This window comes from Streptomyces sp. NPDC006879, assembly GCF_042869595.1.
In the GTDB taxonomy this organism is placed as follows: Bacteria; Actinomycetota; Actinomycetes; order Streptomycetales; family Streptomycetaceae; genus Streptomyces.
Genome location: NZ_JBIAGC010000041.1, coordinates 1 through 56,275, shown reverse-complemented (window position 1 = coordinate 56,275; position 56,275 = coordinate 1). Strand labels below are relative to the sequence as shown.

Genomic DNA, 56,275 nt, shown 5'->3' with positions numbered 1-56,275 from the left:
CCGCAGCCATTTCGTCCGGAGTCACACACCCACAACGCGACACACAACCCGAAGGACACGCACCACCAAACACGACCTGACCAAGCACTACTAGGGCGTGCTGCGAGAGTAGCGCCGTCCGTCCGGAGGGCAGGCCCCGCGGCCTCTGGTGCGGGCGCTCGCAAGGCGGAGGGCACCCTCGTGCCGGATGTACTTGGGTGATTCCGACAACGCGGCGAGCGTGCGTGCCAGGCGCCGCGGGGCAGGCGGGACTCGCGCAACACGCCCTAACTGCCTTTCCTGAGCCCACAGGATCGGTGGCAGGGAACAAGAGTCCTTCGGAGTTGCCAAGGGCTCCCCCGGGCAGAGGAACACCGGAAGTCCCAGCTGCCCGGCGGGCAGTGCCCGGGGGAAGACTCAGGCTTGGGTCCACTACTCCATAGACCTCCGCGGCCCGCCACCCGTCTGTGATGACCAGGACCCGCAACTGTTCTGGAGCACCTCGCGCTGAGAAGAGTTACGGCGCGAGCAACGCGGCGGTCAACGCCCCCATCGAGCCGAGAGTCGTAAGCCATACGCGAAGACCAATGTGGCGATAAGCTCCGTACCTGTATGCAACGGGGTGACGCACGCATCATTTCGCTGGCTCCGGAGCGAGCTCGGCATCACGCCGCACCAGTGCCGCGTAGTGCCCCTCGCGCTCCAGCAAGTCCCGGTGGGTGCCGCGCTCGACGATCCGCCCACCGTCCAGAACTACGATCTGATCGGCATCTCGGACCGTTGAGAGCCGATGAGCGATGGTTATCGTGGTGCGCCCCGCTGAAAGCGTGTCCAGGGCACGCTGCACGGCATGCTCCGTGCGTGTGTCCAGAGCACTGGTGGCCTCATCGAAGATGAGCACCGGGGGATTGCGCAGAATCGTACGAGCGATGGCGAGCCGCTGCTTCTCGCCCCCTGAGAAGCGGTAGCCGCGCTCGCCGACGAGAGTCTCATACCCCTCGGGCAGGGACAGGATGTGGTCATGGATCTGCGCGATCCTCGCAGCTTCGGCTATCTCCTCAGCTGTGGCGTCGGGCCGAGCGAAGCGCAAGTTGTCAGCGATGGAAGCATGAAAGAGGTAGGTCTCCTGCGAGACGACCCCGACAGCTCTGGCCAAGGAGTCGAAGTCCAAGTCCCTTACGTCGACGCCGTCAAGGGTCACCCGGCCCCGCGTAACGTCGTAGAGACGCGGAACGAGGTAACTCAGGGTGCTCTTACCGGAACCCGTGGCACCGACTATGGCCAGCGAACTTCCCGCGGAAACCGTCAGGTCGATATCACGAAGAGTGGCATCACCGGGACCGGCCTCATAGGCGAACTCGACCTTATCGAAGCGGACTTCACCCTTCACCTCATCGAGGCGGACAGGGTCCGCGGGTTCGGTGATGTCCACCGGAAGGTCCAGATACTCGAAGATCCGCGCAAAGAGGGCCAGCGAGGTCTGGATCTGCACGCCCGTCGACATAAGGCTGACCGCAGGACGAAAGAGCCCCTGCTGGAGGGTGACGAAGGCGACGAGCGTGCCCAGCGACAAGGCCGGGGCTCCTGTTTGCAGGGCGATACCGGCAGCCCAGTAGATCAGGGCTGGCATCGCCGCCATGACGATGCCGATGGTGGACATCCGCCACCGCCCCGCCATACTGGAGCGTACTTCCAGGTCGATCAGACGCTCCGACTCGATCTCGAAGGAGCGAGTCAGGGACTCGGCTCGCCCCATCGTGCGCCCCAGCAGGATCCCACTCACCGAAAGTGACTCGGTGACGGTTGCCGCCATGGCAGCCATCTGACGCTGCCGCTCGGTGGCTATCTTCTTGCGCTCGGCGCCCACCCGGCGGCTGATGGCGATGAAGACGGGCAGGAGCAGCAGCGACACCGCGGTCAGCCGCCAGTCGAGGGCGAGCATCGCCACCACCGTGGCCACCACGGCCGTGACGTTGGAGACGAGCGAAGTGGCCGTGGAGGTGACGGTGGCCTGCATGCCACCGATGTCGTTGGCGATGCGGGACTGGACCTCGCCTGTGCGGGTGCGGGTGAAGAAGGCCAGCGGCATCCGCTGCAACCTGGCGTAGACGGCGGTTCGCAGATCGTGCATGACTCTCTGCCCCACCGTGGTCGAAACGAAGGTCTGCAGGACCCCGAAGACACTGGTCACCACCGCGATGGCGATCATGCCCAGCACCAGCAGGCTGAGCAGGCCCGTACGACCCTGCGGAATGGCCGTGTCGAGGACCTCACGCAGCAGGAAGGGTGAAGCCACCGTCACCAGCGAGGAGGCGCAGACCAGCAGACCCACCAGAGCGAGGCGGCCACGATAGGGGCGGAAGAGGCGGACGATACGACGCAGCTCACGCGGCTGCGCCGCGGAAGACGCACGACGGGCATCGAGCGGACGCATCGGTGGTGTCCACTCGGGCTCTTGGGGGCGCATGGGCTCCTTTACACCGCATGAGACGACAGTCCTAAATGGAGCATAGCCCATTGTTACCTATGTACACAATGAATAGGGTCCTGATACCGTTCCCCCATGAGCACCGCCCCTGCGTCGATCGCCACGTCCGATCCCGACGGGATACTGGCCGAGCAGTTGCTCCGCCTCACCCGCCGGCTCCATCGCATCCACAAGCGGCATTTGGAGCCGTTGGGAATCACGCCGGCGCAGTCCCGGCTGCTCCGCACGCTCGCCCACTACGAGCAGCCGCCCAGGATGGCGGACCTCGCCGCGCAGCTGGAGGTGGTCCCGCGCGCCGTGACCACCGTCGTAGACGGCCTGGAGGCCGCCGACCGGGTACGACGCGTGTCCGATCCCAAGAACCGGCGGGTCGTCCTGATCGAGATCACCGAGGCCGGCCGCGCCACACTGCGGCAACTGCGCGAAGTCCGGCGGGCAGCGGCGGAGGACATACTCGCCCCTCTGGACACCGACCAGCGCAAGGCACTCGGCGGTCTCCTCACCGCCCTGGCCACCGAGTCGGAATGCCGCTGAGGCTTTCGCCTCCCCCGGTGAGTCAGCGCATTCGGCCAGCCCCGATGCCCCGTCAGGGATGACAGAGCGCCCGCTGGCCGGCGGGCCTGCGCACGGTCTCGAAAATCGATTGTGCGGAGGTGGTCCGGAAAGCGAACCTTGCATGGTTTGAACTCTCCACCGAGCCAACCAAGCCTTGGGACGTCATGCAGATCAGCGATCTTCCCTATCCGGATCCTGGGCTACCGGATACTCGGTCCGGTCCCCGCCTTCTGCTGTGGCTCGGCCGCAACCAGCTCGGCATGCAACTGCGCAGCTTGGCCTGGGGCCTCCTCCACCACTGCGGCATCGCCGGCCTCCCCTTCGCCGTGGGCGCCGGCGTCAGCGCCGCCGTCGAGCGCGACGGAGGGCGACTGGCCTGGGTCAGCGCCTTGATCGTGGCGCTCGGTGCCGCTATCGCGATCGGTGAGACCATGCTGCACCGCACCGCCGTGACCAACTGGATCACCGCTGCGGCCCGCGTACAGCAGTTGCTCGCCCGCAAGGCCGCCGAACTCGGCTCGGTGCTGACCCGGCGGGTCGCCGCCGGCGAGGTCGTCGCGGTTTCCACCGGGGACGTGGAGAAGATCGGCTGGTTCGTTGAAGCAGTCTCTCGTTTCCTGGCCGCCTTCGTGTCCGTGGTGATCATCTGTACGGCACTCCTGCTGTACGTACCCGCATTGGGGATGATCGTCGCCATCGGCGTTCCCGTACTGGCGCTGGCCGTACTTCCCCTCCTCCCCAAGGCCACCCACCGCGCCGACCTGCAGCGTGAGAAGGCGGGCAGGGCCACCGAACTCGCCTCCGACACCGTGGCGGGCCTGCGGGTACTCCGTGGGATCGGAGGCGAGGAGCTGTTCCTCGGACGTTACCGCGCGGCCTCACAGGAAGTCCGGGAGGCAGCCGTGCGCAGCGCCCGCATGTGGGCGCTGATCTCCGCGGTCCAGGTGCTCCTGCCGGGCCTGCTGATGATCACGGTGGTTTGGTACGGGGCGACTGTCGCCCTCCAGGGTCGGATCACGGTGGGTGAACTCGTCGCCGTCTACAGCGCGGTGGCGCTGATGATGTACCCGATGCGCCACTTCGAGGAGATCGCCATGGCGTACTCCTTCTCTCGCCCCTCCGCGCAACGCGCCGCCCGGGTCCTGGCGTTGTCCCGCAGCGCGGCGGCCAGCCCGGGGCGCCCCGCGCACGGCTGTGAGGTACCTGACGGCGACCTGTACGACCCCGTCACCGGGCTGTCGGCGCCCTCCGGGCTGTTCACCGCCGTGGTGTGCGGCGATCCGGACCTCGCTGGGGAGACTGCGAGCAGGCTCGGCGGGCATGCCGAGCCCGCCGCCACGGGCACGCAAGCAGAGTCGGTACGGCTGGGCGGCGTCGCGCTGGACTCGCTGACGCTACGAAGTGCACGCTCGTTGGTCCTCGTCCAGGACAAGGACCCGGTTCTCCTCTCCGGGACCCTGCGCGAACTCTTCGAGGTGCCCTCCTCCGGGGCGGTGGACGCCACGACCGCACTGGATGCCGCGCAGTGCGGCGACGTACTCGACGCGATCTTGCAGTCGGCTGCGGAAGGCGTCACCGACCCGCTGGACGCACGCATCACCGAGCGTGGACGCTCGTTGTCCGGCGGACAGCGACAGCGACTCGCGCTGGCCCGGTCACTGGTGACAGACCCACAGGTACTGGTTCTGGACGAGCCGACTTCCGCGGTGGACTCGCACACCGAGGCCCGGGTAGCGCAGAGCGTCTCCGCTCTGCGCAAGCAGCGCACCACCGTGGTCTTCACCTCCTCCCCCCTGCTGCTCGATCGCGCGGACAGAGTGGTGTTCGTCCACGAGGCTCGCGCTGTGGCGGCCGGAAGTCATCGCGAGCTCCTACACGATCCCCGATACCGAGCCGTCGTCACACGGGAAACCGAGACCGAGGAGCACCTGGTGAGCCGCCCTTCCTCCCGAACAGGCCCGAAGACGAGCCTGTCCTCGGCCAGCGGAGATCTGCGTGATCGACCCGAGATCGGGGAGTCGGCATGATCGGCGTCGCCCCACCCGCGTACGACCCTGCCGCCCCCGAGGCAGCCACGACTCTGCCCGTGGGCGGTCCGGCCACGGTGCGCAGCTATGTCCGCAGCTTGCTTCGAAGGCATCGGCGGGCCTTCATCCTGCTGGTCTGCGCCAACGCGATCGCGGTGATCGCTTCCATGGTCGGCCCGTACCTGCTGGGCATGGTCGTCGACGATCTGACGCGGGGCGCGCGCGAGCTCCACCTGGGCCGGACGGCGCTGTTCTTCGCAGTCGCGCTGGTCACACAGACGCTGTTCACCCGCCTCATGCGACTGCGGGGGGCGATGCTGGGCGAGGAGATGCTCGCCGATCTGCGCGAAGACTTCCTGGTGCGTTCGGTCGGACTGCCGCCTGGAGTACTGGAACGAGCCGGTACCGGAGATCTCCTGTCGCGGATCACCACCGATGTCGACCGGCTGGCCAACGCGATGCGGGAAGCCGTACCTCAGTTGGCCATCGGCCTGGTGTGGGCGACCCTGCTGTTCGGCGCACTCACCGTGACCGCTCCCCCGCTGGCGTTGGCCGCGCTGGTGGCACTTCCGGTGCTGGTCATCGTTTGCCGCTGGTACTTCAGACGGGCGCCCTCGGCGTACCGTTCGGAGGCCGCCGGGTACGCGGCGGTGGCGGCGATGCTAGCGGAGACGGTGGACGCGGGTGGAACCATCGAGGCGTACCGCCTCGGGGAGCGCCGCGTGGCCCTCTCCGACCGCCGGATCAAGCAGTGGGTCGACTGGGAGCGCTACACCCTTTGGCTCCGCTCGGTGTTGTTCCCCGTCGTCAACGTCACCTACGTGATGATCCTGGGAACCGTTCTCGTCGTCGGTGGGTACGGCGTGCTGGAGGGCTGGCTGAGCGTGGGCCAGCTGACCACCGGCGCCCTTCTGGCGCAGATGATGGTTGACCCCATCGGTTTGATCTTGCGGTGGTACGACGAACTCCAGGTGGCACAGGTTTCCCTGGCCCGGCTCGTGGGCGTCCGTGACATCGAGCCCGACAGCGGTGACGAGCGCCTGGTGCCGCAGGGGCGGACGGTCCGCGCCGAGGGGGTGCGCTTCGGCTATCGCGACGGCGTGGACGTGCTCCACGAGGTGAGCCTCAAGGTGCCGCCGGGCACCCGGGTCGCGCTGGTGGGTCCCTCAGGTGCCGGCAAGTCCACGCTCGGCAGGCTGCTGGCGGGCATCTACGCACCGCGTAGGGGCGCGGTGACTCTGGGGGGCACATCGCTGTCTTCGATGCCCGCCGAAGTGGTGCGCACGCATGTGGCGCTGGTGAACCAGGAGCACCATGTGTTCGTCGGGAGTCTACGCGACAACCTTCGGCTCGCTCGCGCGGACGCCGGGGATCCTGCGTTGTGGGCGGCTCTCGAAGCCGTGGACGCGGACGGCTGGGCCAGGGCCCTGACCAGTGGTCTCGATACGGAGCTGGGCTCGGGTGCCCAGAGCCTCACCCCTGCTCAGGCCCAGCAGATCGCATTGGCTCGGCTGGTGCTGGCGAACCCGCACACCCTGGTGCTGGACGAGGCGACCTCGTTGCTGGATCCGCGGGCGGCACGACATCTGGAGCGATCACTGGCGAGAGTGCTGGCGGGGCGCACCGTAGTGGCGATCGCGCACAGGCTGCACACTGCCCACGACGCGGACGTGATCGCGGTCGTGGAGGGGGGAAGGATCAGCGAGCTGGGCAGCCACAAGGAACTCGTCATGGCGGACGGTGCCTACGCCGCGCTGTGGCGCTCCTGGCACGGCTGACCGGCGAGGTGGCCCGCTCCCAGGCGCCGCGGTTTCGCGGTTTCGCGAGCACTTTCCGCGTGATCATGGCGGACAGAAGCGGCGCGGGCACGGTCAGCTGGGCGGCGGCAGGTCCGCAAGGGCGGCGACCTTCTTGCTGTTGTCCACCGCCAGCCGCACCAGGCGCGTGTACTCCGCTTCGGTGAGCGCGACATCGGAGGTGACGATCCGACCGTGGTACTTGCCACGGCTCGGCCCGCCGGCCGGAACTGAGGGGCCGGTGCCGGTGCACGACAGGTCGGTCGACTGGCCCGGCTTGACCAGGACGGCGCCCGAGCAGTCGGCGCCGACCTTCACCGGCGCCCCGTCCCGCTCTATGGTCCACGCGTAGTTCACCTGGACAGGTTCGGAAGCTTCGGAAGCTGCGGTGGAACCGAGGAAGGTGACGGTGGTCCGGGCCTTGAAGATGCAGAGGGTCGGGGCGCAATCGCCCTCGTAGTCCGTGAGGATCTGGGTGGTCACGCGGATCCGCGGGTTGACCGCTACGTGGGTCATGGTGAGCTTCGACTGGAAGTCGGCGGAGAACCGCTTCACCTCCAGCCGGGACATCGCCTTGATGGTGAGGACGGTCGATCCGCCTGGGAAGCTGATGCGATCGACGAAGCGAGCGCCTCCCACCCGTTCTTGCCCCAGACAGAAGGTCATGGAGTCGCCACGGACGGGGGTGCAGGTGTGATCGCCTGTGCTTACCGCCTCGCCGACGGTGATCTCCTCGTCGGGGACCTTCTCCAGCAGCAGGGCTTTCGCCAGCGCCGGAGGTGTCAGGGCCGTGGCCAGGTCTTGAGAGAAGAGCAGGCCCGGCCCGACCAGGCGGGGTTGTTCCGCCAACAGCTCGGACTTGTCGGCCATACCGATCGACCGCCATGCTTCAGCGTTTCCCCTCAGGAAGGACTTGCCCGCTATGGCGACGAAGTCGAGCGCGGGGCTCTCGGGCATCGTCAACGTACCGAGTGCGTCACCGGGGTTACTGACGACCAGGTCCAAGCGGGCTTCGCCTTGACCCTTGACGTCGATGGTGCCCGCGTAGTGCAGAGCCGGGGCGTCGCGCAACAACGCCGCGGAGCGGGCCAGGTCGGAGCGCACGGAGGACGGGGGGCCGCCCGGCCCCCCGGCTCTGATGGCCCACAGGAGCAGCCCGACGGTGGCGAGGGCCAGTGCGCCCAGCGCGATGAGTACGGCACGCTGCCATGACCGACCACGCCGGGGTGACTGTTCGCCGGCGTTCTCCTCATGTCCGTCGTCGCCTTCGCCCACGGCGGGCGGCAGCGGCTGTCCCGGAGGGACGGGTCGCGCAGGGTCGTCCGTCATCCTCCCCCACCGACCTTCCCGCTGCGCGGAGTGAGGCAGGTGACGGGAATGATCGTGGGATAGGTGTAGGACTCCTTCGCCACGACCTTGCCGTCGATGACGATACGGCAGGTGGTGGTGCCGGTGCCCGCGATGTCCTCGCGCTTGGGTATGGACCCCGTGGTGCAGGAGTCGCCCCCGGTCGCACGGCCGATACAGCCAGTCCCGTTGGCCGACAGGGATATCCACGGGTTCTTGCCGGCCACGGTGAGTGTGACCTTCCAGGGGGATTCCGCCGACAGCTCCCCCTCGCCCTCCGCCCCGATCGCGATGATCCCCTGTGGTCCGGTAGCCGAACCGAAGTAGTTGATCGCTATCGGCCTGCCGTAGTCGGAGGTAGCCTCCAGTACGACGGTGTGGTGCTCACCGGCTTCCTCGGTCTTGGGTCTGTCGCTGCTGTCGCTGCCGCAGGCGGTCAGCGCGAGTGCTGAGCTCAGCCCGAACATCGCGACCCGTCCGGCCGCGCCGCGTAATCGCCGCCTGCGTTTCCTGGCGGTTCCCCCCTCGTTCAGCATGGTGCGACTGTAGAGGCGATTGCTGAAAGAGACCACGGTTCCATCCGATTGTCACGCACCTGCCATAGCGGCCGGTAGCTCCTCACGACTTGTTCACGACGCTTTGGATCGGATCGCACCCGTCTCGGCAAGCCAGTAGAACATCGCACCCGCCGAATCGACGGCGAACTGGTGAGCCCTTGTGGCGACTCGGGCAGTCGCAACGCTCGGCTGAGCGGCAAGACCTCGGCACGCGGTGGCCAACTGCTGATAGTGGACGAGCGTTTGTGACCACACCCGTTGTCCGGCCGGGTCGGGGACGGTGAAGTAGGCACCGGCTCGCTCCGTCGCCCGGGCCAGGCCGTCGCACGCGGCGCCCATCTTGCTCATCTCCCTGAGGAACTGCGCGTCGGAAGTGGTCTTCGCCACGGCCTTGAACACGGCGGTGTAGTCCCGCTCCGCCTTGGAGAGCGCCTGAATGTGGGTCAGGCCCCCGACAGCTGCCCACGCTTGGCCCTGGATCCGCGCCATCGGCGCCGAAGGGGCCTGCGTCGACTGATCCAGCATTTGCTCCGGCGGCCGGGAAAGCCGAGTGGTCGGGCCGGACGCCTGGACGGTGAGCACTGTCGTGCCGGCCCCGGCCACGACCAACGCGATGGCCACCACTCGGGCACCACGCTGCCGCCCCCGGCTCAGTGGCCGTTCCGCAGTGGACGGCGTTGCCGGGTGCCTCCCGATTCGGCCGATCCCTCGCCAGAGCAGCCTGGCGCCACGGCCAGCGAAGGCGGACAGGCCGGCCACCAGCGTCCCCAGGGCCAGAACATAGGCCAGCTCGATCCTCACCAGGGGCCAGGCCGCGTCCGGCCACCATCTGCACGTGGTGGTCATGGTGTTGAGCGGACCGAGGCAGCCGTCCGTACTCATCAGGAGGTAGGTGCCCCCCGCGCCGAGCAGCGCGGTGATACCCGCCACGATCAGCCCAGCCAACAGCCACGCCGAGTCCGTCACCGCGGCGACGACCGCGGCCGTCAGTGCCATCGCCCCACAGATCACCAGGACGGGCCACATCAGGTGCACGAGTTGGAACGGGCCCGACATGCGCACGGCCGCCGGGTCCGGTGTATGCATGTGGGCCAGCGCAAACGCCAGCCCTGCCCAGCAGACGAGTCCGCCGGCCAGCCCGGCAGCCAGCAGTCGGCTAGGCCCGGACGGGTGCGGGGCCAGGGGTGAACCGTTGTCCGGCAGCACTGCAAGCCATTTCGGGCGGCGCACCGAAGGGCGAGTGGCCAGCGTGAGCAGCGGAAGCATCCAGAGGAGGACCCCGGCCCACCACAGACTCTCGGTGGAGGCGACGGTGCCCGGAAGGACGCCCACCACCGCGATGACTTCAAGCAACGGGCCGATGTGCGGGGGAGGCAGACCGGGCAGACCGTACGAGCCGAGGAGCCCAGCCGTGGTGTAGGGCCACCCGTCGGTCAGGAACTCGCCCTGTCCGTACCACCAGGACAGCACGGAGGCGAGTGCGAGCGAGGGCGCTGCCAGGCCCACGAACACAGCCGGGCCAAGGGAGCGCCCCCGCCAGGACCTGAGCGACCACCCGGCATACTGCCCGGTCCACGTCATCACCAGGACCAGCGCGGCCACGAGGATCACAAGTGCTTCGGGATGCGCTGGCAGCCAGTGGTTATACGCGGCCTGCGGGCCGGTCAACTCGCCCACCAGGATGCCGGATCCGAGCCACAGCCCGACGGGCCATCCCGGTGGGGCCGGTCGTCGCGTGAGGAGGGCGTACAGCACGGCACGCCAGAGCGCGACGCCGCCGATGCCCACCACGACCCCCGCGACGAGCACCGCCTTTGCCGGTAGGGCACCGTATGGCAGGAGAGTACCCAGATGCCAGGCGAGGATGTCGGCGGCGAGGCCGGTGAGGAACAGGGGTAACCCGTCGAGCGCGAACAGCGCCTTCGGGTCGGTCAGTGATGTGCGGCGCAGCGCCCATGACGGGTGCGCGCGCCAGAGCTCGACGAACCCGGTGGACAGCCTCGGCCACACACCGGAGCGCTGCCGAGCGGGGACCTCCCACGGCTCCCGGCTCGTGCCCCAGCGTGCTGCCATCCGGTCGGCGTAGATCTCACGGTTGCGCAAGATCCCCGCGCGGGTGAGGTAGACCGCCAGCACGATCAGGCCACCGAGGACCACGTTGTGCGTGTTGAAGGGGGCGAACGTGCCCCGGGCGTCCGGGGTACCGGTGAAGAAGAGGATGTTCAGGCCCGCAGCTGCCCAGGGAAGCAGGACCAGCACGAAGAACACCCGCCACAAGGCAATGGTGGCATAGGTGATTCCGATGTCCCCGTTGCGCAGGTGCGCGAGCTCGTGCAGCACCACGGCGCGGAACCGGTCGCGTTGCGTGCCGCTCGTGGCGACCAGAGCGCCGTCGAGGCAGACCGTGGGCGCGCGCCAGCGGCCGAACGTGACAGCGCTGGCCGTAGACGCCGCCGGGTCGACGACGAAACGGGGTGGGCGGCTGAGCCCGGCGACGGCCACCAACTCGTCGAGCAGCGGTCGCAGCTCGCCGTGCACGTCCATCGCGTCCACGGGTACGACCTTGGAGCGCCTCGTCCGCCACACCGGCAGGAGCCAGTACACCGCGAGGGCCGCGACGATCGCCCCGGCGCCCACGCCGAGCGACACTCCGCCGAACTCCTGACGGTACTGCGCCACGCATGTCTTGAACGCGGACGCGTTCTGGGTGTACTGCACGAAACTGGCGTTCATGGACGCACTGGGGTCAAGGCCTGCCGCCAGCCAGCAGCCCACCTCCTTGTCGGCCTTCTCGCTCGATGCGAGGAAATGCCAGACGGTCCGGGGGACCATGCTCGCGCCCGCCGCGGCCAACAACAGCAGGAGCAGCACGAAGCGCAATGTCGTGCCGGCGGCGAGCACCCGCTCGTCGAGCGGTGGGGAGGCAGGCCGTTCCCCCGCCTCCGGATCGGCATCGGCGGGCGCGGCGACCATCACGCCTCGCTACCGGCCGGACCGGTTGGGTCGGTTGAGCCACTTGGGCTGTCCGGACCGCCCGGCCCAGGCTCGCGGTCCTCCGGGCCGGCCAGCGCCAACCTGGCCACCACCGCGTCGGCGATCGTCAACGCGCGCTCCTGCCCCAGGCCTCGCTGCACAGCCATTTCCAGCACTGACTTCCTTACGTCGGCCAGCTGTTCGCGAGTCAGCGCAGGAACCATCACTGGTCCGTCAGACTTGCGCAGGAGCTTGCGCAGCACGGACCCCGCCCGGCTGACCGTGCCGTCCACCGCGGCGCCCACGATCCGCTGCGCCGCCTGGTCCACCGCCAGCCACACCACGGGAGTCACCAGCGCGGCGATCTCACCGAGGCCGAAGCCCAGGGTCTCGCGACGCCGGCTACGGCCGCTCAGGCGCCGTACGACCCTCGCGTCGTCGAACCCGGACAACCCTGCCACCAACGGCAGTTCCTCCGGGGCCACCTCGGCAACCACGTCACGAACCACGTCGCGTACCCGCCCTTGCGACGTGTCCCTCTGGCCGCCGGACCGAGCTGCTTGGGAACCCATGCCACCCCCGTGATCAGTTCCGGTGCGCCCAGGCCAACCAGCGCACCGGCTCTCACCCTGACCGAACGGGCCACCACGGAGCAAGACCCGACAGTGATGCCGCGCCAGCGCCGGAGGGGAACACAGGTCCCCCACCCTCAGGTGGTGGTTCCGCTCCCTTCCAGGGGCCCGAGGGTCGAGCACGACCTCGCGTCACGACACTCCCAGCTCACCACCGCCCCGGCGAGCAGTCGGAATATGGCCGGTGATCGCCGGTCGGCCATCCAGCACTCCGCCCGACCTCGCAAGCTCACCCGAGGAGGCCCGAACCACCTGTGGAGGCAGTCGCTGTCGTTCCACCCGCCCGATCCAGAGTCCGCTACCGACAGCCCGGCAGGCGCCCTGCCCAACGACCCTCCGGCAAGCACCCCCGGACCTTGAGAGGGCGGGCCTCAGATGAAGTTCAAGGCGGCGGCCCCGCCGACACCTCCAAGGACCATGAACGCCGGCATCAGAACCTTCAGCTCCACCCAGCTGCCAGCGCGAAAACGCATGGACTTCGGAGGGCCGAGCGGGTACCAACGCTTGCCTGCGATGGGGATCGGCCAAAGGATCGGGCAGCCCGAGACCGTCAAGGAATCGCCGATGTCGTGGACGAGGGCGCCGAGCACGATCGGCAGCCCCAACCAGAGGTACTCCTGTCCGGGCGAGGTGAACAGCCAGCTCGCCCCCTTGCCCGGCTCGTCGAGCACGCCGGCCAGGATCCAGGCGCTGGTAGCGCCCAGCAGCCAGACGAGGATGTCACTGGAGACCCGCGCTGCCCGCCACAGGAGACCTTCCACGGCAAGGACGAGGTGCACGAAGAGAATCGCCAGTACACCCCAGCGTTCGGCCGTCACCGCGAGAGCAGAAGCGCCGCCGCCGATGAGTGCGGCCCACAGCCAGGTGTGAGTCAGGGTTCGGTGCCCGCCGGAGCGCCGGGGATCGCGTGAGGAACGAGTCGCCTTGTACACAGCATAGGAAATCTTGTCGACGATCTCGCAGAGCCCGCGCGACAAGGGACCGAAGGCCCGCGAGATGGTGGCGGACTTGTGGTCCAGATCAGGGGCGAGCGCGGCGCCGGCGCATATCAGGGCGCCGATGACCAGGACCGGCCAGGGCATCGCATGGCCCGCGGCAGCGGTGGCAGCTCCCACCCCCAGCCATGCTGCCGCCCCAGAGAGTGAGTGCGCCGGTCCCATCATCGTCGTTCCCGCCCCATTGCTGTTGTGGTGGGACCCGTTCGACTGCATCTCCAGGGCCCGGTGGACGGCACAGCGTATCGTTTGTGATCTTCTTAGCGTCCGCCGGTTCCCTCTTGCGGGCGGAAGCCAGGCAAGATGGTGTGGTGACCCTCATTGACCAGCTGCCGCCCAACGCCGACCCCGACGCTCTCTTCGACGCTTTTTCCTCGTGGGCGCAGGACCAGGGCATCTCCCTGTATCCAGCTCAGGAGGAGGCACTGATCGAGGTCGTCTCTGGTGCGAATGTGATCCTGTCCACTCCCACGGGTTCCGGAAAGAGCCTGGTGGCGGCGGGGGCGCATTTCACCGCGCTGGCACAGGACAAGGTCACTTTCTACACCGCGCCCATCAAGGCGCTGGTCTCGGAGAAGTTCTTCGATCTGTGCAAGCTGTTCGGCACGGAGAACGTCGGCATGCTCACCGGGGATGCCTCCGTGAACGCAGACGCACCGGTGATCTGCTGTACGGCCGAGGTGCTGGCGTCCATCGCGCTCAGGGACGGCAAGGACGCCGACATCGGCCAGGTCGTGATGGACGAGTTCCATTTCTATGCCGAACCGGATCGAGGCTGGGCCTGGCAGATCCCGCTGCTGGAGCTCCCCCAGGCCCAGTTCGTCTTGATGTCTGCGACGTTGGGGGACGTTTCCCGCTTCGAGGAGGACCTGACGCGGCGCACCGGTCGCCCCACTTCGGTGGTGCGCTCGGCCACCCGGCCGGTACCGCTGTCGTACGAGTACGTCACGACCCCCATCACCGAAACGATCACTGAACTGCTGGAGATCAGGCAGGCGCCGGTCTATATCGTGCACTTCACCCAGGCCCAGGCGGTCGAACGGGCACAGTCGTTGATGAGCATCAATATGTGCACGCGGGAGGAGAAGGACCGGATCGCCGAGTTGATCGGCAACTTCCGCTTCACCACCAAGTTCGGTCGGAACCTCTCCCGCTACGTTCGGCACGGCATCGGGGTACACCATGCCGGCATGCTCCCGAAGTACCGGAGGCTGGTGGAGAAGCTCGCCCAGGCCGGACTGCTGAAGGTGATCTGCGGTACCGACACCCTGGGAGTGGGCGTCAACGTCCCCATCCGCACGGTGCTGTTCACGGCCCTCACCAAGTACGACGGCGCCCGGGTGCGGACCCTGCGCGCTCGCGAGTTCCACCAGATCGCAGGCCGGGCGGGGCGTGCCGGATTCGACACGGCCGGCTTCGTGGTGGCGCAGGCACCCGAACACGTCATCGAGAACGAGAAGGCGTTGGCCAAGGCCGGTGACGACCCCAAGAAGCGTCGCAAGGTGGTTCGAAAGAAGGCTCCCGAGGGCTTCGTCGCATGGTCCGACACGACCTTCGAGAAGCTCATCGCCGCCGAGCCTGAGCAACTGACCTCCCGTTTCAAGGTCACCAACATCATGCTGCTCTCGGTGATCGCGCGTCCGGGGGACGCCTTCACCGCGATGCGCAGGCTGCTTGAGGACAACCACGAGCCGCGTAAGAACCAGTTGCGGCACATCCGGCGCGCCATCGCGATCTACCGCTCCCTCTTGGACGGTGGAGTGGTGGAGCAGTTGGATTCCCCTGACGCCGAGGGCCGCCGAATCCGCCTGACCGTGGACCTACAGCAGGACTTCGCCCTCAACCAGCCGCTGTCGACCTTCGCGCTCGCCAGCTTCGACCTGCTGGACCCACAGTCGCCCTCCTACGCACTGGACATGGTCTCCGTCGTGGAGTCCACCCTGGACGACCCTCGACAGATCCTGGCGGCCCAGCAGAACAAGGCCCGTGGCGAAGCGGTGTCCGCGATGAAGGCGGATGGCATCGAGTACGAGGAGCGCATGGAACGCCTCCAGGAGGTCTCGTACCCCAAGCCTCTTGAGGAACTGCTCCTCCACGCTTACGAGGTCTACCGAAGGAGCCACCCGTGGGTAGGTGATCATCCGGTGTCCCCGAAGTCCATTATTCGGGACATGTACGAGCGTGCGCTGACCTTCACCGAGTTCACCTCGGTCTATGAGCTGGCCCGCACCGAGGGGATCGTCCTGCGCTATCTCGCCAGCGCCTACAAGGCGCTGGACCACACGATCCCCGACGACCTGAAGTCGGAGGATCTGGAGGACCTGATCGCTTGGCTGGGCGAGATGGTGCGCCAGGTCGACTCCAGCCTGTTGGACGAGTGGGAGCAGCTCGCCAATCCCGAGGTGGAGACGGCGGAGGAGGCACAGGAGAAGGCCGACCAGGTCCGGCCGGTCACTTCGAACGCCCGCGCCTTCCGGGTACTGGTGCGCAACGCCATGTTCCGCCGCGTGGAGCTCGCGGCACTGGACCATGTGGCGGAGCTCGGCGCGTTGGACGGCGAGTCCGGTTGGGACGAAGACGCCTGGGGTGGAGCCATGGACGCCTACTGGGAGGAGTACGAGGACCTGGGCACCGGTCCCGATGCCCGCGGTCCGAAGCTGCTGATGATCGAAGAGGACGCGCAGCACGGTCTGTGGCGCGTGCGCCAGACCTTCGCCGACCCGAAGGGTGACCACGACTGGGGCATCAGCGCCGAGGTCGATCTTGCAGCCTCCGACGAGGAGGGCCGTGCGGTGGTACGGGTCACCTCGGTCGGACAGATGTGAGGATCCCCTGGAATCCGACCGGAGCGCAGACGCCTTCATGACGAACCCCGCCGAACGGCTGGTGGACCTGCTCGACCTGGAGCAGATCGAAGTCAACATCTTCCGTGGGCTGAGCCCGCAGGAGTCCCTCCAGAGGGTCTTCGGCGGGCAGGTCGCCGGGCAAGCGCTCGTGGCCGCCGGACGTACCGCCGAGGGCGACCGACCGGTGCACTCGCTGCACGCGTACTTCCTGCGCCCGGGAATCCCGGGGACGCCGATCGTGTACCAGGTGGAGCGGGTCCGCGACGGTAGGTCCTTCACCACCCGGCGGGTGACGGCCGTGCAGAAGGGTCGCACGATCTTCAATCTCACCGCGTCCTTCCACCAGTCCGAGCACGGCAGCATCGAGCACCAGTTGCCGCCCCGTGCGGACTTTCCGCACCCCGACTCACTGCCCAAGCTCGTCGACGAGGTACGCGAGCATCTAGGCACGCTGCCGGAGTCGCTGGAGCGGATGGCTCGTCGCCAACCCTTCGACATCCGCTACACCGACCGCCTGCGCTGGGGCGCCGAGGAACTCAAGGGAGCTGACCCGCGCAGCGCCGTGTGGATGCGAGCTGTGGGACCGCTGGGCGATGACCCGCTGGTGCATACCTGCGCTCTTACCTACGCGAGCGATATGACCCTGCTCGACGCGGTGCGCATTCCCGTAGAACCGCTGTGGGGCATGCGCGGTTTCGATATGGCGTCCCTGGACCACGCCATGTGGTTCCACCGGCCCTTCCGTGCCGATCAGTGGTTTCTCTACGACCAGGAGTCTCCGATCGCTACAGGTGGCCGCGGCTTGGCCCAGGGCCGCATCTATGACATCGAAGGTAGGCTCCTGGTCTCCGTGGTCCAGGAGGGCCTGTTCCGCCCGTACCGATCTCAGAAGGACTGACCCTCGCGTGTCCTCCGTCTCTCCTTGCCCTTGCGGGCTCCCCGCCAGCTACCAGAGTTGCTGCGCGCGCTTTCACTCCGGGGCGGTCCTGGCGCCAACCGCCGAACTGTTGATGCGAGCTCGCTTCACCGCTTTCGCGGTGGGCGATGCCGGCTATCTCTTGAAGTCCTGGCATCCGGACACCCGTCCCCGGAATCTCACACTCGACGCGGACCAGCACTGGGTACGACTGGAAATCCTGGGATCGCTCAACGGCGGCCTGTTTGAGGTGGAAGGTTCGGTGGAGTTCCGCGCCCACTACCGCGAAGGTGGGCACAGCGGATCCTTGCAGGAGAACAGCCGCTTCGTCCGTGAGAACGGAGCATGGCTGTACGTGGGCCCACTCTCCCCCGTCGTCATTGACTGAAACCGCAGACCGGGCGGAGGTCCTGCGATCGGCGCCTTCCATAGCTCGCGCCCGAGGACAGGGGCCGAATGGACGTCTCTGGGGCGCCCCGCCCCTCAGGCCCGCTCCGGTACGTCCCCGAGAGCTCTCGGTACCCCATGCGCAACACTTGCCGAGGATCAACCCCCGCCTGCCGACGTGCCACCGCCTCATTACGTTCCCCCGTCTCTGCGAGCCGCACCCACAGAACGTAACGCAAAGTGACGGATCGTGTCAGCCGGTATCGCGCGCCTGTGGATAACTCACGGCCGACCACCCTTACCTGACTGCCGGGCCGCTACGCCCAGGTGCTCTCCCACACGGTTGACCAGCAGTGTCATCTCGTATGCGACCTGTCCGATGTCCGCCTCGGCGTCACTGAGAACACAGAGGCAGCTGCCGTTGCCGGCGGCGGTGACGAAGAGCACCCCTTCGTCGAACTCCACCATCGTCTGGCGTACCTCCCCCATCTGGAAGTAGCGACCAGAGCCCTTGGCCAGGCTATGCAAACCGGCTGATACCGCCGCCAGGTGCTCCGCATCCTCGCGTTCGAGGCCGCCACTGGCCCCCGTCACGAGCCCGTCGTTCGAAAGAACCAGCACGTGTCGAATCTCGTTCACCCTGCGGGTCAGGTCGTCGAGTAGCCAGTCGAGCTGCTTGTCGAGCGTCATCGTCCCCCCTCATACCGTTCCGCAAGCCTTCACCACCGCTCGCTTTCGGGCAAGAAGGATGTGCTCATGGCCAAGAGAATGACTGAAGAAGAGTGGCGGACCTTCGTCTCCCACTCCACCCGCACCGGCAAGCTGTCAACCGTCAGCGCGGACGGCAGCCCGCACATCGCTCCCATCTGGTTCGTCCTGGACGGGAACTCCTTCGTTTTCAACACGTCCAGGACGACCGCCAAGGGGCGAAACCTCCTGCGGGACGGCAGAGTGGCGCTCTGCGTGGATGACGACCGCCCGCCGTTCTCGTTCGTCATCCTGCAGGGCCGAGCAGAGGTCAGCGAAGACCCCGCCGAGCTGCGGCACTGGGCCACCCGGATCGGTGGACGCTACATGGGTGAGGAACGGGCCCGGGAGTTCGGGGAACGCAACGGCGTTCCGGGAGAGCTCCTGGTGCGGGTCCCCGTCGAGAAGGTGATCGCCCTGGCAGGGGTCGCGGACTGATCCTGTCGGGCGGACGCGGCGCCCCCGTCCACCTCGCCCCGCCTGCGGGACGCGGGCGCCGCGGCCTGCCTATCCCCCTGCGGAACCGCCCACCGAGTCCAGCAAGCGCGCGGTGTGCATCCGTCCGGCGTACTCGACGAGCCGGACGAGTACTTCCTTCCCGGAGTCCTTCTCCCTCGCGTCGCACAGCACCACAGGGGTGCCCTGGTCGAGGTCAAGGGCTCGCGCGACCTCCTGTGCACCGTACCTTCTCGCGCCCGAGAAGCAGTTCACGGCGACGACGAAGGGAATGCGCCGGTGCTCGAAGTAGTCAACCGCGGGGAAGGAGCCCTCCAAGCGGCGCGTGTCCGCCAACACCACTGCCCCTAGGGCTCCCTGCGACAGTTCGTCCCAGAGAAACCAGAAGCGGTCCTGCCCTGGTGTGCCGAACAGGTAGAGCGAGAGGCCCGACCTGATGGTTATCCGTCCGAAGTCCATGGCCACCGTGGTCGTGGTCTTCTGCCTGACGCCGCCTGTATCGTCCACCGACTCCCCTGCTTCACTGAGGAGTTCTTCCGTGCGTAGGGGGCGAATCTCACTGACCGCACCAACGAGGGTGGTCTTCCCCGCCCCGAAGCCACCCGCCACCAAGATCTTCAACGCGAGGGCCGTCGAATCTCCGTCCGTAACCGTGCTCTGCCTCATCACAACGCTCTCAATCCTTTGATGACTTCACGCAGGACGCCTTCATCGGGCAACTGCGCGACCGGTACCGGGCGACCGACCCGGATGTGCCCCACTTCCAGCAGATCGCCCAGCAACACTCTGACGACACCGACCGGAAGACCGACATCGGCGGCGAGTTCGGCGACGGACTGGGGCTCAGAACGGCAGAGCTCGATCAGAGCTCGGTGTTCGGGGCCGAGGCATGCCTGCGAATCCGCATCCGTGGCGCCCCCCACAAGGCCGACAAGTGCGATGAGGTCGAAGTGCACACCCCGCGGTCCGGGAGCGGTCCGCCCGCCCGTCACGGCATAAGGACGCACCAGCGGTCCCGCTTCCGTGTCGTACCACTTCTGCGTCCACTGCACCCGGACTCCGCTTCCGGCTGCCCTCACGCCTTCACCCTGGGTGAGGTGCGGAGGTGCTCACCGACCCGCCTGACCAGCCTGGCCATCTCGTAGGCGATGATTCCGATGTCGACACTGGCATCGCTGAGCACCGCCAGAGCGGATCCGTCCCCCGCAGCCGCGACGAAGAGGAACGCCTCGTCCATCTCCACCAGCGTCTGGCGCACGGCGCCGGCACCGAAATGCCGGCCGGCACCCTTGGCCAGGCTGTGGAATCCGGAGGCGACGGCCGCGAGACGCTCTGCGTCCTCACGGCCAAGTGCGGTTGAGGCACCCACCGCCAGTCCGTCGTTGGACAGGATGACCGCATGACGCACTTCAGCTACCCGAACCACCAAGTCATCAAGCAGCCAACCCAGTTCGCCGGAACACCGCACCGTGCCGGTGCTGTGGCGCTCGCTCATCGGTGGTCCTTAAGAATGTGAGGCGGTCCGGGAGGACCGGGTGTGGCTGATGCGGTGGTTGCCTGAAATGGCTCTAGGAGAATGGCCGCCCGGTCCTTCGGGGCGCTCCGGCTGCTGATGGGGAACCGTGGGCATCGCTGGTTAAGGAACTGTTGGCGGAGTGCTCCTCGGACCAAGACAGCGCTGGTCACGGAGGAACAGGAGCGCCGCGGTTGACCTCGCGGCATGCACGCATATGGGTCGGCGTCGATGCCGGCAAGGGCCACCACTGGGCGGTGGCCGTCGATACCGACGGCGAGACCGTGTTCTCGACGAAGGTGCTCAACGACGAGGCCCAGATCCTGACGCTCGTCGACACGGCTCGGGAGAGGGCTGTCGAAGTCCGGTGGGCGCTGGACATCGCCGGCCGGGCGTTCGCCCCTCTGCTGGCGTTGCTGATCGCCCACGGTCAGCGGGTCGTCTACGTGCCCGGCCGCACCGTCAACCGGATGAGCGGCGCCGACGGCGGCGAGGGCAGGGCCGTCGAGGCCTCCCAGTCCCAGATGACCGCTCTGCCCCGCGAGACCCCGGCCGCAAAGCTGGTACGCGACCTGGCCCACCAGCTCCTGGCCCTGAACGAGCGAATCAAGGACGACGACCGGGAGATCCGCGAGTCCTTCCGCACCGACGAGCGAGCCGAGATCGTCAAGTCCCTGCCCGGCATGGGCCCGATACTCGGCGCCGAGTTCGTCGCCATCGCCGGCGACCTGTCCAGCTACCGCGACGCAGGCCGCCTCGTCTCCCACGCCACACTCGCCCCTGTGCCCCGTGACTCCGACCGCCGCACCGGCAATCACCACCTGCCCAAACGCTACGAACGGCGCCTGCGCTGACTGTTCTACACGCTCGCCCAGTGGGCGATGATGCGGCCGGGCCCATCGCGGGACACCTACCTCAACAAGCGCGGCGAGGGGCTGCTGCACACCCGGGCCCTGCTCTCCCTCGCCCGCCGCCGGATCGACGTGCTCTGGGCGATGCTGCATGACAAGAGACTCTTCAACCCCGCCCCACCGATCACGCAGAGGGCTTGACTTCGTCATTGGGATCCTCCTTCAGTCCTCGCGTCGGCCGCGCCACGGATCCAGCCCGTGCGGTACGCAGCCATCCGGTCTCTTGCCTGCTCCGGGGTCCGGCTGGCTAGACCCTGCTCCAAGTCCTGCTCCTTCCCTGGTGACTTCGCCTCACCGGGCTCGGCACCGGTATCAGGTGCTTGACGTAGCTGCGGAACCAGACTCCTCTGCCGTACACGTCGGGGGAGCTCCGTGGTGGTCGTGGCAACACCGGTCGGGTGCGGTGCGGCCGTCGCGGACGAAACCGTCGTCGTCCGGGAACCGCCCAGCTGCGGCGGGGGCGGGGAGGCGCCGTCGTCAGTCCGTGGGACGGCCGGGCCCTCGGCAGCGGGGTACAGCCGCGAAGGGGTGGAGTCTTGATCCGGTCCCTCTTGCGGGAAAAGGGCAACATCCGGCGGGCAACCCTGCCGTCGAACGGCGCCCTCAGGCACCGGTGCACTGGGCGGGACCGACGTCTGGTCTTGCCCCATCTGCAATAGGGCGGTCGGCAGCAGTACGACGGCAGTGGTACCACCGTAGGGTGACGCGCGAAGGTGCACTTTGATGTCGTGGCGTGCGGAAAGCCGGCTCACCACGAACAGACCAAGTCGGTCACTGTCAAAGAGGTCGAGCCCCTCCGTCTGGCCGATGCGTTGGTTGGCACGTTCCATGCTTTCCCGCCCCATACCCAGGCCACGGTCCTCGACTTCGAGGGCGTATCCGTTGGCGACTGGCTCTCCACACACCCGGACCTTGGTGTGCGGCGGTGAGAACTGCGTCGCGTTCTCGATCAATTCGGCCAGCAGATGAGTGAGGTCGGCCACCGCAGCACCGGCCACAGCTGCCTCGGGCAACCGTCTGACCTCGACCCTCGCGTAGTCCTCGATCTCCGAGACGGCAGCCCGCACGATGGTGGTGAGTCCGACCGGCGTCCGCCAGGCCCTTCCGGGAGCCGCCCCGGAGAGAATGATCAGGCTCTCGGCATGGCGGCGCATCCTGGTGGTGAGGTGGTCGAGCCTGAAGAGGTCTCCCAGCTCATCGGGGTCATCCGCGCGCCTCTCCATGGCATCGAGCAGGTTCAACTGGCGGTGCACGAGTACCTGGCTGCGACGCGCCAGGTTGACGAATACACCGGACACCCCGTTGGCCAGCTCCGCACGCTCCACGGCGGCATCGAGTGCGGCCCGGTGCACCGTGGCCAGGGCTTCGCCGACCTGAGCGATCTCCCCCCCGCCCGGTGGTGGCGACGCGACCTCCGCGGCGACTTCGACGTCCTTGCCCTCGCGCAGGCGCCGCATGGCATCGGGTAGCTTTCGGCGCGCCACGTCCAGGGCGCAATCACGCAAGGAGACCAGCTCTGCGACGAGCGCCCTGCCGATCCGAACCGAGATGAACAGTGAGGCCGCGACGGCCGCGAGCCCCAGCACCACCGCGGCGCCAGCCGTGGTGAGCAGACCTCGGGCCAAAGGATGCGCACGCCGGGCCCCCTCCGTACGCGCCGCCCCGGCAATGTCACCCATGGCATTGCTGATGGCACCGTGCGCGCTGTCCCAGGCATCTGCCGGAACGTTGCTCAGCGCCCGTCGACCGGACGAAGCGGCCACCACGGCGTCCTCGGCTTCGACCAGCGCGGCGTAGCTCCCCCGGCTGGTGACGGCCTGCCAGTCACCTTGCTGTCTGTCGGGTAGATCAGCTGACGCTGTGTCGCTCAGCGTGCGGCGCAGCTCCACGGTGCCGATGAAACGGCGCAGTTGTGAGGGACGGAGGCCTTGGCCGAGATAGCCTGCCGAAAGCAGGGCATCCTCACGGGAGAGCATCTCCGCCGCTCGCTCGAATTCCAATAGTGCTCTTGCGTCGACACCGAGCTCCGGGTCCCAGCCCCCCGACAGTGCAGCGCCGACTGCGAACCCCACCCCGATGGCTTGTGTGTACCGCTCGTAGACGATCTCCGAGTCCGTACGTCGAGCGGTGATGTCCTCACGCAGGGGGGCCAGGGAGTCGGCGGTGGCGACGAAGTCCCGAAGTCGGCTCGCCACCTCCGGTGCAGAGCTGCCGTACTGGCCCATCGCCCGACCAGCGCTGGTCCGGAGTTCCGCAACAGCCGTGCCGCTCCGCAGGCCCTGTTGTTCGAGTTCCGCACCGCGCCCGACATCGGGTGCGGTCGCATAACGGACGGCGGCCCGGCGCTCGGCCTGGAGCTCGACGATGACACGCCCGACGGGGCCCCGCACCTGCGCGTCGAGATCATGCAGGCGGTTCAGTTGGCCGACGTCCTGCGCGGTTCCAGCGGCAGCCAGCGTCCACAGACAAAGGAGCGAGAGTATCGGAACCACCAGCAGTGAGATGATCTTCGCTCGTACCGTGCGGGGCTTCAGCCTGCTGCGCAGGACAGGCACCACGGCCACCATGGGCCCTGAGCCCTCGGGACCGAGGTCAGCGGACCTGGGCAGGCCCGTGCATTCGTCTCGCGCGGGTGGGCCGGCGTGCGCACGGCGACCGCGTGGCGGGGGCGCGGACGTCCGCCCACCCGGGGCCGGGTCCAGCGTTCGACGGGTTGTACGCATGGACTCCTCGTTCTGGTCTTGGACGTCGATAGGCGAGGTCAGGCGCTCGACACGGTCAGGAACCGACAATGTCCATGTCACATGGCATTCGAGCCGACAAGCCCACATCTCTCTTCGATCCGAGCGACTTGGGCCGTCGCCACTTCGCGACCGGACCGAAACGCAAGCGCGACCGCCCTCGTTCCGCCTCCTCGACCTGCCCCGCGCCCCCGAGCGGGGAGCGCCCTGCCCCGCCAACGGCCGCGCCGAAGGAGGTCACGGGATCCGGGTGCTCCATGGCCCCGGAACGTTAGTCCGGCGGAGGGCGCACCTAGGGGGCGCATTTCGAAAGCTGCCGAATATGACAGGAAGGCGGCTTCCATCGATCACCTTGCGTATCGATTCCTCCACTCACTGCATGACTTCGCGTGCGAGAAGATGAAGCCATGGGTGACGACAGAGCAAGGGTCCAGGAGTTCTTCGGCACACGGGCCGCGGATTGGGACGCGCGTTTCCCCGAGGACGAAGGGCGCTACGAAGAAGCCGTGGCCGATCTCGATCTTCGTGCCGGCGACCGTGTCCTCGACGCGGGTTGCGGCACCGGGCGGGCCCTTCCCGCCCTCCGCTCAGCCGTAGGGCCGAAAGGGCTCGTCATCGGCCTCGACCTCACCCCGGACATGCTGCACGCGGCAGCCCGAGCGGCCCGCGGCCAGGTCGGATTCCTGCTGCTGGGCGATGTCGCGGAGCTGCCGCTGCGAACCGGGTCAATCGATCTCGTCTTCGCGGCCGGCCTGCTCTCGCATCTTCACGCACCCGAGGCAGACCTACGGGAACTCTCCCGCGTAGTGCGGCCTGGTGGTCGCCTGGCCCTTTTCCATCCCATCGGCCGGGCAGCACTGGCGGCCCGGCACGGCCGCCGGCTCACGCCAGAGGACCTGCGCGCCGAGCAGAACCTACGGGAGGTGCTGCGCGCCGCCGGCTGGCTCTTGACCGCCTACACCGACCAGGACACCCGCTTCCTCGCTCTGGCGACGCGCCAGGACTGATCTGCTGTCAACACCTCTTATTCGTCTGTAGAGTTTCCCGGATGCTGCCGAGCCTGAGCACTCGCCGGACGGCCCCGTGATCGCCTCAAGCCATCAGTCGTCGTTCGGAGCAAGCGGTTCCACCCGGAGTCGTCCGTGCGGCACAGGACATCCACGGGCCCCTGGCACGGGATGCGTACCCAAGGCCGACACCGCGTACCCGTTCGGATAGCCCTTGATCTCGGGGTTCTGACGGGCGTAGTGCGGTCGGGAACGTGGCGGGAGCAGCCGTACTGCCCGCCCGCGCAGCCTCAACGCGCCACGCACCGCAAAACGCACGGCCGGGTGGGGGCGCGGATACCGGAAGGCCGCAAGCAGAGGATCGTCGAGCAGAGCCCGGCTCGACGCACGCAACATCGAGGCTAGGGCTGTCGGATACCAGGAGGCCATGAGGTCCATGGTGGCGTCAGCAACCTGCCGCCCCCCTGGGTCCCAGGCGAAGTGCCGCTCCTCGTACGCCTTCAGATACCGTTCGAACTCCTCGAAGGAGGAGGGAACGTCAGCGATCCCCAGGTGACGCCCCAGTGTGGCGTAGTACACGGCCGAAGCCGTCACTTCGGCTTCGCTGAGACGCCGCCAGCCGTAGGAGTCGATCCAACGTCGTGGGATCACCACGAAGGTGCACAGGACATAGCGCATGTCATCGTCGCTGATGTCATAGCTGCGGTGCATCTGGTTGATCCGGCGAATCGCCCTCCGCCCCTGGGAACTGTCGAAACCATGCTCGACCACGGCATCGAGCAGCAGCGCGGTGTCGTCGTAGCGCTTCTGTGAGCGCTCGACGAATTCGTTCGTCTCGGCGAGCAGTCTGCCGATACTCGGTACGGCGTAGGTGCGAAAGAGGGCGAGTTCGAGTGCCCGGGTGTAGTCCCAGGGGAACTCGTAGGTGGCAGTGAGCCGATAGACGGTCAGGAAATCCCCTACCGGGTCCAGCTGTTGGATCTCCTTGAGACGGTCGAAGCGCTGCACCGACAAGCCCCCTTCGCGTAAGGACCTCCACTCTAATGGCAGTTCGAGCCGATCCCACGGTCCTTCATCTCGGTGGGCATGCCGTCGCGGCGGCACTTCCCGGTGTCCCCTGTCGGGGTTTCCCGCGCACCCGCACCCCCCGGCGCGCGGTTGCGGCGCAGTGCCGAGGACGGGATCACCCCGCTTGGGATGCTTGGGGCGATACACCGGGCGCCGAGGTGCCCGCACACGGCGGGTCGTGCGCAGCCGTCTCGCACCCGAAGGTGTTCGTACGCATTCGTTGGCCGGAGCACCGCCTGGAGCAAAACCCTCTGCCGGGAAGCCACCAACAACACCACCACTGTCCCAGGCGAACGCGCCCGTCCTCGCGGCGCCCACGGAAAGCGAACGGCTCGCCGCTCCCAGCGGCCCGCCCGCCACACATCACTTCCCACCAGACCTCGACGGGCAGGTGGGAGACGGTTTAGGGTGCGCCGACGACAAAGAGAACGGAGGGGGCGCGGTGGCCGGACCCCAGCAGGACGACAAGGCCGGCGAGCCGGCCGTGAACCTGCCTGCCCGAGACGAGACGACGGACGGCTTCGCTCCGCGCAGTGCGCCGAACCCGCAGGGCGACCGTTCGCAGCAGGCGACGGAGGACGAGGACGCCTTGTTCGTCCTCACCGCAGTGCTCCTCACACCCGCGCGCTTCCCAGGAGTCCTGGGCGATGATTACCCCCAAGCATGCGCGACCGTGGGTGTACAGCCCCGCCCCGGCGGCTACGGCCTGGTCCTCGGCCAGGACAGCGGCGGGGCGCGCTGGACCGTGGTCGTAGACGATGTGTCGCTGGTCGCCGTCGCCATCGCCTCTTGGGACTGCGGCATGGACTACGACCTTTCGCCGGACGAACGATCGATAGTCATCTCACGGGCCGGATGGCCCCTGGCCCTGACGGTCGCGGCCTCGGGCGTACCCCATCCCCACGACCCCGAGCCGGGCGCGGACGGCTCTGACCTCCCAGCGCTGAGCCCACCGGACAACAGCGCGTGGGGGGCAGCACAGCGCCGCCTGGGCGCGGACGAGATCGCCTTGCAGTGGGCTACCTGGCGCGCTCGGTTCGCCGGGCCTGACGAGGAGCACCCGACAGAGGAACCGAAGATCGAGGACGGACCGGTGGAGGCCGGGTCCTTGCCGGGGCCGCAGGCGCCCTCCCACCCAGAGGCGCCAGAGCAAGGTGAGGGGACGACCCAGGGCGTTGTGAGCGAAGAGAGCAGCACGTACAGCAGCTGGTTCGGGACCTCGCCCATGTCAGCGCAGCGATCCCAACCCAAGCAGGCGCCCTCCGCGGCCCCGGGGCCGCGCCCCACAGCCGAAGATCCCCCCGCGCCGTCCGGAGGCGGCCATGCCGGTGTACGGAAGGCGCTGGCCGATGCCGAGGCATACCTGCAGACTCCGCCGCCGATCGGCCGCATCCGGTCCGCTTTCGCGTCCGGTGACGCCCGTACGCTGCGTGTTGACGGTCCGGGCTGGTCCCTCGTGGCGCGCACCGACGACATCGCGTTCGTCCTCCTCGACGAGGAACCGGCCACAGTCATCCCGGTCCGGCGAGGCGCCTCGCTGCCCGCCCTACTGACAGCCTTGGACGGCATCGCGATACGGCCTTCCTGAACCGGGCATGCGCCCTGCCCCACCCCCTCAGGGGGACGCGACGGCCTTCGGCGCAGAGCCTCGCCTGGGACCGAACTTGGCCCGGCAGACCGGATCAGCTCCCGATCTGCTTACGCGTAGCGGAACGCAGCCGCCTGCGCTGGGCTGGATCCAACAGCAGGTAGGCGGCCACGGGCACGCCGATCAGCACCAACAGTCCGGCCCAGAACCCGACGGTCCAGAACAAGATGATCGCCGCCACCACACCAGCAGTGGCCACCTTCGCTCGATTCGACATCGCGGACGCCTCCTCTCTGCGGGAATCGCTCTTGCCCTGTCAACGCACGGCGAGCAGCCTTCGTTCCCCACCGATCACGCACCCGGGCCGCTGGTGAGGTCACCCGGACGCCCCGAGCCGTCCGCGTGCAGGGATCTCCCGACGAGCGCGAGCCTCGCGCGACGTCAGGCTCGTGCAGAACGCCGAAACGCGGGACAAGAGCGGTCAGCCCCTCAAAGGGTGCGGCAGCGCATCGCAAGGCCGAGGCTCGCTCCCCCGCCGGGCGTATCCGGGTGATCCGACAACACCGAAGGGTGGTGTAGCCGTCTTCGCCCACCCGCCGGGGATTGCGGGACGGCCCCTTGCCCCGCCGCCGTCCCGATACGACGATGAAGACGCCCAACGGCCGGTGGGGTCGGCCCGCCGGCGGGGCGGGAGGACCCATGAGCGGGACCTGGCTGGCGCTGCCATCGGGAGCGGACGCCGCGGAGCGCCGTCGTGTACTGCAGCACGCACACCAGGTGTTCACCACGGAGGGACGGCTGGCCCCTCCCGTACGCCCGGTGGTCGCGGACTCCTGGCGCCGCTGTGCGCGAGCCCGGGTCGACCCGGACGCCGTCGCGCGGATGACGCACGGCGACGAAGACGTCGCTGCATACCGTGCCGGCCACCCCCTGGCGAGGGTGATGCCACTGTTCCGCGATCTGATGGGAACCTTCGCCGAGGACGGCGACCACCTGATCGCAGTGTGCGACGCCGGTGGACGTCTGATGTGGGTGGAGGGCCATCACTCGACCCGACGGGCAGCGGGGCGACTCGGTTTCGTGCCGGGCGCGCACTGGGCTGAGTCCGAGATGGGCACCAACGCCCCGGGCACCGCAGTCGCGGTCGACCGTCCGGTACAGGTGTTCGCTGCGGAACACTTCAGTCGGCCGGTGCACCCGTGGACGTGCGCCGCGGCACCGGTGCACGATCCCCGCGACGGCAAGCTGCTCGGGGCCGTGGACATCACCGGCGGGGACCAGCTGGCCCACCCACATTCACTCGCCTTCGTGCGGGCCGTCGCCCGGGCGGCTGAGTCCGAGCTCGCCCTGATCCCGGCGGATCCCGCACCCGCACAGGTGCGGCTGACGGTGCTGGGGCGCGACGAGGCGATCGTGGGGAGCGCGGGAAGCCCGGTGCGCCTGAGCCGTCGACACAGCGAGATCGCCCTGCTTCTCTCCCAGCACCCGGAGGGGCTCACGGGCGACCAACTGCACATCTCGCTGTACGAGGACGAGTCGGTGTCCCCGGTGACCTTGCGGGCCGAGATGTCACGCTTGCGCAGGCTGCTCGGCTCCGAGGTCCTTCACTCCCGCCCGTATCGCTTCTGCCCCTCGGTGGAATCGGACTACGCCACCGTGCGGGGTCACCTGGCCGCGGGCCGATCGACCGCCGCGCTCAGCGCCTACTGCGGGCCGCTGCTCCCCGGCTCGGACGCCCCCGAAGTCGTCCGGCTGCGCCATGACCTCTCCAACCAGCTCCGCGCCTGCCTGATCGAACAGGGGGACCACCGGGCCCTGTCGACATGGGCGAACAGCACATGGGGAGGGCAGGACCTCCCTGTCTGGCACGCGTTGGCCCGGTCTCTGCCAGGTGAGGGGCGAGCTGCTGCACTGGCACGGGTACGAGAACTCGACCTGGCTCAGGGAGGGCCGAGCCCGGACCCGCAACAGCTGTGCCGACGTGTGCCGTTGGCATAGACGCCTACCTGAGAAGGCATGAAAGTGCCGTGCCGCGCCGAGGGTCTCCAAGGAGAGAACCACTGCACGGGCGACCGCCTTCAGTTGCACCCGGCTTCGATCCGCGTGCCGCACCATTCAGCTTCCCGTGACGATCGGGTCATGACAGATCGAGCAGCGGTCCTTGCCGTCCCACCGGCCCCAGCCGAAGTCCGAGGGGGAGAAGGATGCCCCCACCCCCTCCAATTCCTCCCGCACGGCTACCCGATAGGCCCACACCGCCCCGATATAGGGGTGATGGTCGTCATGGAAGGCGGGCGAGTTCAGCTCTGCGCCAGCCGAGACCGTGCGCTGAAGGACGCGCAGCCGCTCGAACATCTCCTGCCCGGCGCTGGCCACCGAAGGGGTGGCGTCGATGAACAGACGCTCGCGCGCTTCGTAGATCGAGGCCTCGATCAACGCCCGACGGGCGACCGCCTCCAGGTCCTGGTGCGCGGCGGGCGACCGGGCTATCTGCCGTAGTCGGGAATGGCAAGCCTCAGCAGCGGTGATGAACTCGATGTACGCCGCGCGCCGCCGTTCCCCCGCGCCCCGGTCGTCCTCATGACGATGGCGGAGGCGGTCAGCCAGAACGGTGCCGGAAATGGCAAGCGAACCGCCGCTGAGCGTCGCTAGGAGAGTGCCCCAGTCCACGTCAACCTCCCGGAAGGTGATCACGAGTCGGGCCTGGAATCTACGCGCGCTGTCTCCCGAAGAACAGGGCCCCCGTGCACCGCGGGCTGCCGAGAACGGGCCCGATCCCCGGAGCGGTCCGAGGCCGGGCGGTGAAGGCGCACGGGTGGCAACGTGGTTGCAACGTGGGTACTCCTACCCTGCCGAGGTGCGCCGTCCGGGCCAGGACGGCAACTCACCGATTGGACACCGGCATGCCCCGATACGCAGCGCCCGGCAGCAAGGACGCGGTCCTCGCGTTCAAGTCCCGCTATGACCATTGGATCGGTGGCGCCTACGTGGCTCCCGTGCGCGGCGGCTATTTCGAGAACGTCTCACCGGTCAACGGGCAGGCATTCACCGAGGTCGCCCGCGGCACGGTGCAGGACGTCGAACGCGCGTTGGACGCCGCCCACGCCGCAGCTCCCGCCTGGGGACGCACCGCCCCGAGCGAACGGGCAGGCGTCCTCCTGAAGATCGCGGACCGCATGGAGGCCAACCTCGAACGCCTGGCCGTCGCCGAGAGTTGGGAGAACGGCAAGCCTGTCAGGGAGACCCTGGCTGCTGACATCCCCTTGGCCATCGACCACTTCCGCTACTTCGCAGGTGCCCTCCGCGCCCAAGAGGGAGCTTTGAGTCAGGTGGACGACGACACGGTCGCCTACCACTTCCACGAACCACTCGGTGTCGTCGGTCAGATCATTCCCTGGAACTTCCCTATCCTGATGGCCACGTGGAAGCTCGCGCCGGCACTCGCCGCGGGCAATGCGGTGGTCCTCAAACCCGCGGAGCAGACACCTGTCTCCGTACACTTCTGGATGAGCCTGATCGCCGACATCCTTCCCCCCGGCGTGGTGAACATCGTCAACGGGTTCGGGGAGGAGGCCGGAAAGCCGCTCGCCTCCAGCCCGCGGATCGCGAAGATCGCGTTCACTGGCGAGACCACAACAGGCCGACTGATCTTGCAGTACGCGGCTGAACACCTCAAGCCGGTCACCTTGGAGCTCGGCGGCAAGAGCCCGAACATCTTCTTCGATGACATCTGGACCGTGGACGACGAACTTCGAGACAAGGCGCTTGAGGGTTTCACCATGTTCGCGCTCAACCAGGGGGAGGTCTGTACCTGCCCGTCCCGCGCCCTCATCGAGCGCGGTCGCTATGGAGACTTCCTGGACTCGGCGGTGGCGCGCACCGAAGCCATCACCCCCGGACACCCGCTCGACACCGCAACGATGATCGGCGCTCAGGCGTCCGGCGACCAGCTGCGGAAGATCATGTCCTATCTGGAGATCGGACAGCAGGAAGGCGCAAAGGTACTGACGGGTGGTCAACGCATCGAATACGAGGGCGAGATGGCGGGTGGCTATTACGTTCAACCAACCATCTTCGAGGGCCACAACCGCATGCGGATCTTCCAGGAGGAGATCTTCGGCCCAGTGGTATCCGTGACTTCCTTCAGCGATTTCGAGGACGCCGTGCGGATCGCCAACGACACGCCTTACGGACTGGGTGCGGGTGTGTGGACCCGGGACATCAACAACGCCTACCGAGCCGGCCGGGCCATCCAGGCGGGACGAGTGTGGACCAACTGCTACCACGCCTATCCGGCGCACGCCGCGTTCGGCGGGTACAAGCAATCCGGCATCGGCCGCGAGACCCACAAGATGATGCTCGACCACTACCAGCAGACGAAGAATCTCCTCGTCTCGTACTCGCCGAAGCGGCTCGGCTTCTTCTAAGAACACGGAAAACGGCGCCTGAACTGGGCTTTTGACCGTCAGGCGCCGTTGGCGCGCCCCACTCGACGCAGACATCGGCGTTTGCTGTTCCTCCCAGTTCCTCCCGGCTTTCTCCCACTCCAGGCCGGCTGTTGCGGACCAGTCACGGAAGAACTCCCCCTGCCACAGGGACAGGCGCCCCGGCTGCCACGTCCAGTCGGTCCATGGACTGCCAGATCAGGCGGTTGGCCTGATTCCTGAACGCCGTCGAGGAACTTGGCGGCTGGGGAGAACAAGTGAGGTCACGTTCGGCGAAGCTGTCAGCGCTGGCCTTTCGCCGATCAGCCCCCGTAGGGGCATGCAGGCGGGCAGGTCAAAGCGACCTGGACGATCTCCAGCCAAGTCTCGATCTGCGCGGCATCGTGGCGGCGGGTTTGCGCGGCCCCGTGGCGGGGACGCCGTGGATGCTCTCCCCAGCCCGGCTCGCGGATCGTGGCGCAATTGCAGCTCGGCGATCCCCTGTTCTGGGGTGTCGGTCGCAAGCAGGTCAGGCGCGGGCTGTCGGTGAAGCGCAACTGAGCGCCAGCACTCGGGTGTTCTGCCCGCAGGATGCGTCGCATTCCGCCCGGCCAGACCGTCAGGCAGGCTCCGGCGCGCCGTATGCGTCCCAGCCGCCTGCTACTTGGCCGAATCACGGTCATTGCGGCTGGTCAGCTGTGGACGAGCCTGCCGCCGGCACCCGCGCCCCGGCCGGATCCGAGGCCGCGCACAATGGCGGCCCGCAACCCACAGCCCCTCGGGGCCAGGTGGCGGCGACCCGGGATCTGGCGTCCCGGATCGCGCTCACATCGGCCTGCACCTGTCGGACCCGGAACTCGCACCTTGGTGGGCCAGGACTTCCGACGGCGACGGCCCCCACCAGGACCCTCAACGGGCCGAGTCCTCGCCGGTGTGGGGAGGTGGCGGGGTGACTTGATCCCAGAGGCGGGCCAGGTGCGTGTCGAGGACGGTGTACGCCTCCTGCGAGGTGAGGTGGCCGATGAGCACGTGCGTGGTCAGGCCGTCCGCGAGGGCGAGGAGGGCACGGGCCTCACGTTGTGGATCGAGGGGCACGGCGCAGCCCGCGGCCTCATCGGCTTGCGAAACGAGGTCCGTGAACGCCTGCTGTAGGGCTGCGTAGTTCCGCCTGAGCACCCCCGCCAACGTCTTGCTGACGGCAGCTTGCGCCACGAAGGCGAGCCAGACCCTGGCCTCGGCGCGGTGCTCTTCCCCCAGCAGCGAGATCTCGTTGGCCGCATGCCCCAGGGCGGTACCGGCCGACTGGGCCGGGCTCCTCACGAGGCGGGCCTGGACACGCTGCGCGATCCGCTCACTGACGTACTGGAGAGCGAATAGGAGCATCTCTTCCTTGTTGCGGAAGCATCGCTGGACGGCGCCCATCGACACCTGGGCGCACGCCGCGACATCACGCAGGGTCACACCCTCCAGACCGCGCTCGTCGGCGAGGCGGCAGACGGCCTCCGCGATGAGGCGGCGCCTACCCACGTGGTCCACCTGCTTGGGCATGGCCATCCACCTCCGCGTTCCGGGCCGCCATGTCTGCGCGGCACTTTATTCGATGCGCTCGTATCGATTCTAGGGGTACGGTTCGTACCGATGCACTTGCATCGGTACGTGAGGAGAGGACAAGAGCCATGCTGGACGCCCTGTGGAAGTTGCCAGCCACCGCCCAGGCAGAAGCCGTGCGGAGCGCGGAGGTCTCAGCTGTCGAACTGATCGACAGTCACCTGCATCGGATCGCCGAGGTCAACCCGCAGGTGAACGCGGTCACTCAGCTCCTGGCGACACGCGCGCGTGAGGCTGCGGCGCAGGTGGACCGCCGCCGGGTCGCCGGCGAACCGTTGGGTCCCCTCGCGGGCGTGCCCTTCACGGTGAAGGAGAGCACCGCGATCGAAGGCGTGCCGACCACGTTCGGCACGGAACGCTTCCGCACTCTGGTGGCCTCGGCCGATGCGCCCCCGGTGGCCCGGCTGCGGGCGGCCGGGGCCATCCCCATCGGGCACAGCAACGTCCCCACCCTGATCCTGGCGGGAATGCACACCCGCAGCGAACTGTTCGGCGACACCGTCAATCCTTGGGACCACAGTCGGACCCCGGGCGGCTCCAGCGGGGGCGACGCGGTGGCCGTGGCCACGGGCATGGCAGCCCTCGGGCTTGGAAACGACTCCGGCGGCTCGGTGCGCATCCCTGCCCAGTTCTGCGGCGTGGCCGCGCTCAAGCCGTCCACCGGGAGGTTCCCCGCCGACCACCGCGTTCTCGGCCCGGACGACCCCGGCCCGGCATCCCAGATGCTGGTCACGGACGGGCCGCTGGCCCGCTGCGTGCGAGACCTTCGGCTTGCCTACGAGGTGCTGGCCGGGACCGATCCGCGCGACCCACGCGCGGTTCCGGCGCCCGCCTACGGCGAACCGCTGGCCGGACCGGTCAAGGTCGCGGTCGTGGCGGACCCAGGCGGTCAAGGCGTCCACACCACGGTTCGCGCTGCCATGGCGACCGCGGCGGACGCGCTGGGCGACGCCGGGTACGACGTGCGCGAAGTGCCAGGAGTGCCACGCATGGAGGAGGCCCTGGAAGCGTACGGCCGGATCACTGCGACCGAGTTCGCCCCGTCCTGGCCGGCGGTGCGCGAGCTGCTCGGTACCGGCGGGGACCGCTATATCGAGATGATGATGGAGCAGACCCCACCCGCGAGCGCGGCGGAGTTCATGAAGTTGATGGGCACCTGGATGAACATCCGACGTTCCTGGGCCGAGTTCCTCGACGAGTACCCGCTTCTTCTCGGCCCGGTCTTCACCGAACCACCGGTCGAGCCGGGGCTGGAGTCGCGTGACAGGCCAGGCCGGGACCGGGTCGCTTCGGGAATGCGCCTGTGCACCGTGACCAGTTTCGTCGGAGTACCCGGCGTGGCGATTCCGACCGGGGTGGTCGACGGGCTCCCCTCGGGGGTGCAGATCGTCGGGCGTGCCTTCCGGGAGGACCTGTGCCTGGGCGCCGCCCAGGAGATCGAGGACCGACTCGGGGTCCTCACCCCGGTCGACCCGCGCCCGGCAGGCGGGGCGGTCTGATGTTCTTGGGCGGCGTGCACTGAGCCCGGTGAGCGGGGGTACCTCCTCAGGAACCCATTCGACCTCGAAACGAGCGACGAAGCCGGTGCCGTCGCCCTCCGCGTTCGCGTCCTGCGCGACCCCGGCCGCTTGCTGAGCGAGTTCAGCGTTGTGTCTCCGGAGTGAGGACGGCGTTGATGATGACGCCCATGCGGTTGGGGCTGATGGGGGATCTGCGGAGGACCTGCCAGGGCTTGGGCCGTGCCATGCCTCGTGCGACGGGTGCCCGGTCCGCTCTGTGAGGGTGCGTTCACCGATTGGCGGGCGGCGCTTGGCGGTCGTGCCCCAGTCGCCCGCACCGATGCAGGCCATGTCGGCGAGGGTCGGGACGCCCTGGGGCGCGCAGATCCGGAGGATCTTGTGGGTGCGGGCGGCCGTCAGATCGTGGGTCCGGACCGTCAGCGCCGGCGACAGTCACAGAATTTCGCCAGCCGGGTCCGTGACGGCCTGCACGTTCACCCCGTGCCGCTTGTGTTTCGACGAGTAGCCGGCCCTGTCGTCGCCGATGCGGTCACACTCTGCGAGCATGAGTGGCGCCCGCCGCTGTGATGTACGTGGTGCGCGCCGGTATCGCATGGCCTGAAGCGCCTGCGGAGATGGTGGGCTGCTCCGGGGTCACGGCCTGGCGCCGGCTGCGGGACCACCTAGGAACCCCATCCTGAAGCGATCAGTTGACGATGCCGAACCACTCTGGCCGTACTTCGGTCAGAAGCGGTTGCAGCGACCGCAATGCGGGCCGCAGGAGCTGATCCGCGACTTCAAGAGGCTCTGACGGGCTCAGCCCAGCCCGCGTAGCCGCCAGAAGTAGAAGACTTCGCTCCCGTCGGCTGCGAAGTCCACATCGACCTCAGCGCCGTTGTCGCTCACGAAGCAGCACCCTGCCCCGTGGACCTCGTAGGCGTAGGCGCCGATGTGATCACTCCGGCTGATCCGACACGAACGGGCCAGGCCGACGATCTCCGCCAGTCGCTCAAGCGAGGGGATCGCCACCCTCATGGGCCTCATCAATCACGTTCAAAGCGCGGAGGTAGCTGAGGACGAGCTCTCGCGCAGCCCCAACCCGTTCCATACGGCGTCGTCCCGCTGAGCTCGTGATTGAAGGGAATGTTCCATGGGGCTGCCAGCGCCTATCCAGGACGGCATCTTGAAACGATCAGTTAGCCCTCAGGACGCTGCCGTGGTCCACGGTGGATCGGCGCGCGTCGACAGTGCGGCACCTCGCAAGGCGGCGGTGCAATCCTGCCGGAGGACCAGATCCGCCAGCCGAACCACCTCGCCGGCCAGCTGGCGGTCAGTCTCCTGGACTCCGGCAGGTATCTGGGTGTGGTGTGGCCTCCGATCGATAACCGAGACCTTCTGCGCGCAGTCGTCATGGCGAGAAATGATCAAACCTGGATATCCGGCCCGCCTCGGAAGGCCCGGAATGATAGCAGCTTCACGATACAGAAGCGCGATATTGCATCATATCTTTAAACCGCTCACCCTGGGTATCTCTTCATGAGCAGGAACGTCACGCCCTTCGCCTGATTATCACAGTAATACATCCACGTTCACGCGCCTGGCAATCGATCTGCAAAGCAAGTACAGAGGTCTCAATGGAATGCTCTGAACACCGTCACGCCCCACCCGCCGAGGCATACAGTTCATGCCTTGCCGCAATCGAAGAGATCCACCGAATCCTCATCCGCCTGGAGAGCGATCTGAACATCCTGCGACTGGCCCCCGCGAACCGGGCTGAGGTGCAGCAGCCCCAGAGCTCCTCACCCATCGAAGTCACCCACGATCCCCGAAACCACGTTCGCCCTCCAGCCGCCTTGGCGCCATTGACGGCCCGTGAGGAGCAAGTCGTGGAGCTGCTTCTCCAGGGGCGCACCAACCGCCGAATCGCCAGCACCCTGCGAATTTCCGAGAACACGGTCAAGAACCACTGCCATTCGATCTTCGTGAAATTCAAGGTGGGAGATCGCACCGAGCTAGTCGCCAGACTCCTGGGCGGTCCAAGAATTCCCACACAGGGTCGATGACAAGAGACTAGGAAGAACGACCCAGCCAGGTCGTGGTGCCAGCGGACCATGGAAAAACGAAACCTCAACGACTTTAGTTGAGGCACGCTGGTTCAGCAGCGTTTCACCTCACCGGAAACAGCCCTGGAGACAAGCATGTCGAACAGCGCCCATCACACCGACTACTCGTCGATCGCCGCACTGGTGGCCGAGGTCTCAGAGGCCGAGCCCGCGAGCGTCACCCCCAAAGCATCGTTGCGAGAGGACCTCGGCCTCGACTCTCTGGGGATCGTCGAACTGGTGACCATCATCCGTGAACGCTTCGACGTCACGATCCCCGAGAACCAGGCTGACGGAGTCCTCACCGTGCAGGACCTCTTCGACCGCGTCAACGACCAGCCCTCGGACGGGTTCCAGCTGACACAGAACGGCTCACCTTCATGAAGAGCTCCCCGACGTCCGTGGTCATCACCGGGTTGGGAAGCAGCACCCCCTTGGGAACGGATACGGCCGCCATGTGGCGCGGCCTGCTCGCCGGGAGATCGGGAGTGCGCGCCCTTGGGGAGCCCTGGGCAGCGGGACTTCCGGTACGCATCGCGGCCCAGGCTGCCGCGGACCCAGGCGCAGGGCTGCCGATCAAAGGCGTCAAGAGGCTCGACCGTTCAGCCAAGTTCGCGTTGAGCGCCGCACTGGAGGCATGGAAGGACGCCGGCCTTTCGCCGTCGGCTCCTGGCTCGGGCCAGGGCCCGCGGCCGGAGGAGTTGGCGGTCGTCATCGGGTCCGCTCTGGGCTCGCAGCAGACGATGCTGGACACCTACGACACCCTCAAGGACAAGGGCCCCGGGGCGGTATCTCCCTATGCCGTCCCCATGTTCCTGGGCAACAGTGCAGCCGCCCAGGTCGGTCTGGCCCTCGGGGCACGGGCCGGGGTGCAGACTCCGGTGAGCGCATGCGCCAGCGGTGCGGAGGCCGTGCTGCTCGGCCTGGAGGCGATCCGGTCCGGACGGGCCAAAGTGGTCCTGGCCGGCGGAACAGACGCCAACATCAACGCCTTGACCATGGCTTCCTTCGCTGCCATGCACGCGCTCTCCCGCCGCAACGAAGAGCCGGAGCTGGCTTCCAGACCGTTCGCCAAGGACCGGGACGGGTTCGTGCTCGGCGAGGGCGCCGGAGTCCTGGTCCTGGAGAGCGCCGAGTTCGCCCGAGACCGCGGAGCACCCGCCTACTGCGAGCTACGCGGTGGCGGCCTGTCCTCCGACAGCCACCACATTGCCCGACCGCCGTCCGACGGCAACGGCTTGGTCGCCGCGATGGAAGCGGCCCTCGGCGACGCCCAAGTCGACTCCCACGGCGTCGGTCTGATCAACGCCCACGCCACCTCCACGCCACAGGGCGACCTGGCCGAAGCAAACGCCCTCCACCAGGTCTTCGGCCTCCACGCGCCCCGAGTGCCGGTGTGCGCACCCAAGTCGGGGATGGGGCATCTTCTCGGCGCGGCGGGCGCGGTCGAGACCGTCATCACAGCTCTGACGCTCCATCACCGACTAGCCCCGCCCGTACTCAACGCGGACGACAGCCTCGATTCGCTGGACCTCGCGCTGGTACGTCGTGAACCGCTGGTGTTGCCGGCGGAACCAGTGACCGCGCTGAACCACTCCCTCGGCTTCGGCGGCCACAACGTGGTGCTCGCCCTCACGACGCTGGCCCACTCCCCCCGGTACCACCGGTCATGAGCACCACACCGACCGTCGCCCTGCTCGCGGGGGTCGGGTCGTGCGTCGCCGGCTCACTGCACGCGGTGCGCAATCATCCCGAGGCGCGGCGGACACTCGACGAGATCGACCGGTCCGTACAACACATACCCCTCGGGGGCACCGTCTCGGACCTGCTGCTCCGCGAGCCCGGTTCCTCGCCCGTCCTCTCAGAACCCCGACACGAATTGCTCCTCCACCTCTCTTCTCTGGCACAAGGGCTGACGATCTTCAGGATGGTTGCACCCCGGTGCGGGTCAGACCCGATGCTGTTGCTCGGCCACAGTCTCGGCGAGGTCACCGCTCTCGCCGCGGCGGGCGTCGTGACAGCCCAAGATGCCGCGGCACTGCTCGTCGCCTGCGCCCGGGCCCGCGCCGCCCACGGATCACCCTCCGGGGCCCTGCTGGCCCTGCGCCAGCCGGTCGACGCGACCCGACGACTCCTCGCCGCGGTGGACCGCCCTGGCTTGGCGATCGCATGCACCAACAGCCCTACACAGACGGTCGTGTCCGGCCCGGCGAGCTCAGTCACCGGTCTTCTTGACCACGCCCGGGAACGGGGGGTCACCTGCACGCTCCTGAAGACCGGCTTCCTCTTCCACAGTCAACTGCTCGCCCCGGTGGCGGCCACGGTGCTGGCCACCGCGGAGCACATCCCGTTCGAGCCGCCCACGCACCCGATCTTCTCACCCCTGTTCGGCCGGATCTGCCTCGGCGTCGAGGAGCTCCGCCAGACGCTGATCCACCACCTCCTCCATCCGGTGCCCTTCGACGCGGCGATCAGGAGCCTGCACGCGGCCGGCGCCCACCGCTTCCTGGAGTGCTCGCCCCGTCCGTTGCTCGCTCCGTTCGTGCGGGCCCACGCTCCGGAAAGCACCGTCGTCGTGCCGATGCGGACCGGGTGGGACTTTCCGCAGGTCGTCGCCGCTTTGGCCACCCATGGGTTCCCACAAGCGGACCCCTTCCGCCTGGCCGACGTGCGTCCGGCCCCCTCGGATCTCCCTGTTCCTTTGACTCGTGAAAGGCCCTGACCGTGCAGACCCGCATTGAGTCGATCGGGGTCCACCTCCCAGCGACCGCGGTGAGTAGTTCCCAGGTAGTCGCGGGGCTGACTCACCCCCTCCAGGTCGACCTCGCCGCCCTGACCGGAATCTCGAATCGACGTGTCCGCGACCGGAGCCCGGACAGTGGCGAGGATTCGCTAGGCCTGGCGCTCTCGGCCGCACGGCGTTGCCTGGCTCGTTCCCGCTATCGCGCGCAGGACTTGGACGTGGTCATCTCTACGTCCATCACCCGCTTTCGCGGCGAACGCATGCAGTGGGAGCCGTCCCTGGCCTTGCAGGTCTGCCGCGAGATCGGAGCTGCCGGAGCCCGCTCCTTCGACCTGTCCAACGCCTGTGCCGGAATGATGACCGGTGTCACGGTCCTCGATCGCATGATCCGGGCGGGTCAGGTCCGCAACGGCCTGGTCGTCAGCGGTGAGTGCGCGACCACCGTCACCGAGACAGCCCAGAAGGAGCTCAGCGGCCTCCGTGACCCACGGCTCGCCTCGCTCACGGTCGGCGACTCGGGAGCCGCTGCCGTCCTCGACCCCGCCGCACCCGGCGGAAGCGACCGGATCCACTACGTGCAGTTGATGACTAGCTCCCGGTTCGCCCGCCTGTGCACGGCGCTCCCGAGCGAGCATGCCGTCGGCATGACGATGCACACGGACAGTGGCAGCCTGCACGGCGAGGACGTGGTGCGCCAGTGGCCCTCCCTGTATCGGAACGTGCTGGACCAACTCGGCCTGGAGTTCGAGAAGGAGGGGTTCGACTACTTGATCCCCCATCAAGTCAGCGCCCAGTTCGTCGAGCGGGTCAAGGCAGTGGGCGAACACGCCTTCGGGCCGATGCCCCCCGCGCTGAAAGTCCTCGACCGGTACGGCAACACAGCCTCCACCTCGCTGTTCGTCACACTCCACGACCATCTGCGTGAACGTCGGGGCGCAGGTCCCACGAAGTACCTGATCGTCGTCTCGGCGTCCGGGGTGGTCATGGGAGTGGCCTCCGCCACCGTTTCCCCGGAGGTGGTGTGAGATGAACGCCGTTCTCCTGGCCGCGGCCACACACACCGACCAGGCCGTCCGCTCCAGCGTCGCCCACGCCCGGCTGGCCGCCGAGCTCTGCCTCGCCCGAGCTGGTGTCGCCCCGGAACACGTCGGCCTACTGATCAACACCGGAATCTACCGGGACCAGAACCTCATCGAACCGGCCATGGCCGCCCTCATCCAGTGCGACCTCGGCATCACCCCCGACTACGCGCGGGACGGCGGCACCGTCGCCGCGCTCTCCTTCGACCTCCTCAACGGGGCGTGCGGGGTGATCAGCGCCATCCAGGTCGCGCAGGCCTTCCTGGCCGAAGACCAGGTCCAGCACGTCCTCATCACCGCTTCCGATGCACACCCCTCCCTCGCAGCTCACCGGCCGTCCTCCTTCCCCTACGACGCCACCGGCGCGGCCATGCTGCTCACCCGGGGAAGCGATCCCCGCAGCGGCTTCGGTCAGGTTGCTGCAACATCGATCCTGAAAGGCGGCGAAACCATCAGTGGCTACAGTGATCTGACGATTCCTCAAGGGCAGGCCCGACACGAAACCATCGTCCAGACCGATCCAGACGCCACCGAACTCCTCGCCCATCACGCCTCCCGACTCGCCGAGGAGTACGCAGCACAGCACGGTCTCGACCTCAACCGCACCCGCTTGATCGTCTCGCGCACGACCCCCGGCCTCGGCGCTGCCGTCGCCGAACGCCTCGGCGTGCCACGACGGAACCTGGTGGACCGCGACCCTTCCGCCCCGGCGCCGCATACCGCGTCGCTGATCGCCGACTACCTGGCCGCCCAGGACTCCGACCACCTCGGCCCCGCCTCCCCCGTCATGTTCCTTGCTGCCGGGGCCGGTCCGGCCTCGGCCTGCGTGGTGTATCACCCGATCCCGGAAGGACCGCGGTGATCCCGGCGCGCGGACGCCGCCGGCACCGAGCCGTGGCCGTGATCACCGGCGGTAGTTCCGGGATCGGCCTGGCCATGGCCACCCGCCTGGTGGGGCGTGGCACCACCGTGGTCCTCGTCGGCCGCAACCTCCAACGACTGGAGACCGCAGCCGCCTCGATCAAAGACCACGCCCGCGCTCCGATCACCACCGCCACCGCAGACGTTGCGGACGCCGAGGCGATCGACCGGATCTGTCAGGAGGCCGCGACCGAACACGGCAGCCTCGACCTGATGTTCAACAACGCGGGGGTACCGGTCACCGGCAGCTTCCAGGAACTGACCCTCGACCACTGGAACCAGTCGATCGAGACCAACCTCAAGGGAGTCATCCACGGCATCGCAGCGGCGTACCCGCTGATGCTCCGTCAGGGCAGCGGCCACATCGTCAATATCTCATCCCTCGCAGGACTGATCCATCCCCCGCTCCTCGCCCCCTACGCAGCCGCCAAAGCAGCCGTCGTCTCCCTCACCTTCGCCCTGCGGGCCGAGGCGGCGGTCAACGGGGTGCGGGCCACCGTCGCCTGCCCCGGATTCGTCGACACCCCGTTCCTCGACCACACCAATCCGGGCCTTCAGGAGACCACCTTCTCCGCCAACTCCCGCGCCGAGATCCGGCGCTACCGCACCCCTACGGCTGACGCCGACACCATCGCACGGCGCATCCTGCACGCCGTCGACCACAACCGCGCGGTAGTCACCGGCTCCCCATCAGCCCGGGCTGCCTGGTACCTGAGCCGCTACGCCCCACAGGCCGCCGGGCTGCTCCGAGAGTTGCGCGCCCGCGCCTATCACACCAGTCCGTCCACCACCCCGCCGCACGAAACGGGCAACGGCCGGAAAGACTAAGGATCACTACGCATGCAAGCCGAGGACACCTCACCGAAACCCGTCTGCCCGCCCCGGATCGAGCCGCTACCCCGTGACGAATGGGCGGCCCTGCTTCCTACCTTGCCCTACCCTCTACCCGGCCAGGAGGACCAGCCACTGAACATCTTCACCGTCCTGGCACGCCATCCGGAACTGTTTCGCCACTGGGTGGGCTTCGCAGGCCTCCTGCTCTTCTGCGGACGCCTACCGCCGCGAACTCGCGAACTGGCCATCCTGCGAACGGCCCACCTGAGCTCTTGCTCCTACGAGTGGGAACACCACGCACCGATCGCCCAGAAGACCGGAATCTCCCTCCAGGCCATCGCGGCCATCTCCCGCTCCCAGCCGGGTGCCCCCTTGAGCCCACCTGATCGTTTGATCATCGCCGCCACGGATGAGCTCCACCGGACCGGCGACCTCAGGGACGACACCTGGGCCAAGCTCCGCGCGCTCCATGACGAACCGCAACTGATCGAACTCGTTTTGCTCATCGGCCAGTACAAGATGCTCGCCACCGCCCTGCGCACCCTGCGGGTCCCGCTCGAAGAATGACCTCGTACAGGCGTCACACCACCCCGCTGACGGTGCTCGGCGTTCGGCCTCGCGCCACCACTGGCGCGGGTCGACCAATCACAGAGTCGGAGGTCTCCCCCCGGGGGTGCGGAACAAGCCCGCAAGCTGGCGACGCGACAGCCGACACCGCTCGACAGCGTGCTAGGTTCGCCGCAGGGCGCTCCGCCATCCCCGGCGGACCTGCGACGCCGGCCACGGCATCTCACCGTGTTGCCTGAGCATCCGAATGCGCCCCGTGTAGAGGGCGCCTCTCCCGCTTCGCGATGTACGGCATCCGCCGTGTGCCGCTCCATCAGGGATGGCTGGAGAGCCCCTTAGTCGGACGACCAGGGGCGCTTGATGGGGGATGCAGCGAAGCCACCGCCACAGTCGCGGTCAGGGCGGCAGAGGCATCCGCAGCAGGCACGCAGCCGCGCCCGCGTCGAAGCTATCCTCGCCGCGGCTGACCGGATCCTGTCCCTAGAGGGGTACGAGGCACTGACCATGCGGCGAGTCGCCCAGGAGGCGGGCTCGCCGGTCGGCAGCATCTACCAGTTCTACCCCGACAAGAGCGCGGTCGTGGACGCACTCGGCCAGCGGTACCTCGAAGCCTTCAAGACCGCCGTCGACGAACTCGTCGGACGGGCCCTCGCGGGTGAACTGACCGACCTGGTCGACACCGTGGTCGACGTCTACGTCGACCTCTTCCGGTCTCAGCCGGGCGGCATGGCGTTGTGGGCCGGTCGCCACCTTAGTGCGGAGCTTGCGCGGGCCGACGAGGCGAGCAACACGCTCGTCGCCGAAGGCCTGTTGCGCATCGTGGAGCACCTGACGGGTGAGCCGGGTGGTGAGCGGGCTCGGCGGGCGACCCGAATGGCGGTCTGGGCGGCCAACGCCGTGCTGCACGAGGTGTTCAAGGGTGACGGTGAACCCGACCTGGCAACCGTGGAGGAGCTCAGACGGATGCTGAACGCCTACTGGGAGGATCTGCGCGGACGGCTCTCGCCCGAGCAAGGCTGAGCCGAGGCGTTCGGGGCATGGGTGGCCCCGGGGAAGGCTCCACACGACCGTCCGGAGGTGGCAGGGCGCACCTCGGCCCCTCGCCCCCGGGTGTCCGTTGGGGCGCCATAAGGTCTCTGGCTGCGGCGGTTTGGGGTGTGATCTCGCCTCGCGGAGAGAACGTTTCCCACCGGCTTCGCCAGCCGGTCCGCCCCATAGAACATGAACAGATGTTCATGTTACGGTGCGGCCCACTCCGCACGGCTGGCCCGAACCGCGCACGCCCCTTTCCACAGCCGCCGGTGGAGCGCGAGACCCAGTACCGGCAGAGGCTCGGGAGGAGCGCCCCCAACCGCCGGACATCGGCAACACCCGCATCCGTAGCGAAGGCAGGTGCCCTATGAGATCGACCTCAGTCGATGCCGCCCGACTCCCCCGGCTCCCCTCCGAGTTCTTATGGGGTGCCTCGACCGCCGCGTACCAGATCGAGGGAGCGGCCGATGAGGACGGCAGGGGCACGTCGATCTGGGACAGCTTCACCCGGCGCCCCGGAACCGTACGGGACGGGCACACCGGCGACGTCGCCTGCGACCACTACCACCGGTTCGACGAGGACGTCTCCCTGATGCGCCGGCTCGGACTCGACGCGTACCGCTTCTCCATCTCCTGGCCGCGCATCCTGCCAAGCGGCGCGGGCAAGGTCGAGCCGCGCGGACTGGACTTCTACGACCGCCTGGTGGACGCTCTGCTCGATGCCGGGATCGAGCCCACACCCACGCTGTTCCACTGGGACCTCCCGCAAGCCCTTGAGGACGAGGGCGGATGGCTCAACCGCGCGACCGCCGACCGGTTCGCCGCATACGCGGCCGTGGCCGCCGAGCGGCTCGGGGACCGGGTCAAGCGGTGGATCACCCTCAACGAGCCCTTCGTGCACATGTCCCTCGGCTACAGCCTCGGGGTGCACGCCCCCGGCCGCACACTGATGCTGGGCGCTCTGCCCGTCGCGCACCACCAGCTCCTGGGCCATGGCCTGGCTACCGCGGCGCTGCGGGCAGCTGTCCCTGACGCGCGGGTCCTGATCGCCAACAACTGCACTCCCGTCCGCCTGCGTTCCGACGCCCGCTCGGACGAGGATTCGGCAGCGGCCACCGCGTACGACGCCCTACACAACCGACTCTTCAACGACCCTATTCTGCTCGGAAGTTACCCCGACCTGTCGCACTACGACATGACCGATCCGAGCTGGGGAGGGGTGGTCCGGGAGGGAGACCTGGACACCATCAGCGCACCCTTGGACGGACTGGGCGTCAACTACTACAACCCGACCTGGGTCACCGCCCCGACCGATCCCGCCGCCGGACTCCCCTTCGACCTTACCGAGCCCCAGGAGCCCTACCAACGAACCACATGCGACTGGCCCGTCGTTCCCGATGGGCTCACCGAGCTACTCACCGGCCTCAAATCGCGCTACGGCAAAGCCCTACCGCCAGTGTGGATCACCGAGAACGGCTGCGCACAGCCCATCGGGTCGCACGACCAGGCGCGCATCGAGTACCTCGCCGGGCACATCGACGCGGTGGCTCGCGCCGTGGCCCGCGGGGTGGACGTGCGCGGCTACTTCACCTGGTCGCTGCTCGACAACTTCGAATGGGCAGAGGGCTACCACCAGCGCTTCGGACTGGTCGAAGTGGACTTCGCCACTCAGCTGCGCACCCCCCGGGCGAGCTTCGAGTGGTACCGCAGCCTGATCGCCCACCAGCGATCCTGAGCGACGCATCCATCATGGCCGAGACGACCCCCGCAGCAGGCGCCCCGGATCACGCCGCCCTCCACGCCGCGCCCGACACCCCGGTCGGGGCGGGCTGGACGTCGACCCTCTCACTGGCCACACTCGCCGCCTTGATGGCTTTCATGACGCCCCTTCAGATTCTGCTTCCCCTCCAGCTGGAGCGCATCGACCCGCATGGCAAGACCACCGCGCTCGCGGTCGTCACCGGCCTCGGTGCGCTCGTGCCGGTGGTGGCCAACCCGATCGCCGGTGCGTTGTCCGACCGGACCACAAGCAGGTTGGGCGCCGCCGGCCGTGGATCATCGGCGGCGCCCTCGCCGGCGCCGCGCCCGGCCCTCGACGCCCGCTCCTTCGTCGGATCGTTCTGGGTGAGTCCGCGACGGTACCCCGACTTCGGCTGGGCCTGGCTCACCCGCTTCCTGATCAACCTCGGCAACGCCCTCGGCACCCTCTACCTGTTCTACTTCCTCGCCGACGCGGTCCACCACGACGACCCCGGCACCGGCGTACTGGTCCTCACGGTGGTCTACACCCTGTGCGCCGCGCTCACCGCCATCCCCGTCGGCGCGCTGTCCGACCGAATCGGCCGCCGCAAGGGCTTCGTCGTGCTCTGTTCACCGGTCATGGCCGCCGCCGCACTGCTGCTGGCCCTGCTCCACACCTGGCCGGCCGCGCTCGCCGCCGCAGGCGCCTCGGCGCCGGTTTCGGCATCTACCTCGCAGTCGACCAGGCCCTGGTGACACAGGTCCTACCCGAGGCCGCCAACCACGCCAAGGACCTCGGCCGCATCAACATCGCCAACTCCGGACCCCAGGTCATCGCCCCTGCCCTCGCCTCGCAGGTCATCGTCCATCTCGGCGGCTATACGGGCCTGTACACCGCCGCGGCCGTGGTCACCCTCGTCGGCGGCCTCCTCGTCAACCGCATCCGCGGCGTGCCCTGACGACCGCCGGGCTGGGAGGCGACCGACCGGCCCGCCCCTCGACATGGTGCACGTCCCGCGCGCGGCGTCTGGTGCAGCGCACCGCGGCGCGAGAAGGTGGCTCTCAGGACCGCCCCTCGCCTCGGTGAACCACCGCTTCGCCACGCGAGCGACGTCGGCGTCCTCGGCATGTGGAAGTACTGTGATGCCCGGCGCGTTCCGGGTCGGATGGGACGGGCTCGGGCAAGTTCGTGGAGGCTGGGTATGGCCGGGGAGAAGACAGCGACGCTGCGTCGCGAGGTGTACGAGAAGGAACTGCGCCGTCTACAGACTGAGCTGGTCAAACTTCAGGAGTGGGTGCGAGCCGAGGGTGCCAGGCTGGTCGTCGTGTTCGAGGGGCGCGACGCGGCCGGCAAGGGAGGGACGATCAAGCGCATCGCCGAGCACCTCAACCCGCGCGTGGCGCGGATCGCCGCGCTCCCGAAGCCCACCGAACGAGAACGCAGCCAGTGGTACTTCCAGCGGTACATCGAACACCTCCCGGCGGCCGGGGAGATCGTGCTTTTCGACCGTTCCTGGTACAACCGCGCCGGGGTCGAGCGCGTGATGGGTTTCTGCACCGGGGAGGAGCACCGGCTGTTCCTCCGACAGTGCCCGGTCTTCGAACGGATGTTGGTAGAGGACGGGATCCTGCTGCGCAAGTACTGGTTCTCGGTGAGCGACATCGAGCAGCAGGAGCGCTTTCGACGGCGTCTCCAGGACCCACTGCGGCGCTGGAAGTTGTCGCCGATGGACCTGGAGTCGATCACCCACTGGGAGGCGTACTCGCGGGCCAAGGACGAGATGCTGGTACACACCGACATCTCCGAGGCCCCTTGGCTCGTCGTCGAGAGCGACGACAAGCGAAGGGCTCGACTGAACATGATCTCCCATTTGCTGGACTCCGTGCCCTACGGCGACGTGCCGCCGCCGGTCATCGAGCTCCCGCAGCGCCCGCCCTCGCGCGGCTACGAGCGCCCACCGCGTGATCTGCAGACCTATGTCCCCGACCACGCGGCCAGCCTCTGAGAGGTGACCCGTAGACGCCTGGTCACCCATCCCGTCTGGCGGCCCGCCACCTCACACCTGCGCGCGGCGGCGATCGGCACGCAGGCGCGGTGCGGGACACACGGGCAGCCCCGCCCAGGCAGGTGCCAGGAGGGGCCGCACACGTGCTGGTCGACGCTGAGCAAACTCGTGCGCACCGGCCGACGCGGGCGCGGGTGGGAGTGGCAGGACGGATCCGGGCGGGCCCTGTCATGCCGTTGGGGCAGGTCAGCGCAGCCAGTCGTGGTCCCTCACGACGGGCAGCCGCGCCCATACCCGGCCCAGCCCCCAGGTAGTGCCTGCTCCCGCGGCTGCGACGGCTATCAGCGCGAAGGCGTAGATCACGTGATAGTCCGTGAAGGGGTGCGTGGACATGCTCGCGGAACCGTCGGACAGGTGCCGCGCAGGCGGCCACTCGGCGATCCACATCAGGGCCATCATGAGCGTGCCCGCCACGGCGGCGAGCCGTAGGGCCACCCCCGTCATGGCGGCCAAACCTATGCCGAGCAGGCCCAGCATGAAGAGCCAGTCCGCCCAGGCCGCCCCGGCCCACGCGTGGAAGGTCGACTCCATCGGCCCGGCGGCGACGGAGCTGAGGAAGCCCTTCGTCGGCGACCCCCCGTCGATCCAGCTCCTGCCGGAAGTGGTGGCGTAGCCGAGGCCGAACGTCTTGTCCAGGAAGGCCCACAGGAACACGGACCCGGTCAGGATCCGTAGGGACGCCAGAGCGCGGGCGGCGGCGGTGTGCGCGCCCAACGCGGTCGAGTCCGCGGTCGAGGAGGCGCTCCTGCTCCTGCGGAAGGCGGCCGACGGGTGGAAGCCCGTTCTGCGATGCGCATGCTCGTGCACTGCCATGATCGCGATCCCTTCGGGGACGGATGGGTGGTCCACTGGGTGGCGTCCTCCAATCTCGTGGACCACGCGGGGCCACGCCCGGGGTCGAAGGTCTCCGAACGTCGGGCCAAACGTCCTCGGGTCAGACCCGGTGGGGGCCGCGTGCAGTGGCGAGCACGGCCGCAAGCGTGCAGTTGCCGGTGGTGTTTCGCCTGACCCCGCTCGCCCGCCGCGTCGCGGGGCATCTACCGCGCAACGCCCAGCCGCAATGAACGGCCTTGCTGCGCAGTGAACTTCGGTAGCATCACGACGCACAACTGGACCACAGCCCGCCACGATCGCCTGCTCGGTCTCCAGCAGCGTCCAGTGACAAGACGGCTCATCCAAGTCCAGCCCCCGTGCCACGGCCGCCAGTCGCTCTCCCCGGAAACGACGACCGCAGTCGCTATTGATCAGAAACTCACAGGGTTCTCGTCGAGGGCGTAGCGGACGCGTGGGCCGCCCACAGCCTTCTCGGCACAGTCGCGGCCACGGCCTGTGAGTGGGAGACGGGGGCGAGTAGGTGGCGGATTTCCGGGATGGTCAGTGTGATCGGATCGCGATTGCCGGCGAGGCGACGGGTGCTGGCGGGCCGATCGTGGGCCGCGTCGGCGGCGAGGGCGGTCCGGCCGACCTTTCGCAATGCTGCGTAGGTGTTCTTTGTCGAGGCGGGGCCGGGTCGGCACGGGCTCTGGGCCGATCATCCGGTGCTTTCGAACGGTGATGTGTCTGGGCGGCAGTGGTGGGGGTCAGGAGTCCAGGGACCGGACCGGCCTGGGAGAGGGAACTGATCGTGCTCCGTACATCCTGGAACGGTGCCCGCGTGCCGATGCTGGCATCGATCGCCGTACTGAGCAGCATCCTGCCACTGGCATCGGCCGCGTCGGCACGGGCCGACGACACGCCGTCGAACTGCACCCGGAGCACCGCCGATCAGGTGACGGTTTTCACCTGCACCGGAAGCCTGAACCAGAACTGGTCCATTTCCGGCGGTGACACTACCGTCGCCATCACCGGCGATGGCGCAACCCCCACGGTTTCCGGTGCGGCGACCCTGGCCTACACCGGCACGGGCGTGTTCGGGCTGACCGTGACCGGCGCCTTCGGCCTCGACGGAGCACCTGGCGCCAACGGCGGAAACGGCCAGAGCGCCAACGAAGGCACGATCAAGATCGACTCGGGGAAGTCCGCGACCGTCACCCTGGTGGGCGGGGACGGTGGTGCCGGCGGCAACGGGCTGAACGGGCGTACGGGCACAGACGGATCGGCCGGCAGCCTGTGGCGCGACGGAGGTGCCGGAGGCGCGGGCGGTGACGTTGCCTGACGGCATGGCGCCTGCCGGCCGGCGCCAATCCGGCGACCTCTTCGGTCACGAGGCTATCCCGGGACAATGGTGGCGGTCCCGGAGCCGGCACAGGACCACGTCACGGGTTCCCCCGGTGCCTTAGGGAGTAACAAGCACGTCTGGTAGCCGCACTTGCACGACGCCGTGTTCCGTCAAGGACTCGATTTCCTCCTGCGGCCGGAAACTGCCGTCTGTTGCCAGCCGCACACGATGTGTAGTTTCTCGGTGTCATGTCGTACATGGAGGGGGACTGACGATGCCTGCGGTGAATCCGGAAGTGGGCTACTCGTACCGGCTGAAGAACAAGCGCACGGGTCTCTACCTGACCAGCGCCGACTTCAGCGCGAGCAGCTACGCGACGATCTACCCGTCGGTCGCGAGCGGCCAGGGGCGGCTGTCGCAGACGTGGAACGTGCTGAGCCTGGACAATGGCGAGTACCTGATCGAGCAGAAGGTCGGCGGGACGATCCTGACCGCGGACAACTACTCCAGCGGCGCGGTGCGGGTGAACCTGGACAACCCGCAGAACACCGCGAACACCACCGTCCGCAACAGTCAGATCTGGATCCTGCGGCCGGAGGGCACCGGGTACACGCTCAGCAACAAGAACGGCGGCCTGTTCCTCACCCCTGACCGCTTCGGCAGCGGCGGCAACGGCCAGGTCAACAAGTACTACCGGGTGTCCGGCGCGGACGGGGACTCCCAGATCTGGGAGCTGGAGCGCGAGGCCAGCTACGACCGCATCATCAAGGCCGAGGTCGGCCCCACCAACTACGGCGCCAGCCCCGTCCCGGCCCCGACCGCGTACTCCCGGCCCAATCCCGACGCGACCCCCGAGGTCCTGATCGGCACCACGATTCTGCCCTCCCCGCTGGTCGCCGACGCTGCCCTGGGGCAGGCCCGCAAGGCCCAGGAGAGCCCCTACTACCTCCTCAAGCGGTACGGCTTCTACAAGGTCGTCTACTACTACGACCACAGCGGCCAGATCGCCAAGACGGAATCCCAGAGCACCACCGTGGGCATGTCCACCACCAACGCCCGCGAGGTCGAGACCACCACCGGCATCTCCGTCACCGCCACGACCTCGATGGAGTACAAGGGCTTCTCCGCCTCCCTGAGCACCACCGTCAGCTACCAGCTGCGCACCAAGGTCGCCACCGAGACCACGAACTCCAGCAGCACCACGGTCACCGTCGAGCGCGCCTACCCGGCCAACGGCAAGCGCCTGGCCCAGAGCATCTGGTTCCGCGCCGACCGCTACGTCCTGGAACGCACCGACGGCAGCAAGGTGATGGAGTGGCAGACCACCACCGACCAGGACACCGTCGACAGCGTCTACCCTCCCGCCACCGGCTGACCGCCGCACCCTCCGGCTGAGACGCCAGCCCTGACCCGCCCGGTGGCCGAGAGGGCGCCGACAGACGGCCGGGCTCGTTCCGGTCGTCCTGCGGTGGTCGGCGCCCGATCGTCAACGGCCGCGCCCCACCTCGGCAGAAGTACCGGATGGGATCGAGGGACTCTCGCCCCGCGGCCCGCCGACGTGAAGGCGCCGCGGCCGGCCAAGGGCTGCCCGGCCCTATCCGGTGGGGCGGCGTGCGGAGTCAGTTGCGGTGCATCGCCACGCGGAGGGTGGACTTCGTAACAGGTGTGTTCGGGCGATCCGACAACACGGCGAGGCGCCGTAGCCGTCGTCGCACGCCCGCCGGGTACCACCGGACAGTCCTTAGGGCGTCCGCCACGTCGACCGTGGGCAGGAAGCCGTCGGTAGTCCCTCGGAGTCGGCAGGGCACCCCGGCGCACCCACATCCCACGCCCCGTGGACTGCGGGGCGCCTCCCCCACCGCGGGCCAGCGTCCCGCAACACACGACCGGGCCCGCGCCCGACCGCCGGCCAAGAACGGTCATGCACAGAAGGAGTCCCGATTGCCTTACGCAGGTGGCTATCAGAGCCAGGTCTTCGCCGCAGGCGGAAGCCCGTTCCCCTTCACCGTTCAAGGGCTGGAGGACGCGGCACGCGAGAAGCTACCGGCCCCCCATTTCGACTACATCGCGGGGGGCGCGGGGCGAGAGCGCACCGTGGCCGCCAACGTGGACGCCTTTGCGCGCTGGGGCCTGAACTACCGCATCCTCCGCGACGGAAAGCCCGGCGTCCCTTCGTACACGGTGTTGGACACCCCCATGGCCATGCCGGTGCTGCTCGCCCCCGCCGGGGTGGCCGATCTGGCCCACCCCGAGGCCGAGCGGGCCGCGGCAAGGGCCGCTGCCGACACCGGAGTCGTGCAGGTGCTGTCCTCGGCGACCTCGACTGCGCTGGAGGACGTCGCCGAGGCCGCCCCAGAGGGGCGCCGGTGGTTCCAGTTCGCCTGGCCCGACGACGAGAAACTCGCCCGCTCGCTCATCGACCGCGCGGAGAACGCCGGATACTCCGCCATCGTGCTCCAGGGCGACTGCCACGTCGCCGGCTGGCGCACCCGCGAACTCGACTCTGCGTTCTTTCCCTTCCAACGCGCCCACGGCATGGGGAACTACCTGTCGGACCGCCGCTTCCGCGAACTGGCCGTCATGGGCCCCCGACCCGCCCGCGGCGCCGCCCTCGACCCCGCCGAGGTGGTGGCCGCGGCGGCCACCTGGAACCGCCTCTACACCCGCCCTGCCCTCCACCCCGGGGACCTCGCGCTCCTGCGCGCCTGGACCGACCTGCCCGTCATCGTCAAGGGTGTCTGCCGACCGGACGAGGCGACCCTGCTGGCCGATGCGGGCGCCGACGCGCTCATCGTCTCCAACCACGGCGGACGCCAGCTCGACAGCGGTCTAGCGGCTCTCGACTGCCTGCCCGGTGTGGTCGCGGCCGTCGGCGGCCGGGTCCCCGTCCTCTTCGACTCGGGCATCCGCACCGGGACCGACGTCCTCATCGCCCTCGCGCTGGGCGCGAGCGCCGTCATGATCGGCAGGCCGTGGCTCTACGGCCTGGCCATCGGAGGGCAGGAAGGCGTCACACACGTCCTGCGGTGCCTCGAAGCCGAGTTCACCGGCGCACTCGCCCTCACGGGGCACCGTGACCCCGCCACCCTGTCACCCGCCGACCTCACCCCTGTCACCACCCCGAGCAACCGGAGAGCCCGTTGACCACCCGCACCGAACGCTACGGCGACCACATATTCAGCCACACCAGGGCGGACGAGAGGGCCCGCCTGACCGCCCTGGCCGAGGTCCTCGACCCGATCTCCCTCGATGCCCTGGCAGCCCCTGCATCCGGTCCCGTCCGCCGGTGCCTGGAACTCGCCGCCGGGACCGGCAGCGTTGCCCGCCGGATGCTCGACCTGTTTCCCACCGCCCACGTGACCGCCACCGAAGTCGACCTCCGCTTCCTCGACGCGATATGCGAGGACCGGCTGGAGATTCTCCACCACGACGTCACGGCCGACGGTTTCCCCGACGGCTCCTTCGACGTCATCCACGCCCGCTACCTCCTCCACCACCTGCCCACCCGCGAGGAGACCTTCGGCCGGATCGTCCGCTGGCTGGCCCCCGGCGGCCGACTCATCATCGAGGAGCCTGCCCTGTTCTCCCTGGAGGCCGCGCGGGACGAAACCTACCGTCGGGTCTCGCTGGGCGCCCTGCGGGTCCTGGCGGAGCGTCTCGGTACCGACTGCACCCACTGGGGCCTCGACCTGCCCCGCACCGCGACGGCCAAGGGCCTGACGGACATCACCCTGCGCACCACTGTGCCCACCGTGACCCATGACAGCCCCATGGGCCGCTTCTGGCGCCTGACCCTCGCTCACCTCGCCCCGGAGATCGAAAGGCTGCCGGGAGTGCTCCCCGACGACACCCCGACCGTCCTCGACCGGCTCGCGCGCCCCGGTCTCGTCGAGATGGGCATGGCGACGGTCACCCTCACTGCGGCCAAGCCCGCCCGGGCCTCCTGACAGCAAGCGGCGGCGGCTGGGGCACCACACCGTGGACCGGCACCAAAATGAGTAGGCGATGCTCACGCCGCGCGCGAACCGGCCTGTGATGCTCGGGCGGTATGGGCGTCGGCACGCGTCGCATCGGTGAACTCCCCACTGCGGAAGCCGCCGGAGCACGCGGCTGCGCCCCGTCGGAGCCCCCGCCGACTGTCGATGGCAGCCGGCCGGGGCTTCGACGCCCAAAGACCGCCGCCACGCACCACGAGGAACACATGCCCATGTCCAGCCCGCCGACGCATGCGCCGTTCACCACGGCCGCACAGGACAGCGCCGCCGACCCGAGCGGCATCGAGATCCGATCCATCGACTGGATCCCCACGGCAGAGCGTCACGGTAGGGTGCGCCACCTCGGGGCGCTGTGGTTCGTAGGCAACATCAACCTCACCGCGATGGCCACCGGGGTCGCCGCGCTGAGCATCGGCACCAGTCTGATGTGGACCCTCGTCGCGACGGTACTGGGTTCGCTGTTCGGTACGTTCTTCATGGCGTTCCACTCGGCCCAGGGACCGCATCTCGGTCTCCCGCAACTCGTGCAGTCGCGCGCCCAGTTCGGATACCTGGGAGCCGCTCTGAGCGTATGGGTGTTCGCTCTGGTCAACTACCTGGCCTTCAATGCCGCGGACGCGATCCTCTCCGGCGACGCCGTGCACATCCTGTTCGGTATCGACGACAGCCTCGGCTATCTCTTCTCCGCCTCTGTGGCCGCGGTCATCGCCCTGTTCGGATACCGGTGGATCCATCGACTGAGCCGATGGTTGACCTGGCCCATGGCCGCGACCATGTGCGTGTTGACGCTGTCCGTGGTAGCCGGGGAGGAACTGCCCCCCGCCTTCTTCGAGTTCGGCGTGTTCGACACGGCGGCCTTCATGACCGTCTTCGTGATGGTGACGGGATTCCAGCTCGGCTGGGCGCCCTACGTCTCGGACTACTCCCGCTACCTGCCGGCTCAGACCACGACACGGTCGGCCTTTTGGTGGACCTACGCCCCCAGCGCCCTGTCAGCGATCTGGGTCTTCGCCATCGGTGCGGTGTCCTCATCCGTCGCACCGGACGCCACACCCGTGGCCGCCTTCGAGCAGTTGGCGGACGGACTGGCGGACGGCCTGGGGCGGGTCGTGGTCGCCACGCTCCTGGTCGGCCTGCTCGCCGTCATGGCGATCAACCAGTACGGCGGGATGATGGCCATCATCTCGATCCGGGACAGCTTCCTTCCCGTGCGGCCGACCCGCCGCATCCGCGCGGTCTGCATCGGCATCATGTTCGTACTGGTCTGGGGGATCGCCCAGTTCGTGGGCGTCGACCGGTTCAACTCGTTCTACGGGAACGTCCTCATCTTCCTCACCTACCTCTTCACTCCGTGGACGGCGATCAACCTGGTCGACTACTTCTTCGTCCGCAGGGGCACCTACGCGATCACGGAACTGTTCAATCCGAGGGGGATGTACGGACGGTGGGGTTGGCGCGGCAACCTCTCCTACCTCTTCTGCGCGGCGGTGATGGTTCCCTTCATGGTGACCGTCCCCTTCACCGGCTTCGCAGCCCGGGCGCTGGGGGGTACCGACTACTCCGTGTTCGTCGGCCTGCCCGTGGCCGGACTGACCTACCTCCTGCTCTGCCGCTCGATCGATCTCACGGAGGAACGGCGCGTCGCCGCGGAAGAATCCCTCATCGGCCCTGCACGGTGAGCGCTCCGACATCTCGGACGCACTCGCGCGTGTCGGTCCTTGGGCGTGTTGCGAAGGTAGCGCTGTCCGTCCGGAGGGCGGGCCCCGCGGCCTCTGGTGCGGGCGCTCGCAAGGCGGAGGGTCACCCCGTACTTGGGTGATTCCGACAACACGGCGAGCGTGCGTGCCAGACGCCGCGGGGCAGTCGGGACGCTCACAACACGCCCTAGTAGTGCTTGGTCAGGTTGGTGTGGTGCTTGGTATGTCGCGGTGGCAGGTGGGGCAGGCGCCGGTCCAGGTGGCGAGGAGGGTCTGTAGTT

47 protein-coding genes and 3 pseudogenes are annotated in these 56,275 nt (G+C 68.3%); 32 read left to right on the top strand and 18 right to left on the bottom strand.

Annotation, left to right across the window (positions count from 1 at the left end; genetic code table 11):
• Window positions 1-613: 613 nt before the first annotated feature.
• Window positions 614-2,446, bottom strand: coding sequence for an ABC transporter ATP-binding protein (locus ACFYMC_RS24270; protein ID WP_388528800.1), 1,833 nt, complete (start codon window positions 2,444-2,446; stop codon window positions 614-616).
• Window positions 2,447-2,542: 96 nt separating this feature from the next.
• On the opposite strand from ACFYMC_RS24270, the gene ACFYMC_RS24265 reads away from it, so the two are divergent.
• The 3 genes from ACFYMC_RS24265 (at window position 2,543) to ACFYMC_RS24255 (ending at window position 6,827) form a co-directional block, all read left to right on the top strand.
• Complete coding sequence (locus tag ACFYMC_RS24265) at window positions 2,543-3,001, top strand: MarR family winged helix-turn-helix transcriptional regulator (protein WP_388528798.1); 459 nt, start codon at window positions 2,543-2,545, stop codon at window positions 2,999-3,001.
• 185 nt (window positions 3,002-3,186) lie between these two features.
• Window positions 3,187-5,049, top strand: a complete 1,863-nt coding sequence (locus ACFYMC_RS24260; protein WP_388528796.1) for an ABC transporter transmembrane domain-containing protein — start codon at window positions 3,187-3,189, stop codon at window positions 5,047-5,049.
• Window positions 5,046-6,827 carry an ABC transporter ATP-binding protein gene (locus ACFYMC_RS24255; protein ID WP_388528795.1) on the top strand — a complete coding sequence of 594 codons (1,782 nt, stop codon included), beginning with the start codon at window positions 5,046-5,048 and terminating at the stop codon, window positions 6,825-6,827. Before ACFYMC_RS24260 ends, ACFYMC_RS24255 begins: the two co-directional genes overlap by 4 nt.
• Window positions 6,828-6,920: 93 nt before the next feature.
• Here the strand turns inward: ACFYMC_RS24255 and ACFYMC_RS24250 are convergent, their stop codons facing one another.
• The 5 genes from ACFYMC_RS24250 to ACFYMC_RS24230 all read right to left on the bottom strand — a co-directional run bounded on the left by ACFYMC_RS24250 (window position 6,921) and on the right by ACFYMC_RS24230 (window position 13,517).
• Window positions 6,921-8,174 carry a hypothetical protein gene (locus tag ACFYMC_RS24250; RefSeq protein WP_388528793.1) on the bottom strand — a complete coding sequence of 418 codons (1,254 nt, stop codon included), beginning with the start codon at window positions 8,172-8,174 and terminating at the stop codon, window positions 6,921-6,923.
• Complete coding sequence (locus ACFYMC_RS24245) at window positions 8,171-8,728, bottom strand: hypothetical protein (RefSeq protein ID WP_388528791.1); 558 nt, start codon at window positions 8,726-8,728, stop codon at window positions 8,171-8,173. The genes ACFYMC_RS24250 and ACFYMC_RS24245 overlap by 4 nt, the downstream gene beginning before the upstream one ends.
• A gap of 93 nt (window positions 8,729-8,821) precedes the next feature.
• A complete protein-coding gene (locus ACFYMC_RS24240) occupies window positions 8,822-11,722 on the bottom strand; it encodes a M48 family metalloprotease (RefSeq protein WP_388528789.1) in 2,901 nt (966 codons plus the stop codon).
• Entirely contained in the window at window positions 11,722-12,294 is a 573-nt protein-coding gene (locus ACFYMC_RS24235; RefSeq protein ID WP_388528787.1) for a hypothetical protein, read from the bottom strand. Before ACFYMC_RS24235 ends, ACFYMC_RS24240 begins: the two co-directional genes overlap by 1 nt.
• A 431-nt stretch (window positions 12,295-12,725) precedes the next feature.
• Window positions 12,726-13,517, bottom strand: coding sequence for a metal-dependent hydrolase (locus tag ACFYMC_RS24230; protein WP_388528785.1), 792 nt, complete (start codon window positions 13,515-13,517; stop codon window positions 12,726-12,728).
• A gap of 83 nt (window positions 13,518-13,600) precedes the next feature.
• Here ACFYMC_RS24230 and ACFYMC_RS24225 point away from each other — a divergent pair, with 83 nt between their 5' ends.
• The 3 genes from ACFYMC_RS24225 to ACFYMC_RS24215 are packed head-to-tail and all read left to right on the top strand — an operon-like array spanning window position 13,601 to window position 17,499.
• Entirely contained in the window at window positions 13,601-16,174 is a 2,574-nt protein-coding gene (locus ACFYMC_RS24225) for a DEAD/DEAH box helicase (RefSeq protein WP_388528783.1), read from the top strand.
• Window positions 16,175-16,211: 37 nt separating this feature from the next.
• A complete protein-coding gene (locus ACFYMC_RS24220; protein ID WP_388528782.1) occupies window positions 16,212-17,093 on the top strand; it encodes an acyl-CoA thioesterase in 882 nt (293 codons plus the stop codon).
• Complete coding sequence (locus ACFYMC_RS24215) at window positions 17,017-17,499, top strand: YchJ family protein (protein WP_388528781.1); 483 nt, start codon at window positions 17,017-17,019, stop codon at window positions 17,497-17,499. Before ACFYMC_RS24220 ends, ACFYMC_RS24215 begins: the two co-directional genes overlap by 77 nt.
• A 281-nt stretch (window positions 17,500-17,780) precedes the next feature.
• Here ACFYMC_RS24215 and ACFYMC_RS24210 read toward each other — a convergent pair whose 3' ends face one another.
• Window positions 17,781-18,188: a roadblock/LC7 domain-containing protein gene (locus ACFYMC_RS24210; protein WP_388528780.1), complete on the bottom strand. Its 408-nt coding sequence runs from the start codon at window positions 18,186-18,188 to the stop codon at window positions 17,781-17,783.
• Window positions 18,189-18,254: 66 nt separating this feature from the next.
• On the opposite strand from ACFYMC_RS24210, the gene ACFYMC_RS24205 reads away from it, so the two are divergent.
• Window positions 18,255-18,683 carry a PPOX class F420-dependent oxidoreductase gene (locus ACFYMC_RS24205; protein WP_388528778.1) on the top strand — a complete coding sequence of 143 codons (429 nt, stop codon included), beginning with the start codon at window positions 18,255-18,257 and terminating at the stop codon, window positions 18,681-18,683.
• A gap of 69 nt (window positions 18,684-18,752) precedes the next feature.
• Here the strand turns inward: ACFYMC_RS24205 and ACFYMC_RS24200 are convergent, their stop codons facing one another.
• From ACFYMC_RS24200 to ACFYMC_RS24190, 3 genes are read right to left on the bottom strand one after another with little or no spacing between them, the layout of a single operon-like run.
• The gene (locus ACFYMC_RS24200) at window positions 18,753-19,367 is read right to left on the bottom strand and encodes an ATP/GTP-binding protein (protein ID WP_388528776.1); all 615 of its coding nucleotides are present in this window, start codon (window positions 19,365-19,367) and stop codon (window positions 18,753-18,755) included.
• The gene (locus tag ACFYMC_RS24195) at window positions 19,367-19,780 is read right to left on the bottom strand and encodes a DUF742 domain-containing protein (protein WP_388528775.1); all 414 of its coding nucleotides are present in this window, start codon (window positions 19,778-19,780) and stop codon (window positions 19,367-19,369) included. The genes ACFYMC_RS24200 and ACFYMC_RS24195 overlap by 1 nt, the downstream gene beginning before the upstream one ends.
• A complete protein-coding gene (locus ACFYMC_RS24190) occupies window positions 19,777-20,196 on the bottom strand; it encodes a roadblock/LC7 domain-containing protein (RefSeq protein WP_388528773.1) in 420 nt (139 codons plus the stop codon). The genes ACFYMC_RS24195 and ACFYMC_RS24190 overlap by 4 nt, the downstream gene beginning before the upstream one ends.
• 212 nt (window positions 20,197-20,408) lie before the next feature.
• Between ACFYMC_RS24190 and ACFYMC_RS24185 the strand changes: the two are divergent.
• A pseudogene (locus ACFYMC_RS24185) lies at window positions 20,409-21,266 on the top strand (transposase).
• Between the two features lie 5 nt (window positions 21,267-21,271).
• Here ACFYMC_RS24185 and ACFYMC_RS24180 read toward each other — a convergent pair.
• On the bottom strand, window positions 21,272-23,680 hold the full coding sequence (locus tag ACFYMC_RS24180) for a nitrate- and nitrite sensing domain-containing protein (RefSeq protein WP_388528771.1): 2,409 nt from the start codon (window positions 23,678-23,680) through the stop codon (window positions 21,272-21,274).
• A gap of 593 nt (window positions 23,681-24,273) precedes the next feature.
• Between ACFYMC_RS24180 and ACFYMC_RS24175 the strand changes: the two genes are divergently transcribed.
• The gene (locus ACFYMC_RS24175; RefSeq protein ID WP_388528769.1) at window positions 24,274-24,873 is read left to right on the top strand and encodes a class I SAM-dependent methyltransferase; all 600 of its coding nucleotides are present in this window, start codon (window positions 24,274-24,276) and stop codon (window positions 24,871-24,873) included.
• A 93-nt stretch (window positions 24,874-24,966) separates the two neighbouring features.
• Here the strand turns inward: ACFYMC_RS24175 and ACFYMC_RS24170 are convergent, their stop codons facing one another.
• The gene (locus ACFYMC_RS24170) at window positions 24,967-25,881 is read right to left on the bottom strand and encodes an oxygenase MpaB family protein (protein WP_388528767.1); all 915 of its coding nucleotides are present in this window, start codon (window positions 25,879-25,881) and stop codon (window positions 24,967-24,969) included.
• A 649-nt stretch (window positions 25,882-26,530) separates the two neighbouring features.
• On the opposite strand from ACFYMC_RS24170, the gene ACFYMC_RS24165 reads away from it, so the two are divergent.
• A complete protein-coding gene (locus tag ACFYMC_RS24165) occupies window positions 26,531-27,529 on the top strand; it encodes a hypothetical protein (protein WP_388528802.1) in 999 nt (332 codons plus the stop codon).
• A 94-nt stretch (window positions 27,530-27,623) separates the two neighbouring features.
• Here the strand turns inward: ACFYMC_RS24165 and ACFYMC_RS24160 are convergent, their stop codons facing one another.
• On the bottom strand, window positions 27,624-27,806 hold the full coding sequence (locus ACFYMC_RS24160; protein ID WP_388528765.1) for a hypothetical protein: 183 nt from the start codon (window positions 27,804-27,806) through the stop codon (window positions 27,624-27,626).
• Window positions 27,807-28,228: 422 nt separating this feature from the next.
• Between ACFYMC_RS24160 and ACFYMC_RS24155 the strand changes: the two genes are divergently transcribed.
• Window positions 28,229-29,527: a GAF domain-containing protein gene (locus tag ACFYMC_RS24155; RefSeq protein ID WP_388528763.1), complete on the top strand. Its 1,299-nt coding sequence runs from the start codon at window positions 28,229-28,231 to the stop codon at window positions 29,525-29,527.
• 117 nt (window positions 29,528-29,644) lie between these two features.
• Here the strand turns inward: ACFYMC_RS24155 and ACFYMC_RS24150 are convergent, their stop codons facing one another.
• Entirely contained in the window at window positions 29,645-30,223 is a 579-nt protein-coding gene (locus ACFYMC_RS24150; RefSeq protein WP_388528761.1) for a CchlQ, read from the bottom strand.
• A 209-nt stretch (window positions 30,224-30,432) separates the two neighbouring features.
• On the opposite strand from ACFYMC_RS24150, the gene ACFYMC_RS24145 reads away from it, so the two are divergent.
• The gene (locus ACFYMC_RS24145; protein ID WP_388528759.1) at window positions 30,433-31,956 is read left to right on the top strand and encodes an aldehyde dehydrogenase family protein; all 1,524 of its coding nucleotides are present in this window, start codon (window positions 30,433-30,435) and stop codon (window positions 31,954-31,956) included.
• Between the two features lie 906 nt (window positions 31,957-32,862).
• Here ACFYMC_RS24145 and ACFYMC_RS24140 read toward each other — a convergent pair.
• A complete protein-coding gene (locus ACFYMC_RS24140; protein WP_388528757.1) occupies window positions 32,863-33,501 on the bottom strand; it encodes a TetR/AcrR family transcriptional regulator in 639 nt (212 codons plus the stop codon).
• Window positions 33,502-33,629: 128 nt separating this feature from the next.
• Here ACFYMC_RS24140 and ACFYMC_RS24135 point away from each other — a divergent pair, with 128 nt between their 5' ends.
• On the top strand, window positions 33,630-35,060 hold the full coding sequence (locus tag ACFYMC_RS24135) for an amidase (protein ID WP_388528755.1): 1,431 nt from the start codon (window positions 33,630-33,632) through the stop codon (window positions 35,058-35,060).
• Window positions 35,061-35,202: 142 nt separating this feature from the next.
• Here the strand turns inward: ACFYMC_RS24135 and ACFYMC_RS24130 are convergent.
• Window positions 35,203-35,624, bottom strand: a pseudogene (locus ACFYMC_RS24130) (transposase family protein); the annotation flags it as partial.
• Window positions 35,625-35,632: 8 nt separating this feature from the next.
• On the opposite strand from ACFYMC_RS24130, the pseudogene ACFYMC_RS24125 reads away from it, so the two are divergent.
• A pseudogene (locus ACFYMC_RS24125) lies at window positions 35,633-35,740 on the top strand (IS5/IS1182 family transposase); the annotation flags it as partial.
• 136 nt (window positions 35,741-35,876) lie between these two features.
• Here the strand turns inward: ACFYMC_RS24125 and ACFYMC_RS24120 are convergent.
• A complete protein-coding gene (locus ACFYMC_RS24120; protein WP_388528753.1) occupies window positions 35,877-36,095 on the bottom strand; it encodes a DUF6896 domain-containing protein in 219 nt (72 codons plus the stop codon).
• A gap of 599 nt (window positions 36,096-36,694) precedes the next feature.
• Here ACFYMC_RS24120 and ACFYMC_RS24115 point away from each other — a divergent pair.
• From ACFYMC_RS24115 to ppk2, 13 genes are all read left to right on the top strand, one after another.
• The gene (locus ACFYMC_RS24115) at window positions 36,695-37,123 is read left to right on the top strand and encodes a response regulator transcription factor (protein ID WP_388528752.1); all 429 of its coding nucleotides are present in this window, start codon (window positions 36,695-36,697) and stop codon (window positions 37,121-37,123) included.
• Window positions 37,124-37,258: 135 nt separating this feature from the next.
• Window positions 37,259-37,546, top strand: a complete 288-nt coding sequence (locus ACFYMC_RS24110; RefSeq protein ID WP_388528750.1) for an acyl carrier protein — start codon at window positions 37,259-37,261, stop codon at window positions 37,544-37,546.
• Entirely contained in the window at window positions 37,543-38,835 is a 1,293-nt protein-coding gene (locus tag ACFYMC_RS24105; RefSeq protein WP_388528748.1) for a beta-ketoacyl-[acyl-carrier-protein] synthase family protein, read from the top strand. The genes ACFYMC_RS24110 and ACFYMC_RS24105 overlap by 4 nt, the downstream gene beginning before the upstream one ends.
• Window positions 38,832-39,884 carry an acyltransferase domain-containing protein gene (locus ACFYMC_RS24100; protein WP_388528746.1) on the top strand — a complete coding sequence of 351 codons (1,053 nt, stop codon included), beginning with the start codon at window positions 38,832-38,834 and terminating at the stop codon, window positions 39,882-39,884. Before ACFYMC_RS24105 ends, ACFYMC_RS24100 begins: the two co-directional genes overlap by 4 nt.
• Window positions 39,885-39,886: 2 nt before the next feature.
• Window positions 39,887-40,930, top strand: coding sequence for a 3-oxoacyl-ACP synthase III family protein (locus ACFYMC_RS24095; RefSeq protein ID WP_388528744.1), 1,044 nt, complete (start codon window positions 39,887-39,889; stop codon window positions 40,928-40,930).
• 1 nt (window position 40,931) lies between these two features.
• The gene (locus ACFYMC_RS24090) at window positions 40,932-41,846 is read left to right on the top strand and encodes a hypothetical protein (RefSeq protein ID WP_388528742.1); all 915 of its coding nucleotides are present in this window, start codon (window positions 40,932-40,934) and stop codon (window positions 41,844-41,846) included.
• Window positions 41,843-42,733 (top strand): SDR family NAD(P)-dependent oxidoreductase, encoded by an 891-nt coding sequence (locus ACFYMC_RS24085; protein ID WP_388528740.1) that lies wholly within the window; start codon window positions 41,843-41,845, stop codon window positions 42,731-42,733. Before ACFYMC_RS24090 ends, ACFYMC_RS24085 begins: the two co-directional genes overlap by 4 nt.
• Window positions 42,734-42,745: 12 nt before the next feature.
• Entirely contained in the window at window positions 42,746-43,306 is a 561-nt protein-coding gene (locus ACFYMC_RS24080; RefSeq protein ID WP_388528738.1) for a carboxymuconolactone decarboxylase family protein, read from the top strand.
• 360 nt (window positions 43,307-43,666) lie between these two features.
• Window positions 43,667-44,326, top strand: coding sequence for a TetR/AcrR family transcriptional regulator (locus ACFYMC_RS24075; protein ID WP_388528736.1), 660 nt, complete (start codon window positions 43,667-43,669; stop codon window positions 44,324-44,326).
• Between the two features lie 379 nt (window positions 44,327-44,705).
• Window positions 44,706-46,073: a GH1 family beta-glucosidase gene (locus tag ACFYMC_RS24070; RefSeq protein WP_388528734.1), complete on the top strand. Its 1,368-nt coding sequence runs from the start codon at window positions 44,706-44,708 to the stop codon at window positions 46,071-46,073.
• Window positions 46,074-46,087: 14 nt separating this feature from the next.
• Window positions 46,088-46,834, top strand: coding sequence for an MFS transporter (locus ACFYMC_RS24065; protein WP_388528732.1), 747 nt, complete (start codon window positions 46,088-46,090; stop codon window positions 46,832-46,834).
• Entirely contained in the window at window positions 46,831-47,037 is a 207-nt protein-coding gene (locus ACFYMC_RS24060; protein WP_388528731.1) for a hypothetical protein, read from the top strand. Before ACFYMC_RS24065 ends, ACFYMC_RS24060 begins: the two co-directional genes overlap by 4 nt.
• A gap of 243 nt (window positions 47,038-47,280) precedes the next feature.
• On the top strand, window positions 47,281-48,084 hold the full coding sequence (gene ppk2 / locus ACFYMC_RS24055; RefSeq protein ID WP_388528729.1) for a polyphosphate kinase 2: 804 nt from the start codon (window positions 47,281-47,283) through the stop codon (window positions 48,082-48,084).
• 246 nt (window positions 48,085-48,330) lie between these two features.
• Here ppk2 and ACFYMC_RS24050 read toward each other — a convergent pair whose 3' ends face one another.
• The gene (locus ACFYMC_RS24050; RefSeq protein WP_388528727.1) at window positions 48,331-48,957 is read right to left on the bottom strand and encodes a hypothetical protein; all 627 of its coding nucleotides are present in this window, start codon (window positions 48,955-48,957) and stop codon (window positions 48,331-48,333) included.
• A gap of 811 nt (window positions 48,958-49,768) precedes the next feature.
• On the opposite strand from ACFYMC_RS24050, the gene ACFYMC_RS24045 reads away from it, so the two are divergent.
• The 5 genes from ACFYMC_RS24045 (at window position 49,769) to ACFYMC_RS24025 (ending at window position 55,976) form a co-directional block, all read left to right on the top strand.
• Window positions 49,769-50,299 (top strand): hypothetical protein, encoded by a 531-nt coding sequence (locus ACFYMC_RS24045; protein ID WP_388528725.1) that lies wholly within the window; start codon window positions 49,769-49,771, stop codon window positions 50,297-50,299.
• A 286-nt stretch (window positions 50,300-50,585) separates the two neighbouring features.
• Window positions 50,586-51,677 (top strand): hypothetical protein, encoded by a 1,092-nt coding sequence (locus tag ACFYMC_RS24040; protein ID WP_388528724.1) that lies wholly within the window; start codon window positions 50,586-50,588, stop codon window positions 51,675-51,677.
• A gap of 566 nt (window positions 51,678-52,243) precedes the next feature.
• A complete protein-coding gene (locus ACFYMC_RS24035; RefSeq protein ID WP_388528722.1) occupies window positions 52,244-53,446 on the top strand; it encodes an alpha-hydroxy-acid oxidizing protein in 1,203 nt (400 codons plus the stop codon).
• Entirely contained in the window at window positions 53,443-54,249 is an 807-nt protein-coding gene (locus ACFYMC_RS24030) for a class I SAM-dependent methyltransferase (RefSeq protein ID WP_388528720.1), read from the top strand. The genes ACFYMC_RS24035 and ACFYMC_RS24030 overlap by 4 nt, the downstream gene beginning before the upstream one ends.
• Window positions 54,250-54,509: 260 nt before the next feature.
• Window positions 54,510-55,976, top strand: a complete 1,467-nt coding sequence (locus tag ACFYMC_RS24025) for a purine-cytosine permease family protein (protein WP_388528719.1) — start codon at window positions 54,510-54,512, stop codon at window positions 55,974-55,976.
• Window positions 55,977-56,275 lie beyond the last annotated feature (299 nt).

Coding starts and splice junctions, on each gene's coding strand:
- ACFYMC_RS24135 (WP_388528755.1), top strand. CDS start 33,630: ATGCTGGACGCCCTGTGGAAGTTGCCAGCCACCGCCCAGGCAGAAGCC.
- ACFYMC_RS24155 (WP_388528763.1), top strand. CDS start 28,229: ATGAGCGGGACCTGGCTGGCGCTGCCATCGGGAGCGGACGCCGCGGAG.
- ACFYMC_RS24250 (WP_388528793.1), bottom strand. CDS start 8,174: ATGACGGACGACCCTGCGCGACCCGTCCCTCCGGGACAGCCGCTGCCG.
- ACFYMC_RS24245 (WP_388528791.1), bottom strand. CDS start 8,728: ATGCTGAACGAGGGGGGAACCGCCAGGAAACGCAGGCGGCGATTACGC.
- ACFYMC_RS24140 (WP_388528757.1), bottom strand. CDS start 33,501: ATGCCCAAGCAGGTGGACCACGTGGGTAGGCGCCGCCTCATCGCGGAG.
- ACFYMC_RS24255 (WP_388528795.1), top strand. CDS start 5,046: ATGATCGGCGTCGCCCCACCCGCGTACGACCCTGCCGCCCCCGAGGCA.
- ppk2 (WP_388528729.1), top strand. CDS start 47,281: ATGGCCGGGGAGAAGACAGCGACGCTGCGTCGCGAGGTGTACGAGAAG.
- ACFYMC_RS24240 (WP_388528789.1), bottom strand. CDS start 11,722: ATGGTCGCCGCGCCCGCCGATGCCGATCCGGAGGCGGGGGAACGGCCT.
- ACFYMC_RS24115 (WP_388528752.1), top strand. CDS start 36,695: ATGGAATGCTCTGAACACCGTCACGCCCCACCCGCCGAGGCATACAGT.
- ACFYMC_RS24215 (WP_388528781.1), top strand. CDS start 17,017: ATGACATCGAAGGTAGGCTCCTGGTCTCCGTGGTCCAGGAGGGCCTGT.
- ACFYMC_RS24175 (WP_388528769.1), top strand. CDS start 24,274: ATGGGTGACGACAGAGCAAGGGTCCAGGAGTTCTTCGGCACACGGGCC.
- ACFYMC_RS24090 (WP_388528742.1), top strand. CDS start 40,932: ATGAACGCCGTTCTCCTGGCCGCGGCCACACACACCGACCAGGCCGTC.
- ACFYMC_RS24025 (WP_388528719.1), top strand. CDS start 54,510: ATGTCCAGCCCGCCGACGCATGCGCCGTTCACCACGGCCGCACAGGAC.
- ACFYMC_RS24270 (WP_388528800.1), bottom strand. CDS start 2,446: ATGCGCCCCCAAGAGCCCGAGTGGACACCACCGATGCGTCCGCTCGAT.
- ACFYMC_RS24105 (WP_388528748.1), top strand. CDS start 37,543: ATGAAGAGCTCCCCGACGTCCGTGGTCATCACCGGGTTGGGAAGCAGC.
- ACFYMC_RS24160 (WP_388528765.1), bottom strand. CDS start 27,806: ATGTCGAATCGAGCGAAGGTGGCCACTGCTGGTGTGGTGGCGGCGATC.
- ACFYMC_RS24120 (WP_388528753.1), bottom strand. CDS start 36,095: ATGAGGGTGGCGATCCCCTCGCTTGAGCGACTGGCGGAGATCGTCGGC.
- ACFYMC_RS24050 (WP_388528727.1), bottom strand. CDS start 48,957: ATGGCAGTGCACGAGCATGCGCATCGCAGAACGGGCTTCCACCCGTCG.
- ACFYMC_RS24210 (WP_388528780.1), bottom strand. CDS start 18,188: ATGACGCTCGACAAGCAGCTCGACTGGCTACTCGACGACCTGACCCGC.
- ACFYMC_RS24265 (WP_388528798.1), top strand. CDS start 2,543: ATGAGCACCGCCCCTGCGTCGATCGCCACGTCCGATCCCGACGGGATA.
- ACFYMC_RS24205 (WP_388528778.1), top strand. CDS start 18,255: ATGGCCAAGAGAATGACTGAAGAAGAGTGGCGGACCTTCGTCTCCCAC.
- ACFYMC_RS24190 (WP_388528773.1), bottom strand. CDS start 20,196: ATGAGCGAGCGCCACAGCACCGGCACGGTGCGGTGTTCCGGCGAACTG.
- ACFYMC_RS24080 (WP_388528738.1), top strand. CDS start 42,746: ATGCAAGCCGAGGACACCTCACCGAAACCCGTCTGCCCGCCCCGGATC.
- ACFYMC_RS24230 (WP_388528785.1), bottom strand. CDS start 13,517: ATGATGGGACCGGCGCACTCACTCTCTGGGGCGGCAGCATGGCTGGGG.
- ACFYMC_RS24065 (WP_388528732.1), top strand. CDS start 46,088: ATGGCCGAGACGACCCCCGCAGCAGGCGCCCCGGATCACGCCGCCCTC.
- ACFYMC_RS24200 (WP_388528776.1), bottom strand. CDS start 19,367: ATGAGGCAGAGCACGGTTACGGACGGAGATTCGACGGCCCTCGCGTTG.
- ACFYMC_RS24235 (WP_388528787.1), bottom strand. CDS start 12,294: ATGGGTTCCCAAGCAGCTCGGTCCGGCGGCCAGAGGGACACGTCGCAA.
- ACFYMC_RS24260 (WP_388528796.1), top strand. CDS start 3,187: ATGCAGATCAGCGATCTTCCCTATCCGGATCCTGGGCTACCGGATACT.
- ACFYMC_RS24070 (WP_388528734.1), top strand. CDS start 44,706: ATGAGATCGACCTCAGTCGATGCCGCCCGACTCCCCCGGCTCCCCTCC.
- ACFYMC_RS24145 (WP_388528759.1), top strand. CDS start 30,433: ATGCCCCGATACGCAGCGCCCGGCAGCAAGGACGCGGTCCTCGCGTTC.
- ACFYMC_RS24075 (WP_388528736.1), top strand. CDS start 43,667: ATGGGGGATGCAGCGAAGCCACCGCCACAGTCGCGGTCAGGGCGGCAG.
- ACFYMC_RS24220 (WP_388528782.1), top strand. CDS start 16,212: ATGACGAACCCCGCCGAACGGCTGGTGGACCTGCTCGACCTGGAGCAG.
- ACFYMC_RS24100 (WP_388528746.1), top strand. CDS start 38,832: ATGAGCACCACACCGACCGTCGCCCTGCTCGCGGGGGTCGGGTCGTGC.
- ACFYMC_RS24110 (WP_388528750.1), top strand. CDS start 37,259: ATGTCGAACAGCGCCCATCACACCGACTACTCGTCGATCGCCGCACTG.